Raw genomic sequence first — 48079 nt, forward strand, 5'->3', positions numbered from 1 at the left:
CCTCGGCGACCGGTGGGACGTCGCCCCGCAGGCCGGCCCGGCCCGGCTGCTCGGCCACGGCGGCGACAGCGCCCGCGCCCGCGACATGCGCCAGCTCGGCCAGGTCTGCCTGGCCGTCGCCGAGGGACGGCCGATCGAGGCCGTCACCCGGCTGGACACCGTCCAGGTCTCCACGGAGACGCTGGGCGCGGCCGAACCGGCCCGGCTGCGCAGCATCGCCCTGGCCCGCGCCGGCGACCACGCGGGTGCGCACCGGGCCGACCGGCTGGCGTTCCGGCTGGCCGCCCAGCGCAACGACCGGCTCCGCGACGTCTACATCGACGGCATCGCCGCCCGCATCGACCACGAGGAGATGCGCCGCGAGGCGGCCCGCTTCGAGGGCGAGGCGTTGACCGACCCGCTGACCGGGCTGCCCAACCGGCGGCGGCTGGAGCGCTACATCGCCACCCTGGTCGCCCACGGCGACCGGGTGGTCATCGGCGTCTGCGACCTGGACGGCTTCAAGGCCGTCAACACCCGGCACGGGCACCACTCCGGCGACCTGGTGCTCCAGCGCATCGCCGGGGTGATCAACCGGGTGATGCGCCGGGGCGACTTCGTGGCCCGCTACGGCGGGGACGAGTTCGTGGTGGTGCTGCCCGGCGCCGGAATGACCGAGGCGGCCGAGGTGGGCCGCCGCATCGACGCCGCGGTGCGCACCGAGGACTGGGAGTCACTGGTCCCCGGCACGCCGGTCGGGGTCAGCGTCGGCTTCGCCGAGGTGGGCGCCACCGGTCCCGGCCTGCGCGACGCCCTCGGCACCGCGTTCGAGGCCGCCGACCGCGCGATGCTGGCGGCGAAGACCCGCCCCCGTGCCTCCTGACGCCTCGTCGGGCCCCGGGGGTCAGCGGCGGGTCAGCTCGGTGTCGCCGGCCAGGCGGGCGGCGCGGTCGGCCTCGGCGAGGGCGTCGAGGACCGCGTCCAGGTCACCGGCGAGCGCCAGGTCCAGGTTGTACGCGGTGTAGCCGATCCGGTGGTCGGTGATGCGGTTCTGCGGGAAGTTGTAGGTGCGGATCCGCTCGGAGCGGTCCACGGTGCGCACCTGCGCCTTGCGGGCGTCCGAGGCGGCCGCGTCGGCCTGCTCCTGGGCCGCCGCCAGCAGCCGGGCGCGCAGGATCCGCATCGCCTGCTCCCGGTTCTGCAACTGGGACTTCTCGTTCTGGCAGGAGACCACGATGCCCGTCGGCACGTGCGTGATCCGTACCGCCGAGTCGGTGGTGTTCACCGACTGGCCGCCGGGCCCCGACGAGCGGAACACGTCGATGCGCAGCTCGTTCGGGTCGATGGTGACGTCGACGTCCTCGGCCTCCGGCAGCACCAGCACCCCGGCGGCGCTCGTGTGGATGCGGCCCTGCGACTCGGTGACCGGTACGCGCTGCACCCGGTGCACGCCGCCCTCCCACTTGAGCCGGGACCAGACGCCGTTGCCGCCCTCGGGCACACCCTTGGTCTTGATCGCCAGCGAGACGTCCTTCACCCCGCCCAGGTCCGAGTCCTGGGCGTCGATCACCTCGGTGAGCCAGCCGCGCCGCTCGGCGTAGCGGGTGTACATCCGCAGCAGGTCGCCGGCGAACAGCGCGGACTCCTCGCCGCCCTCGCCCGCCTTGATCTCGACGATCACGTCCTTGGCGTCGTGCGGGTCGCGCGGGATCAGCAGCTCCGCCAGCCGCTGCTCCAGCGCCGGCAGGCTCTCCGCGATCGACTCGGCCTCAGCGGCGAAGGACGCGTCCTCGGCGACCAGTTCCCGGGCGGCGGCGAGGTCGGCGCGGGCCTGCTCCAGCTCCCCGGCTGCCTTGTGCAGCGGGACCAGCTCGGCGTACCGGCGGCCGACCCGGCGGGCGGTGTTCTGGTCGGCGTGGATGGCCGGGTCCGCCAGCCGCTTCTCCAACTCGGCGTACTCGTCGAGGAGGGCGGCCAGGCGCTCGCTGCTCATGCGGGGGAGGCTCCTTCGACGGGGACGGGGCAGGACCAGGGGGAATACGGACGGCGCCCGCGTCCGGCACGAAACCGGACGCGGGCGCCGAACGAGGAGCTACTTGGCCTTCTTGGCCTGAACCTTGGCGTACTTCTGCTGGAACTTCGCCACCCGACCCGCGGTGTCCAGGACGCGCTGCTTGCCGGTGTAGAACGGGTGGCAGGCGCTGCAGGTCTCGACGTGGATCGAGCCGCCCTTGGCGGTGCTGCGGGTGGTGAACGTGTTACCGCAGGAGCAGCTGACCTCGGTGGTCACGTACTCCGGGTGGATGTTGGACTTCATCTCGCCTCGGTCCTCTCGTGGATGGTCGCCGGGTCGCCGTCGGTGTCCGTCGCGGCGCGCGACGGGCTCGGGCGTGAACCGGAACCGGTGGCCGATTGACCAGTGTGCCATGGGCGTACGCCGACCCGGCAGTCGGGCCGCACGGCTGGTCCGGCATCGACAACGCACGCCCCACCTGCTGCATTCCCGACGCCTGGCCGGGCATTCGTCCCGGCACGGCCGCCGTCGGCGTCGTGCCCCGCCCGGGGCACGCGGCGCTCACGGCGGGACCGCCGACGACGTACGACACGGAGGAGCCGATGGCCCGCCTGATCGCCACCCGGGGACTGCCCGCCTCCGGCAAGACCACGTTCGCCCGGACCCTCCAGCCCTCCGTGGTCCGCGTCAACCGCGACGACCTGCGCCGCATGCTGCACGGCGAGCGGCTGTTCACCCAGTGGGCGGAGTGGCAGGTCACCGTCGTGCAGCGGGCGCAGGTCGAGGCGCTGCTGCGGGTCCACGCCGACGTCTGCGTCGACGACACCAACCTGCGGTCGCGGACCCTGCGCGACTGGGCCGACCTGGCCGCCCGGCACGGCGCCGGGTTCGAGGTGCACGACTTCACCGACGTGCCGCTGGCGGAGTGCCTGCGCCGCGACGCCGCCCGCCCCGAGGCCGACCGGGTCGGCGAGGCGTGGATCCGCCGGCTGCACGAGCGCTACCTGGAAGGTCGTACGCTGCCGCTGCCCGTGCCGCAGGCCCGGACGGGGCGGCCCGCCACGGTGCACGCCCCGTCGACCGAGCCGCCGGAGATCGTGCTGGTGGACATCGACGGCACGGTCGCGCTGAACGTCTCGCGCAGCCCGTACGACATGACCCGGGTCGCCGAGGACGAGCCCAACCCGGCGGTGATCGCGGCGGTCCGGGCGATGCACGCCGCCGGATACGGCGTGGTGTTCTGCTCGGGCCGGGACGCCACCGCCCGCGCCGCCACCGAGGCGTGGCTGGCCCGGCACGTCCGGGTCCCCTACCTCGGCCTGCACCTGCGCGCCGTCGGCGACAACCGGAAGGACTCCGTGGTCAAGCGGGAGATCTACGAGCGCGAGATCGCCGACCGCTACCGGGTGGTCGGCGTCTTCGACGACCGCCAGCAGGTGGTGCGGATGTGGCGCGCCCTCGGCCTCACCGTCTTCCAGGTGGCCGAGGGCGACTTCTGAGCGGTCGCGGGTGTGAGGAAGGGCACCTTCCCATCGCCTGGGCGACAGGAAGGTGCCCTTCCTTGCATCTCAGGCGGCGGGAGCCGCGGCGGCGGCCGTCAGGGTGACGGTGGCCTCCGCCCGCGCGCCGTTGACCGCGACGGCGAGCTTGACCTGCGCGCCGGGGCGCAGGGCAGTGAGCTTGCCGGTGGCCGGGTCGAAGCGGGCCACGTGCCAGGGCTTCAGCCCGAGGATCGAGCCGACGTGCACGTTCGGCGAGGCGGACCAGTCCGCGCTCACCGGCGCCGCCACCGGCACCGTACGCCCGCCGGGCTGGGTCACCGTGGCGGTGACCGTCGCCGGGGCGCCGACCGCGACGCTGGCCGGGGCGGTCAGCGTGAGCGCGTCGACGTGTGCGTGCGTCTCGGCGCTGACCCAGCGTGGGCCCTCGACGAGGGGGTTGCGCCGGGCCCGGTCGGCCTCGGCCGGGCTCACCGGGTCCACCCCGAACTCCGTCCACCCGGTGAAGCCGCCCTGGTCGGCGGGGGTGGAGGGGTTCTTGCCCGAGTTGCCGTTGATCAGGTACGGCACCCCGTCGACCCGGTCGGCGTGGAAGGTGCCGACGTGCCCGCCGACGAACGCGGCGCCCTTGCCGGTGCGGTGCTGGAAGTCGGCCAGCCACTGCTCCAGCAGCGCCGCCTCCTTCCGGTCGCCGAGCTGGCTGGCCTTGGCCGGGCTGGGGTCGCGCGGCGGGTGGTGGTGCAGCACGACCACCGAGCCGACGGCCGGGTCACCGGCCGCCGAGTCGAGCGCCTCGCGCAGCATCCGCACCTGGTCGAAGCCGCCGCCGCGCAGCGAACCCGTCGACGAGTTCAGCGTGACGAACCGGGTGCCCTTGTGGTCGAAGGTCCGCTCGGTGTCACCGAAGGCGGCCCGGAAGTTGGCGATCGGGGCGCCCATGATCTCGTGGTTGCCGGGCACGTAGTAGTACGGCAGTTCCCCGCCGAGTTCCTCGTCCAGCAGCCGCTTGGCGAGCGCGAAGTCCGCCGGGTAGGCGGTGTCCACGAAGTCGCCGTTGATCACCAGGAAGTCCGGCTTCGCGGCCTTGACCTCGCGGAGCGTACGGCGGGCCTGGGCGACCAGGTCGCTGTCCGGGTTCGCCGCGACGAACTGCGCGTCGGACAGGACGGCGAAGCGCCAGGGCGCCCCGTTCACCGTGCCGTCGCGCAGCACCACCCGGTCGGTGCGCGGCTTCTCGGCCGGCGCGTCGACCGTCGGCGGCACCTTCGCCACCAGGTCGTCGATGATGACCTCGCTGCGGTACTGCGCGGCGGCGTTGGTCTCCGCCACGTAGAACCGGCGGACCCGCACCGGGTACTGCACCCCGGCGGGGACCGCGAACTCGACGTACTTCCAGCCCGTCCAGGTGATCAGCGGGCCGCGCAGCACGTGCTGGGTGTCCTGGGCGTCGTGCAGGTGCAGGCTGGGCCACTCCCCCGTGCCGTTGCCGTGGATCCACATGCCGAACGCCTGCGGCTGGCCGGGCACCTCGATCCAGGCGGGCGGGTCCGCGTACGCGGCCCGGGTGCCGGTGGACTGGCTGAAGTCGTACGTCATCTTCAGGCCCGTGCCGGTGCGGCCCGCCGCGGGCGCGACCGCGCCGCTGGCCCGCGCCTGGCTGAACTTCCAGGCCGCCGCGTCGTCGAAGCCGGCCACCGGCACGTCGGTCAGCCCGACGGTGACCGGCAGGACGGTGCTGCTCCGGCCAACGTGGACGGTGACCAGCGCCGAGCCGGTGTCCCGCAGGGCGGTGACGGCGAGGTTGCCGTCGGCGGTCGGCGCGATCTTCAGCAGGTCCTTGTCGTAGTCGAGCTTCAGGTCGGCCGGCTCGATGGGGGCGGTGTTGCCCTCGGCGTCGTAACCGACGACGCCGAACAGCGCGCTGCCCTCGGCACCGGTCAGGCCGACCCGGTCCACCGTGGAGTCGATCCGGGCCAGCGGCCCGAGCACGGTCAGGTCGAGGGTGCCACGGGCCGCGCCCCGCGAGGCGGTGACCGTGGTGCTTCCGGGCAGGAGGGCCCGGAAGCGGCCCTTGCCGTCGACGACGCCGTGCACCGCCGGGTTGGCCCGCCACGTCGGCGCGCCGGCCGCTGGGCCGTACGTCTCGTCGTGGCCGGCGGCGGTGAGCTGGCGGGTCAGGCCGGGGAAGACGCGGTCGGGCCGGCCGCCGCGCACCGGCGCGACGCCGGGAGCGGTGGTCGGGTCGCTGGCGGTCTCCAGCCAGTACCCGGTGAGCCGGCCGCTGCCCTTGGGCGCGTAGATGGCCAGGCCGTTGGGCACGGCCCGCTCGCTGCCGTCGGACGGGCTGTTCTCCACCTGCACGGCCGCCGCACCCGGTTCCCGGGCGAGCAGCGTCGAGGAGCCGCCGCCGTCGAGGTTGAGCGCGTGGTGGGCGCCGAGTTCGGCCATCATGCGGCCCATCTCGGTCTGGGTGACGCCCCGGCTGTCGACCTGCCGACCGTCCACAGTCATCATGATCATGCGCCGGCCGTCGGCGGAGAAGCCGACGGACGTGCGCGGGGCCAGCGACGCGTCGGCAATGCTCTGCACCACCCCGTCGCGGACCAGCACGTTGCCGCCGCCGACGGCCGCGTGCAGGTTGCTGCCGTCGGCCGGCTTGGGCCGGTAGGCGACCGTCACCGCGTCGCCGGGACGCAGCCCGGCGAGGGCGTCCGCGCCGGCGTCGCGGCCGAGCAGCACGGTGGTGCCGGCCGGGACCGCCCCGCTTCCGGCCGTCCCGGCGACGGTGGCGACGCGGCCGTCGACCACCGTGACCTCCGTGACGCGGGCGGCGCCCTCGACCGCACGTTGCCGGGTGTACGACCCCCAGAGCGCGGTGAACACGCCGATCCCGTTCGCCTGGATCATGTTGTTGAACTGGGTCAGCGTCACCGGACCGGTCGGCAGGGTCGCGGTGCCGTCGAAGTTCACCTCGATGACCCGGCCGAGCCCCTCGGTGGTGATCGCGACGGCGTTGCGGTGCCCGCTGACCGCGGACTGGACCAGTTGGCCGTCGCGGACGCCGACCCCCTGGGCGGCACCGGAGTTGTTGATGTCGAAGAAGTCGCCGTTGACGGCGGCAACCGCACGGGCCGCGTCGACGGCGCCGCGCAGCGGCTCGGCCCGGCTGACCGCGCCGGAATTGACGTAGTCCACGGTGAGGCCGCCGGTGAGGTCGGCGGTCAGCGCGTCCGCGCGCAGCCAGCCGTCGGCGTCGTACCGGTCGAAGGAGGTCAGGTTGAGGCCCGGGGCGACCGGGCGGGTGGTCTTCGCCGTCTCCAGCCCGCCGGCCGGCTCCACGCCGGTCGGGGCCGCGGCGGCCGACATGCTCGCGGCCGGATCGCCGGCGAGCGTCACGGAGCCTGCGGAGTACGAGGAGGAGCGCGGCGCGTCCTCGGCGGCGGTGAGGGACGGGTCGGTGGCCGGAGCGGGCGCACCGGCGTTCGCCGGCACGGTGCCGGCCAGGGTGAGCAGCGGCGTCAGCAGCAGGACGCCTGCGAGCCGGGCGGATCGTCTGCGGGTACGCATGGGCGACAGTCAACCGGACGATGAATAGAAGTTTCAATAGCTGCCGGCCAAAGCGAAGGAAAACTCCACCCTTCCGGCGGTCGTCCCCGCCATTGCCGACACCGCCCCCTCCGGAGCACGGGCCCTGGGAGCACGGGCCCTCGGAGCACGGGCCCCCGCACCGCACCGCACCGCACCGCACAAGCGGAGCCACAACCCGGCAGCACGTGCTGCGACCGCGCGCCCCGCCGCCACACCCACGGACCTCACGGCGCACCCACGGACCTCACCGCCGCACCCCACGGCCACACCGCGACATGTGCTCGAGGCCCCACGGCCACCCACACCGCGCGTGCGCTCGGTGGATCGCCCTGCGGCGTGCGCCCGGGACCGCACGACCACCCACATTCGGTCACGGAGAGTGGGCGATTCTGCGCCGCTCCACCCCTCGCTCCGTCCCCTTTGCTCTGCATCCATATCCGCACCGGACACGCCATGTAAGCGGTGCCAATGTGGATGCAGAGCAAAGGGGAACTGGAGGATGGTGCGGCCGGACCGCACCCCACGACGAATTACCTGGTCACAGGCCCTCAGCAGCGACGGCCGAGGTGACACGCTCTTCCCACGCCCAAATTCGGTCACGTAGAGTCACAACGAAGGCTCTTCGAGCCGAAGGTTACCGATCGTCACGGAAGCGAGCTGGCAAGGTGGATCGTCCGGCTGCCCGTCTGCGGTACGCAGCGCCCGACGCCCGGCACCCGACCGACGCCCGGCACCCGGCACCGCCGCCGGCACCGGCACGCGGCACCGAAGCTCACCCACGAAACCGACGGGCAGGGACGCGAGAAGGGCACGGCCTCGTGGCCGTGCCCTTCTCGCTGTCTCACCCGGGGAGGGTCACTCCCCCGGCGTCGACTTGGCGATCTGCATCAGGAACTCGATGTTGGTGCGGGTCTGCTTGAGCTTGTCCAGCAGCAGGTCCAGCGCCGCCTGCGAGTCCAGCGAGTGCAGGACCTTCCGGAGCTTGTGGATGATGGCCAGCTCCTCCGGCGCGAGCAGGATCTCCTCCTTGCGCGTGCCGGACGGGTGGATGTCGATGGCCGGGAAGATGCGCTTGTCGGCGATCTTCCGGTCCAGCTTCAGCTCCGCGTTGCCGGTGCCCTTGAACTCCTCGAAGATGACCGTGTCCGCCATGGACCCGGTCTCCACCAGCGCGGTGGCGAGGATGGTCAGCGAGCCGCCGTTCTCGATGTTGCGGGCCGCACCCAGGAAACGCTTCGGCGGGTAGAGCGCGGTGGAGTCGATACCACCCGACATGATCCGGCCGCTGGCCGGCGCCGCCAGGTTGTACGACCGACCGAGGCGGGTCACCGAGTCGAGCAGCACGACCACGTCGTGGCCCAGCTCGACCAGGCGCTTCGCCCGCTCGATCGCCAGCTCGGCCACCGTGGTGTGGTCCTGCGGCGGACGGTCGAACGTCGCCGCGATGACCTCACCCTTCACCGACCGCTGCATGTCGGTGACCTCTTCGGGCCGCTCGTCCACCAGCACCACCATCAGGTGGCACTCCGGGTTGTTGTGCGTGATCGCGTTCGCGATGGCCTGGAGCACCATCGTCTTACCCGCCTTCGGCGGCGACACGATCAGCGCGCGCTGGCCCTTGCCGAGCGGCATGACCAGGTCGATGACCCGGGTGGTGAGGATGTGCGGCTCGGTCTCCAGCCGCAGGCGCTCCTGCGGGTAGAGCGGGGTGAGCTTGTAGAACTCCGGCCGGCGCTTCGCCTCGTCCGGCTCCATCCCGTTGATGGTGTCCAGCCGCACCAGCGGGTTGTACTTGTCCCGCCGCTGCTCGCCGTCGCGCGAGGCGCGCACCGCACCGGTGATGGCGTCGCCGCGCCGCAGGCCGTACTTCTTGATCTGCGACATGGAGACGTAGACGTCGTTCGGGCCGGCCAGGTAGCCGGTGGTCCGTACGAACGCGTAGTTGTCGAGCACGTCGATGATGCCGGCCACCGGGACGAGCACGTCGTCCTCGCCGACCTGCGGCTCGCGCCCGCCGTCGCGCCCGCCGTCGCGCCCGCCATCGCGGCCACCGTCGCCGCCCTCGGCGCGCTCACCGCGGCCACGGCGGCGGTCCCGGAACCGGCTGCGCCGGCCACGCCGGCCACCGCTCTCGTCGTCGTCGCCGTCGTTGTCACGCTCGACGCGCTGGCCCCGGTCGCCGCGCTCGTTGCGGTCACGGTCGCCGCCCCGCTCGGCACGCTCGGCACGCTCGCCCCGCTCGTTGCGGTCACCGCGCTCGGCACGTTCGCCGCGGTCACCCCGCTCGTTGCGCTCGCCCCGCTCGGCACGGTCACCGCGCTCGGCACGGTCACCCCGCTCCGCGCGGTCACCGCGGTCCGCACGCTCGGCACGGTCACCGCGCTCGTTGCGGTCGCCGCGCTCGGCACGGTCGCCCCGCTCCGCACGCTCGCCGCGCTCGGCACGGTCGCCCCGCTCCGTACGCTCGCCGCGCTCGGCACGGTCGCCGCGCTCGGCGCGGTCACCGCGCTCACGGCCGCGGTCGGCACGCTCGCCGGCCTCGGCCTCGTCCGCGCGCGTCTCCGCCGGACGAGCCTCCGCCGGACGAACCTCCGCCGGACGGGCAGCCTCCGCCTCACGAGCCTCCACCGGACGGGCCTCCGCGGCCCGTGCCTCGGAGGTGGCGGCCCGGCTGCGCCGGGTCCGGCCACGGGGCTCGGCCTCGGCAGCCGCCGGCTCCGCCGGAGCCTGCTCCGCGGTACGCCGCCCGGCCGCCGGCCGCTCGGTGCTCTCGCGGACCTCGGCGTGGGCCTCTTCACGGGCGGGAGCGGCAGCGGCCTCGGCCCGCGGTCGAGGGGTCCCGGCGGTGGCGCCGCCCTGCCGCTCGGAGATCGCGCTGATCAGCTCGCCCTTACGCATGCGGGCCGTGCCCGAGATGCCGAGCGACGCGGCCAGGCTCTGCAGCTCCGGCAGCAGCATCGCCGACAGGCCGGTGCCGCTACGCCGACGACGGGCGGGGGCGGCGGCGGTGGTGGCATCGCCAGCGACGTTGGAAACATCCGACGTCACGTCGGTGGTGTCGCTCAATGGATTCCTTCCCTCGATAGGCCGGGACTGCCCGGAGTCGAAAACAAGGTGGCCGGGCGGCCTCGGTGCACCCGCCTCGCATGGACGCGTCGCGGGAGTCTGTGACACAGCAGCCGGTCGGTTTCCCGACTCACCGAAGGTCGGTGAGCAGGTCTCGCCGTCTGCGGCGACCTGTGAAGACTGCGGTGCGGCGTGGGCCTAGGCAGGGGTGACGGGCTGACCGCCGAGAGCTTCGGGGGTGCGCCGACCCGCAGGGAGATCGCATGCTTCGCGGCTGTGCTAAGTCTAGAGCGTAATCAACTCTTCCGACCTGCGGCAACAGGGTCCCGCTCTGCGTGTCCCAGTCTACCCCGGGCAACCTGTGCTCCGCGCCCGTCTGGATCCAACCGCCAGACCTCCCAGCCTGTTCCCGGGTCGAAGCCCTCGGGCGGGCCGGTCAGGGCCAGGACGGTCGGGCCCGCACCACTGACCACGGCGGCCACACCGGCCTCACGCAGCGCTTTCACCAGGGCGGCGCTTCCCGGCATGCCGTCGGCGCGGTAGTCCTGGTGCAGCCGGTCGACCGTGGCCGGCAGCAGCAGATTCGGGTCGGCGGTCAGCGCGTGCACCAGCAGCGCGGCGCGGCCCGCGTTCAGCGCCGCGTCGCCGTGGGGCACGGTGGCCGGCAGCGCGGCCCGCGCGGTGGCCGTCAGGCCACGCTCCGCCGGCACGAAGACCGTCGGGCGTACGCCGTCGGCGACCGGCAGCGACACCGCCCGGGCGCCGGAGGGCTCCGTCCAGGCCAGGGTGAAGCCGCCGAGCAGGCACGGCGCCACGTTGTCCGGATGGCCCTCGATCTCGGCGGCGAGGCGCAGCGCGGCGGCGTCGTCGAGCCGGGTCTCGCCGTCGGTGACCAGCGCACGGGCCAGCAGCACGCCGGCGACGATCGCCGCGGACGAGGAACCCAGCCCACGGGCCTGCGGGATGCGGTTGACGCACTCCACCGCCAGCCCGGGCGGCTGCCCGCCGAGCCCGTCGAAGGCCGCCCGCATGGCGCGGACGACCAGGTGCCGGTCGTCGGCCGGCAACTCCCCGGCGCCCTGCCCGGCCACGGTCACCGTGACGCCCCCCGCCGTCACCTCGGCGGCCACGTCGTCGTGCAGCGCCAGGGCGAGCCCCAGGGCGTCGAACCCCGGCCCCAGGTTGGCGCTGGTGGCGGGGACCCGGACCCGGACCGGGCCGGAGATGAAGTTCGTCGGCACGGGCTCATGGTAGGGCTGCGCACCGACGGGGCGGATCGCCGCCCGCCGGATGGACCGGGCCGGACGGCCTCGTCACCGGACGGTGGTGGCGCCGCCGGTCCGTTAGCCTGGCCCGACCGACGGCGGCTGGAGGCGGGAATGCGCGAATTCGAGTACCTGGCGAGGACGGTCGTCTTCGAGGCGCCCACGGTGCTGGTGCTGCTGGTCGGGCTCGTACTGGCCGCGACGGCCGGGGGGCGGCTGCCTCGGAAGCCCCGGCTGCTGGCGCTGTCCGGGCTCGGCGTGCTGCTGGGCAGCGCACTGTTCAACGTGGCCTGGATCCTGCTGCTGTCCCGCGCGTTCAGTTTCGACTGGGGATACTCGAACTTCCGGCTCATGAACCTGGCCTACGGCGGGGTGCAGGCCCTGGCGTACCCGATCGGGACGGGTCTGCTGATCGCGGCGGTGCTGGTCGGGCGGCGGGCGGGCGGCGCGGAGGCCGGCCCGTTCGGCGGACGGCCGCTCGCCGGCGGCGGGCCGGTGCCGACCACCGCGCCGGGGCCCGTCGCCCAGCCGGTGCCGCCGACCGACCCGGGGTGGACCGTGGAGGGCGGGGCCGACGTGCCGGCGCAGTGGGGCGGTCGATCCCGGCCGGACACGCCGACGGGCGCCGGGACGGACCAGCCCTGACCGCCGGGCGGGACGGCGGGCGGCGCGAGCGCGCGGCGCTCGGAGTCGGCGGGCGGCGTGTGCGAGCGCGCGGCGCTCGGGCCGGCCGCCGCCGTCAGCGGGCGGCGCTCGGGGCCGGTTGCGCGGCCGGGTCCGTGAGCGAGAGCCGGCGGGTGGCGATCCGCCAGCCGACCGCGTAGACCACCGTGACGAGGCCGCAGCTGGCCAGCACCACCCGCTCGTCCACGGTGTCCACCACTGCGGCCACGGCGAGCTGGCTGACCGAGACGGCGAGCGTCGCCAGCATCATGTCGGTGGCGAAGACGCGGCCCCGCAGCCGGTCCGGCACCTCCCCCTGCAGGGCGAAGTTCGACATCACCCAGTTGCTGCCGCCGGCGAAGTGGGCGACGAAGACCAGGGCCAGCACCAGCGGGAACCAGTTGGCGACCGAGGTGCCGAGGTAGGCCAGGCCGTAGAGGGACATCGACAGCGCCAGCCCGGGCAGCAGCCAGGCGCGGTTGGTCAGCACCCGGCGCATCAGGATCGGCCCGACGAGCGCCCCCGCCCCGCGGACCGCGAAGAGCAGCCCGGTGCCGACGGGACCCACGCCGTACACCGCCGCGAGCAGCGGGAACACCGTCAGCACGCCGTTGCCGAGGCCCACCGCCGACTTCACGGTGACCAGCGCCAGCACCCTCGGCCGGTGCCCGATGTAGCCAAGCGCCTCCCGGATCGCCGGCCAGGTCCGCTGCACGGGCAGCTCCGCGTCGCGGGGCGCCTGCAACGGCCGGCGGATCAGCGTGGCCAGGCCCGCGGCGACCACCAGGCCCACCGCCGCCACCCAGAAGCAGGCGTACGGGCCGACGGCGGCGCTGAGCACGCCACCCAGGGAGGCGCCGACGACGGTCATGGTGCCCCAGGCCGAGCCCGCGACGGCGTTGCCGGCGGCCAGCTCGTCGGGGTCGAGCACGTTGGGCAGGGCCGCCTGGGCCGCCGGGGAGTAGAACGCCTTGGCGACCGCCACGACACCGATCCCGGCCATCGCCAGCCAGGCGGTCTCCGCGCTGCGGACGCCGAGCAGCAGCAGCACGCCGAACAGTGCCGCGACGTTCGAGATGATCATGATCTTGCGCCGGTCGAACCGGTCCGCGATCGTGCCCGTGTACGGCAGCAGCAGCGCCACGATCCCGGTGTCGACGGCGAGCACCAGCGCGCCCCACACGCCGCTGCCGGTCAGGTCCGGCAGCAGCACCAGCAGCGGCACCATGACGAACCAGTCGGCGCCGAAGACCACCAGCTCGGCGAGGAACAGATTGCGGAAGTTGCGGTTGTGGGTGAGGACCGAGACGGTGGACGGCACGTTCGGGACCCTACCGGGCGGTGACCGGCGGGCCAGGCGTACGGCGGGTACCTGACCGAACGCGAACACCCCCGGCGGGTGGGACCCGTCGGGGGTGTTCGCGCACTGCCGTTACTCGGCCGGCGGCAGCGGGGACGTGCGGCTCTTCGGCAGCCGCAGCACCTCGAACTGGTCGGTGCCGTCCACCAGCGCGCCCGACGGCGTCGGCCGGGACGCCGGGGCGTCGGTGGCCTCCGTGCCGGCGGTGGACGGGGCGCCCCCGGCGGGCACCGGGACCGGCTCGGCGGCGGGCGCCCCACCGTCGTCGCCGGCCGGCTCGCCGTCGCCCGTGCCGGTGGCCGGGGCCACCCCGCCGGAGCGGCGGGCCCGGCGGGCGCGGAACGACTCCTTGGTGTTCTCCGCCATGGCATAGAGCGTCGGCACCAGGATCAGGGTGAGCAGCGTCGAGCTGAGCAGCCCGCCGATCACCACGATCGCCAGCGGCTTGGAGATGAAGCCGCCCTCCCCGGTGAGGCCGAGCGCCATCGGCAGCAGCGCGAAGATGGTGGCGATCGCCGTCATCAGGATCGGCCGCAGCCGGCGCCGGCCGCCCTCGACCACCGCCTCCTGGACCCCCATGCCCTGGGCCCGGTACTGGTTGACGAGATCCAGCAGCACGATCGCGTTTGTCACCACGATGCCGACCAGCATGAGCACGCCGATCAGCGCCGGCACACCCATCGGGGTGCCGGTGACCAGCAGCAGGCCGATCGCGCCGGTCGCCGCGAACGGAATGGAGATCAACAGGATCAGCGCCTGGACCAGGCTCCGGAACGTCGCCACCATGATCAGGAAGACGATCGCGATGGCGGCGAGCACGGCCAGGCCCAGGTCGGCGAAGGCCTCCTCCTGGTCGGCGCTGACGCCGCCGATGGCGAAGGTCGCCCCCGGCACATCGATGCCGTCCAGCTTCTTCTGCAGCTCCTGCGTGATGGCGCCGAGGTTCGAGCCGGTGGCCGTACCGGTGACGGAGACGCTGCGCTCGCCGTCGATCCGGCTCACCTGCTGCGGGCCCTCGGTCTGGGTGACGTCGGCGATGTCGTCGAGCTTCACCGGCCCGACCGGCATCGCGCGCAGTTCCTCCACCGTGGTCGGCGGCTTGCCCGCGAACCGCAGCACCACGTCCCGCTGCCCGTCGTCGAGCGTGACCTGCCCCAGGGGCGAACCCCGGAACGCCTGGGCCACCACCTGGCCGACGGCGGCCTCGGTGAGCCCGACCCGGCCGGCGGCGACCCGGTCGACGGTGACGTCGACGCGCGGCACCCGGGTGGCGAGGCTGGTGGAGACGTCCTCGACGCCCGCCAGCCCGGCCATCGCCGACCGGACCTCCTCGGCGGCCCGGGTCAGCGCCTCCGGGTCGGTGCCCTGGACGACCACCTCGATCTGGTTGGCCGCCGCCCCGCCCTGGCCGGCGCCGAAGCTGACCTCACCGACGGCCGGGCCCAGCGCGTCGAACTCCCGGCGCAGCTTCTCCCGCATCTCCTGGGCGTCGGTCCCGTCACCGAGGGCCAGCGACCAGTTGGCGACGTTGTTGCCGCCGCCGCCGAACGGGTTGTCCCCGCCGCCCGCCGTGACCTGGTACGTCTCGACGTCCTCGGTGCGCTCCAGCACCGCCTCGATCTGCTTGGCCGCCGCGTCGGTGCCGAGCAGGCCGGTGCCCGCCGGCAGCTCCTGGGTGATGCTCAGGGTGTCCTGGCCGGAGTCGTCGATGAAGTTGGTCTCCAGCTGGCGGGACAGGCCGAAGGTGCCGAACAGCACGAGCACGCCGAGCCCCAGCGTGATCCACCGGGTGGCCCGCTTGCGGGTGGCGAACCCGATCACCGGCAGGTACGCCCGCTGCAACGGGTTGCGCAGCTCCTTCTCCTCGGCCGCCCGACGCACCTCGGCGTCGTCCGCCGTGCCGCTCGGCGGCTTCAGGAACCAGTACGCGAGCACCGGGATGACGGTCAGCGAGACCAGCAGCGAGGCGAGCAGGGCCACCGTGACGGTGATCGCGAACGGCGCGAAGAGCTGCCCGACGAAGCCGCCCACCAGGGCGATCGGCGCGAAGACGGCGACCGTGGTGAGGGTGGACGCGGTCACCGCGCCGGCCACCTCGCGGACGGCGGCGAGGATCGCCTGCCGCTTCGGCTCGCCGTACTCCAGGTGTCTCTTGATGTTCTCGAGCACGACGATCGAGTCGTCGACCACCCGGCCGACCGCGATGGTGAGCGCGCCGAGGGTGAGCAGGTTGAGCGAGTAGTCGCCGATCCAGAGGGCGATCAGGGCGACCACCACCGAGAGCGGGATGGAGACCGCGGTGACCACGGTGGAGCGCACCGACAGCAGGAAGACCAGGATGACGATGACGGCCATGACCAGGCCCAGCAGGCCCTCGGTGGTCAGGCTCTCGATCGACTTCTCGACGAAGGGCGCCTGGTCGAAGACGACGGTCAGCTCGGCGCCGGAGGCCTCCCGCAGGTCGGCGAGGCGGTCCCGGATCTCGTGGGAGATCTCCACGGCGTTGCCGTCCGGGGATGCGGTGACCGCGATGCCCAGGCTGTCCTTGCCGTTGGTGCGGGTGATCGCGGTGGCCGGGGCGAGCTGCTGCTCGACGGTGGCCACGTCGCCGAGGCGGACCGGGGCCGCCCGGCCCGTCGCCGGCGCGACCACGACGCCCCGGAGGTCGTCCAGCGTGGCGAGCCGGGTGCCGACCTGCACCGGGAGCGCGCGGGTGCCGTCGGTCACCGCGCCGGCCGGCACCGTCACGCCGTTGGTCTTCAACGCCGCGCCGAGGGCGGTCGGCTGGAGCTTCGCCGCCGCCAGCTTGGCCGGGTCCGGGGTGACCACCACGACGTCGTCGCGGGCGCCGGTCAGGTCGACCGTCCGCACCCCCTCGATCGCCTCCAGCTCGGGCACCACCGTGGCGCGCAGCTTCTCCGCGAGGACGCGCTGGTCGTCACCGCCGGAGGCGGCGAGCACCACCGCGGGCAGGTCGTCGGTGCTGCCGGCGATGACCTGCGGGTCGACTCCCTCGGGCAGCTGCGCGTCGATCCGGTTGAGCGCGGTCTGCATCTTGTTGACCACGTCGTCCAGGTCGGTGCCGAACTCGTACTGGACCTGGACGGTCGTGGAGCCCTCGCGGGAGGTCGAGGTGACCTGGTCCAGCCCGGGGATGCCCTGGAGGGCGTTCTCGATCGGCTCGGTGACCTGCGACTCGACGACCTCGGGCCCGGCGCCGGGGTAGACCGCCACGATGAAGGCCGCCGGGAACTCCAGCGACGGCAGGAGTTGCTGCTTCAGTGACGGTACGGCGAACGCCCCGAACAGCGTGGTCACCACCGCGATGAGGGCGATCAGCCCTCGGTTGGCGAGGCTGAATCTGGCGAGCAGCGACATCGGCGTGACTCACTCCTGGAAAAGGCGATTGGCGGGGGTACGGATTCTCCCCCACCCGGCCCGACCGGCCCCGGTCGGCCCTGCCCCAGTCCGATGCACAGGACTCGCCTGCGCCACCCCGATTTTCCTCCTGTCGACCTCCGCCGGCGCCGATCCGCCGGCGGCTCAGGCGAGGCCGATCCCGCTCGCGGCTCAGGCGAGGTCGAGGCAGCGGGCGGCGGCCAGCGGGTCGTTGGCGATGGTGGTGGGCACGGGCGCGGTGGAGATCGCCCACTCCGGGTCCTTCAGGCCGTGGCCGGTGACCGTGCAGACCACCGTCGAGCCGGCCGGGACCCGACCGGCGGCGGCCTGCTGGAGCAGGCCGGCCACGCTGGCCGCGCTGCCCAGCTCGACGAAGACCCCGACCTCGCGGGCGAGCAGCCGGTACGCGGCCAGGATCTCCCGGTCGGTGACGGCGGCGATCAGCCCGCCCGAGGAGTCCCGGGCGTCGAGCGCCCTGGTCCAGCTCGCCGGGTTGCCGATCCGGATGGCGGTGGCGATCGTGGACGGCTCGCGGACCACCTCCCCGGTGACGATCGGGGCGGCGCCGGCGGCCTGGAAGCCGTACATCTTCGGGGCCCGGGTGGCGTTGCCGTCCCGCAGCTCCTCCGAGTAGCCCATCCAGTAGGCCGAGACGTTGCCGGCGTTGCCGACCGGCAGGCAGTGGATGTCGGGCGCGTCACCCAACGCCTCGACGATCTCGAACGCGGCCGTCTTCTGGCCGTGCAGCCGGTCGATGTTGACCGAGTTGACCAGGGCGACCGGGTAGTCCTGCGCGAGCTTGGCGGCCAGCGACAGGCAGTCGTCGAAGTTGCCGGTGACCTGGAGCAGCTTCGCCCCGTGCACGAGCGCCTGGGCCAGCTTGCCCAGCGCGATCTTGCCCTGCGGCACGAGCACCGCGCAGGTCAGGCCGGCGCGGGCCGCGTACGCCGCCGCGGAGGCGCTGGTGTTGCCGGTGGAGGCGCAGATGATCGCCTTGTTGCCGGCCTCGACCGCCTTGGAGACCGCGAGGGTCATGCCCCGGTCCTTGAACGAGCCGGTCGGGTTGGCGCCCTCCACCTTCAGGTGCACGTCGCAGCCGAGCCGGGCGGAGAGCACCGGCGCGGGCAGCAGCGGCGTGTTCCCCTCGTGCAGGGTCACGACCGGGGTGGCGTCGGTGACCGGCAGCCGGTCCCGGTACGCGTCGATCAGACCCCGCCACATGTCGTTCTCCCTCGCCTCTACCGTCCCGCCGAGTCGGGCACGCCTCCAGCCTGGACCAGTCTCGCCGTGTGCCCGCCGGCGCACCCGCAGTTAACCATCAGGCGAGACGCGGAAGCGCTCGCCCCGCCGGGCCGGGACAGCGGACGGGCCCAGGCACGCCCGACCCGCACCGCCGGCGGTCGCGGGCCGGCCCGCTCCCGTCACCGAGGCCCCGCGGGCGGACCGCTCAGAGCCCGCCCTCGACCCGCAGCACGCTCGCCACGGAGCGGACGATGTCCAGCCCGCGCAGCTCCCGCACGGTGGCGGCGAGCGCCGCGTCCGGCGCCACGTGGGTGACGATCACCAGGTCGGCGTCCTCGCCCCGGCCGGTCGCGCCGCCGCCCGCCGGGCCCTGCCGCACGGTGGCGATCGACACGTCGTGCCGGGCGAACACGCCGGCCACCGCCTCCAGCACACCCGGCCGGTCGGCCACGTCGAGGCTGATGTGGTAGCGGGTCAGCGCCTCCCCCATGGGCCGCACCGGCAGGTCGGCGTACGCGCTCTCGCTGGCCGACCGCACCCCGGCGAGCCGGTTGCGGGAGACCGCCACCACGTCGCCCAGCACCGCACTGGCCGTCGGCGCGCCGCCCGCGCCCCGGCCGTAGAACATCAGCGGCCCGGCCGCCTCGGCCTCGACGAAGACCGCGTTGAACGCGTCGCCGACGCTGGCCAGCGGGTGGCCCAGCGGGATCATCGCCGGGTGCACCCGCACGCTGACCGTCTCCCGGCCGGCGGCGTCGGCGCCCCGGGCGGCGATGCAGAGCAGCTTGATGGTGCAGCCCATCGCCTTGGCGCTGGCCACGTCGGCCGCCGTGACCTCGGTGATGCCCTCGCGGTGCACGTCGGCCGCGCCGACCCGGGTGTGGAAGGCCAGCGAGGCGAGGATGGCCGCCTTGGCCGCCGCGTCGAAGCCCTCCACGTCGGCGGTCGGGTCGGCCTCGGCGTAGCCCAGCTCGGTGGCCTCCTCCAGCGCCTCCGCGAAGCCGGCGCCGGTGGCGTCCATGGCGGAGAGGATGAAGTTGGTGGTGCCGTTGACGATGCCGGTGACCCGGTTGATCCGGTCGCCGTGCAGCGACTCGCGCAGCGGGCGCAGCAGCGGGATCGCCCCCGCCACGGACGCCTCGTAGTAGAGGTCGCCGCCGCCCTCGGCCGCCGCGTCGTGCAGGGCGGCGCCGTCCTCGGCGAGCAGCGCCTTGTTGGCCGTGACCACGCTCTTGCCGGCCCGCAGCGCCTCCACCAGCCAGCCCCGCGCCGGCTCGATGCCGCCGACCACCTCGACGACCACGTCCACGTCGTCGCGCTTGATCAGCCCCAGCGCGTCGGTGGTGAACAGGGTCGGGTCGACGGGCAGCTCGCCCCGGTCGCGGCCGAGACGGCGTACGGCGATGCCGGCGATCTCCAGCGGGGCGCCGATCCGGGCGGCGAGGTCGGCCGCCTGCTCGTGCAGCAGCCGGACCACCTCGCTACCGACCGTGCCGCAGCCGAGCAGTGCCAGGCGCACAGGTGATGTCATCGGTGTCGCGGCGTGGATACCCCGGCCTCCAGGCAGGGGAGGAAACGCCGCTCCCTCCCCTCGGTGAGTGTTCTCAGACCGGTAAGATATGAGGCGTGGGTGAGGTAGTGAAGCGGGCGTACAAGTACCGCTTTTATCCATCCCCTGAGCAGACCGAACAGTTGAACCGGACGTTCGGATGCGTGCGTCTGGTCTACAACCGGGCGTTGGCAGCGCGCACCCGGGCATGGGCCAACGACCGGCAGCGCACCAACTACGTGCAGTCCTCGGCGTGGCTGACGGATTGGAAACGCACCGACGACCTGGCGTTCCTCAACGAGGTGTCGTCGGTGCCGTTGCAGCAGACGCTGCGACATCTGCAAAGCGCTTTCGCCGCCTTCTGGGACAAGCGCGCCCGATACCCCCGATTCAAGTCCAAGCGCAAATCGCGCGCGTCGGCGGAGTACACCCGGTCGGCGTTTCGCTGGCGCGACGGTCGGCTCACCTTGGCGAAAATGCACGCGCCGCTGGCTGTCGTGTGGTCCCGGCCCCTGCCCGAAGGCGCGAATCCGTCCACGGTGACGGTGTCCCGAGACACGGCCGGTCGCTGGTTCGTGTCCCTGCTGGTGGAAGACCCGACCGTCGTGCCGCTGCCGCCCTCGTCCAGCGTGGTCGGTGTGGACGCCGGCCTCACCAGCCTGGTGACCCTTTCCACCGGAGATAAGGTCACCAACCCGCGTCACGCGCGCGTCGAGCGGCGGAAGCTGGCCATAGCGCAGCGGAACCTGTCCCGTAAGGAAAAGGGGTCCGCGAACCGGGCCAAGGCCCGTGTCAAGGTGGCCCGTATCCATGCCCGCATCGCCAACCGGCGACGCGATCATCTGCACAAGCTGAGCACTCGACTCATCCGCGAGAACCAAACGGTCATGATCGAGGATCTCACCGTACGCAACATGCTTCGCAACCATCGGCTGGCCCGGGCCATCTCCGATGCGGCCTGGTCGGAACTGCGCAACATGCTGGAGTACAAGACAGCCTGGTACGGCCGCACCGTGATCGCCATCGACCGGTTCTACCCGTCGTCGAAGACCTGCTCGGCGTGCGGACGCATCAACACCAAACTCACCCTCGGCGTCCGCGTCTGGACGTGCCCCAGCTGCGACACCACGCACGACCGGGACGTCAACGCCGCCAACAACATTCTCGCCGCAGGGCTTGCGGAGAGGTAAAACGCCTGTCGAGCTGACGTAACACCTCACGGGATTCTCCCTACGGGCAGTCGGCGACGAAGCAGGAACACCTTCGGGCGACCGAAGGAGCCCCCGCCCATCAGGGCGGCGGAGGATGTCAACCCACGTCCAATGCCAGCAGGTCCTCTTCGGTCTCCCGCCGGACGATCAGGCGCGCCTGGCCGTCGCGCACCGCGACCACCGGGGGGCGGGGCACGTGGTTGTAGTTGCTGGCCATGCTCCGGCAGTAGGCACCGGTGCCCGGCACCGCGACAAGATCTCCGGGCTGCACGTCGGCGGGCAGGAATTCATCCTTCACCACGATGTCCCCGGACTCACAATGCTTTCCCACCACGCGGGCGAGCATCGGCTCGGCGGCCGACGCCCGGGACGCCAGCGTCGCGGAGTAGGACGCGTCGTAGAGCGCGGTGCGGATGTTGTCGCTCATCCCGCCGTCGACGCTCACGTAGGCACGACGCCCGTCCGCTGCGTCACCACCAGTGCCTACCGGCACGGACTTGACCGTGCCGACCTCGTAGAGGGTGAACACGGCCGGCCCGACGATCGCCCGACCCGGCTCGATCGACAGGTGCGGGACCGCCAGCCGCTCGGCGGCGCACTCGGCCTCGACGATCCGGCGCAGCCGCTTCGCGAGGTCCTGCGGGGCGGCCGGGTCGTCCTGCGTCGTGTACGCGATGCCGAAGCCACCGCCGAGGTCCAGCTCGGGCAGCTCCACCCCGCGCGCGTCGCGGATCTGCGCCTGGAGGCCGAGCACCCGGCGGGCGGAGACCTCGAAGCCGCTGGCGTCGAAGATCTGCGAGCCGATGTGCGAGTGCAGGCCGCGCAGCTCCAGCACGCCCTCGTCGAGCACCCGGAAGGCCGCCTCGGCCGCCGCCCCGCCCGCGAGGGAGAAGCCGAACTTCTGGTCCTCGTGCGCGGTGGCGATGAACTCGTGGGTGTGCGCCTCGACGCCGACCGTGACCCGGATCATCACCCGGGGGCGGACGCCCCGCTCACGGGCGAGCGCGGTGAGGCGGCCGATCTCGTCGAACGAGTCGAGGATGATCCGGCCGACCCCGGCGTCGAGCGCCCGGCTCAGCTCGGTCACCGACTTGTTGTTGCCGTGGAAGCCGATCCGCTCGGGCGGCATCCCGGCCGACAGCGCGGTGGCCAGCTCGCCCCCGGTGCACACGTCGAGGTGCAGGCCCTCCTCGGCGATCATCCGGACCACGGCCCGGCAGAGGAAGGCCTTGCCGGCGTAGTAGACGTCGACGCCGTCGAAGGCGGTGCGGAAGTCCCGGGCCCGGGACCGCAGGTCGTCCTCGTCGAGGACGTACACCGGGGTGCCGAACTCGGCCGCGAGGTCGCGGACGCCGAGGCCGGCCACGGCGAGCACGCCGTCGCCGTCGCGGGTGACGTTGCGCGGCCACAGCTGCGGCACCAGGGCGTTGACGTCGACCGGGGTGCGCAGCCAGGACGGCCCCCGGCTGCCGATGTCACCGTGCAGCGCACCGGCCTCGTGAGCACGCATTACCGCTCCTACATCCTTTCCGGGGCCGAGACGCCCAGCAGGCGCAGGCCGTTGGCGATCACGGTGCGGGTGGCGTCGTTCAGCCAGAGCCGGGCCCGGTGCAGGTCGGTGGTCTCCTCGTCGCCGCGCGGCAGGATCCGGCACTCGTCGTAGAACCGGTGGTAGGCCCCGGCCAGCTCCTCCAGGTAGCGGGCCACCCGGTGCGGGCCGCGCAGCTCGGCCGCCGCAGCGACCACGGCGGGGAACTCGGCGAGCGCCTTGAGCAGCTCGTTCTCCTTCTCGTGGCCGAGCAGGTCGGGGCGGAACGCCTCGGCGTCGCCCCGGGTCAGCCCCACCTCGGCGGCGTTGCGGCCCACGCTGGCCGTCCGGGCCGCCACGTACTGCACGTAGTAGACCGGGTTGTCGCGGGTGGCCCGGGTCCACAGCTCGACGTCGATGTCGATCGGGGAGTCGCTGGAGTAGCGGGCGAGCGCGTAGCGGGAGGCGTCCACGCCGATCGCGTCGACCAGGTCCTCCAGGGTCACCACCGTGCCGGCCCGCTTGCTCATCCGGACCGGGGCACCGTCGCGGACCAGGTTGACCAGCTGGCCGATCAGGATCTCCAGGCTGCGCTCCGGGTCGTCGCCGAAGCAGGCGGCCATCGCCTTCATCCGGCCGATGTAGCCGTGGTGGTCGGCGCCCAGCATGATCACGACGCGGTCGAAGCCGCGCTCCCGCTTGTCGAGGTAGTAGGCGCAGTCGGCGGCGAAGTAGGTCCACTCGCCGTTGGACTTGCGCAGCACGCGGTCCTTGTCGTCGCCGAAGTCGGTGGTGCGCAGCCAGGTCGCGCCGTCCGACTCGTAGAGGTGGCCCTGGTCACGCAGCCGCTGGAGGGCCAGGTCCAGCTCCCCCCGGTCGTGCAGGTCCTTCTCGTTGAAGTAGGTGTCGAACTCCACCCCGAAGCCGCGCAGCGAGGACTTGATCTCGGCGAACATGAGCTGCACGCCCTCGACCCGGAAGACCTCCTGGGCGGCGGCGTCGTCCAGCTCCAGCACGTCGGGTCGGGCACCCCGGACGGCGTCGGCGATCTCGCTGATGTACGCACCGGCGTACCCGTCCTCGGGGGCCGGCTCGCCCTTGGCGGCGGCGAGCAACGACCGGGCGAACCGGTCGATCTGGGAGCCCGCGTCGTTGAAGTAGTATTCCGTCCCGACCTCGGCGCCGGTGGCGCGCAGAAGCCGGCTCAGCGCGTCGCCGACGGCCGCCCAGCGGACGCCGCCGATGTGCACCGGGCCGGTCGGGTTCGCCGAGACGAACTCCAGGTTCATCCGCTGCCCGGCGAGCCGGTCGCTGCGCCCGTACGCCTCGCCCGCCTCGACGATCGTGCGGGCGAGCTGGCCGGCGGCAGCCGCGTCGAGCCGGATGTTGAGGAAGCCCGGGCCGGCGATCTCCACCGACTTGACCCCCGGGGCCCGGCCGAGCTGCTCGGCGAGGGCCGTGGCCAGCTCGCGCGGCGGGACGCCCACCTTCTTGCTGAGCTGGAGGGCCAGCGTGGAGGCGTAGTCGCCGTGCTCGGGGCTGCGAGGTCGCTCGACCGCCGTCCGCTCCGGCAGGGCGGAGCGGTCCAGGCCACGCTCGGTGAAGACGGCGTGGGCTGCGGATAGGACGACCTCGGCGAGTTCTGCGGGAGTCACTGATCCATGTTATCGGGGGTAGACTCGGCACCCGCGGCGGCGACCCAGTGTGTGAGACCGGCCCGCCGGATCCCCTGACCGACCGACCTGACGAGGCACGATGAGCATCAGCACACCGGGTGGCGGCCCCGAGCGGCGCCCGAACGTGGTCAGCACCGGCAAGAAGCCGGCAGCGGGCCGGCCGGCAGCAGGCGCCAAGACCGGGTCCGGCGGCGCCAAGCCCGGTTCCACCGGCGCGAAGACCGGTTCCGCCGGCGCCAAGGCCGGGTCCGGCAAGCCGACGGGCACCCGCCCCGGCGCCGGGGGCAAGGGCCGCAAGCCCATCACCCCGGTGAAGGTGAGCCAGGGCCGCTCATGGGGGCCGATCGCGCTCTTCGTCGCCGTGGGTGTGCTGGCCGTGGCGATCATCGGCTACGGCGCCTGGGCGACGTTCCAGGGCGCCAAGCCCTGGGAGGACCGGGCGGACGCGATCGACGGCATCGTCAACTTCCGCGAGAAGGACAAGGACCTCGTGTCCGGCGGCAACCACAAGACGGGGCCCCTCACCTACACGGTGCTCCCGCCGGTGGCCGGCCCCCACAACGCGGCCTGGCAGAACTGCATGGGCGACGTCTACCCCGCCCAGATCGCCAACGAGCACGCGGTGCACAGCCTGGAGCACGGCACGGTCTGGATCACCTACCGTCCGGACCTGGCCGCCGACCAGGTGACGAAGCTCGCCGACAAGGTGCGGGGCAAGGAGAAGCTGATGCTCAGCCCGTTCGAGGGGCTGGACAAGCCGATCTCGCTCCAGGCGTGGGGCTACCAGCTCAAGGTCGACAACGCCGACGACGGCCGCATCGACGAGTTCATCAAGACGCTGCGGGTCAACGCCTCGATCGAGGGGCCGACCGCGCTGTGCAGCCAGGGCATCACCGCCACCGGCACCACGCCGCGCGACGACGCCCAGCAGATGCCGCAGGGCTGAGGAGAGCGATGAGCATCCCGACCATGACCGCGACCAGCGAGCCGGCCAGCCCGGCTCCGGAGGAACGGCGGTCGCCGGCCCGCTGGGGCACGGCCGCGCTGGCCCTGGCCGTCGTGGTCGGGCTGCTCCTCGGGTACGCCGGTGGCATGCTGACCCCCCGGCTCACCCGGCCGGGCGACGCCTCGGCGGAGGCGGGCTTCGCCCGGGACATGCTGACCCACCACGCGCAGGCGGTGGAGATGGGCCTGGTCGCCTTCGACGAGGGCAGCGACCCGGAGGTCCGCAGCATCGGCGGCGACATCGCCACCTCCCAGCAGGGCGAGATCGGCACGATGCACACGTGGCTGCGCTCGTGGGGGCTCGACCCGGCGGGCAGCGAGCCGCCGATGTCGTGGATGTCCGACGGCGCCGGCCTGGTCAGGAACGGCCTCATGCCGGGCATGGCCACCCCCGAGGAGATGGCGAAGCTGCACGCGGCCGAGGGCCGGGAGCTGGACGTCCTCTTCCTGCAACTGATGATCAAGCATCACCTGGGCGGCATCCACATGATCGACGGCATCCTCGACGTCAGCGACGAGCCCGACGTCGTCAGGACCGCGCAGACCATGAAGAACACCCAGCGCAACGACCTCACCAATCTCCAGAACGCGCTGAAGCGGCTGGGCGGCTGACCCGCCGCCGCACCGTCGCCCGTCGAGAGGTCCGCGTCGCCGCCGTTTCACCCGGCCGACGCGGACCTCTCGCCATCCCGGCCCCCCTCAGGGAGCCGGCCACCCCGCACCCCCGTCCGCTTTGAGCGGTAAGCGGCGTCATGCACCATCTACCCCATTGCGACACTAAGAGAGTTTTCTCCACACATATCGTGACCAGTTGCGATTCGGGCTCGTTGCGCAGGACGTGGGGGTTGCACTGAGAGACGCACGGCGTTCGGTCACCAGCTGGTGCCGGCGCCACACCATCGGCGGTGACGGGGCGGTGGCAGCCGTCCGTCGCGGACAGCGGCAGGGCGAGCCGGGAACGCTCAGCCGCGAACAGGAGCTCGAACTCATCGACGTCCTGCGGGGCGTCCATCCCGACGAGTTGGGCCTGGACGAGGAGCTGTGGACGCGGCAGAGCCTGCACGCCCTCATCCAGCACCGCTTCGAGCCGTCCATGGACGCCGGGGCGGTGGGCGCGTACCTGCGGGCCTGGGGGCTGGGTCCCCGGGAGCCCCGGGAACGGGCCTGCGGCCTCTGCGTCGGCGCGGTGGAACGCTGGGTGCGCAGCGACTACCCGGCCATCACCCGGGCGGCGCAGGAGCACCTCGCCGAGGTCTACTGGATCGGCCGCGTACGCCTGCGGGGCACGATGCCCGCGGCGGACGTCATCTCCGCCGTCTCCTCCCGCGGCCGGGTGCGCTTCATGATCACCACGCCGTCGGTCGACCCGCCGCTCCCGCGCGACTTCGTGCTGCGGCTCAGCGGCGAGGAGCAGCGGACCGTGCACCTGATCGTCGACGGCTCCTGGCCCCGCAACGAGTGGCCCCGGCGCCTGCCCCGCCGCATCGTGCTGCACCCGCTGCCGAGCTGCGGCCGCGCCGTCGCCGCCTGACCACCCGCGCCCGCCCCTGCACCAGCCGGCCGCATCCGCGAGCGGCATCGGCGAGTGGAACGTCAGGGGTGTATCCGGTGCCCGGAGACACCCGTGAGGTTCCACTCGTGCCGGCCGGAGGGCTCTCCGGCAGCGGCGTCCGGCGCAGGTGGAACAGGGCGGCACCCGTCACCGGTCCTGCGGCGAACGACACCAGCAGGGCGGGGCGACACGAGGGCGCGCGCCGGATACCGATTCGGCGTTCCGGGGGGACGTTTGCTAGTCTTCTCCAGTCGCTGAGCCCCCGTAGCTCAGGGGATAGAGCACCGCCCTCCGGAGGCGGGGGCGCAGGTTCGAATCCTGCCGGGGGCACCACACCACACCAGTCAACACCTCGCTCATCCGAGGTTGACCGTTCCCTCCGTCGATCTTCGAACGACGACGACCACGCAAACGCCCGACGACAGGTGTCGTCGGGCGTCTCCGTGTCCTGGGCTGCGGCGAGGCGTTCCCCGCAGCGATGCACTGCTGCGGCCCGGGTGCGGTGTCACCCGGGCCGCCCTCGCGCCCACATCCGCCGTCCGCGCGGGAGCCCGCCGGAAAGCCGGGCACGGACCGGGTGCGGGCGGGCGGCACCGCGTCGAACAGGCGGCGGTGCCGCACCGCTACGGGGTCAGTCGGCGGCGAGACCGTGCAGGAAACCGTCCTGGTCGCCGACCAGCAGCAGGTCGCCGATGACGACCGGCGGGCTGTAGCAGTAGGCGCTGGTCGTCAGTTGCAACCGGGAGCGGACGGCCCCGGTGACCACGTCGAGCCCGACCAGCAGTCCCGTGGTGGTCGGGGTCCACGCGACGCCGTCGTGGATCGCCGCGCCGGTGCTGACCGGGCGGGCGCCCAGCCCGGCTGTCCAGCGGGCCTGGCCGGTGGCCGGGTCCACCCGGGAGGCGGTGCGACCGCCGTCGTCGAACATCAGCACGTCGCCGCCGTCCAGCACGAGCTTCGGGGCGTAGACGTAGGAGCCAGCCACCGACCAGCGGGGTTCCCCGGTCGCGGGGTCCAGCGCGAACGCGCTGGCCACGGTGGACACCAGGACCAGCCCGTTGGGCAGCACCTCCAGGTTGTCCGCCCAGGGGCCGTAGATGAGGCGGCTGTAGGCGGTGGTGCGGGTGGTGGTGGAGAACGACCAGAGCACGGCACCGGTGCGGGCGTCGTGGGCGTAGACGTTGCCGTCGCCGGCGCCGGCGTAGACCCGGGTGCCGTCGCTCGCGGCGCGCCCGGCGAACATGCCCTTCCCGGCCACCCGCCACACCGGGTCGCCCGTGCGCGCGTCGACGGCCTGCCGGGTCTCGCCGGCGGAGATCACCACGACGGTACGGCCGTCGACCGTGGTGACCAGCGGGCTGCCGAGCACCGGGGCACCGGCGTCGTAGGTGAACCGGCGCCGGCCGGTGGCCGCGTCGAGGGCGTGGAGGCGGTGGTCGTCGGAGGGGACGTAGACGGTCCCGCCGTCGGGGGCGAACGCCGGCCGGCCGTGCACCGCGCCGATCCGCGTCTGCCAGCGCCGGGACAGTCCCCGGCGGGTGGGCCGGGCGCCGACGACGTTCCCGCCGGTGGTCGCCGCGATCAGCAGGCCGTCCCGGGCCGCCAGGCCGGCCTGCACCGGCGCGCCGAGCTGCTCGCTCCAGCGCAGCCGCCGGGCGGTGTCGGGGAGGGCGAAGGTGCGGGTCTGCTCGTGCCAGGCGCCGTCGGCGTCGGTGACCCGTACGGTCATCCGGTGCTCGCCGGGCGGGAGCGACGTGAGGTCCAGCCCGCCGGTGTAGCGGCGGCCGGCCCCGTCGGGGGCCAGGTTGCGCCACTGGCCGTCGTCCTTGAGCCCGTAGGTGTGCTGCGGATAGAGCTGGGCCTTGACGTTGGCGGTGCGGGCGTGCGGGGCGAGCCGCACGGACACCGCCAGCGCGGCGCCCGCCGGGTCGAGCGAGATCGCCTGGGGTCGCTGCGCGGCGGCGGTACGCGGGCCGGCGATCGGGATGTCCAGCACCGCGCGGGACTCGGCGCTGCCGTCGGCGGCCCGCTGCACGGCCGTGACCTTCAGCACCTCGCCGTCGGGCCCGTCGGTGCGCTGCACCCAGTAGTAGATCGCCGAGCCGCGGGTGTCGTCGACCGCCAACTGGGTCACCCCGTTGAAGCGCTGCACCTGCTCGGCGTGCACGTGCCCGGCGAACATGGCCCGTACGTCGTAGCGGTCGAGCAGCCGCAGCAGCCGCTCCTGGTCGGAGACGTAGTAGTTGTCGCCGCCGAACGGGAAGTGGCAGAGCATGACGATCGGCACGCCGCGCGGCACCCGGTCCAGGTCGCGGGTCAGCCACCGGATGCCGGACTCGCCGAACCCGCCCGGCTCCTGGAGCAGGTGGCTCGGGTCCAGCGCGACGAAGTGCAGGCCGTCGTGGTCGAACGAGTACCGGCTCGGCCCGAACAACGACCCGTACCGTTCACCGGCCGTGCTGTCCCAGCGCCAGTCGTGGTTGCCCGGCACGTGCCGGATCCGGGGTCGCAGCGCCGCCGGGATGGTGTCGAGGTAGGTGTCGTACTCGGCCACGGAGCCGTGCTCGACGATGTCCCCGACGTGGCACACGACCTCCGGGTTCCGGGCGGCGATCTGCTCGTACGTCCAGCGCACGCCCTCGGTCCGCTCGGGCAGGTCCACGTCGATCTGCGTGTCGCCCAGCAGCGCGAACCCCGGCGACCAGGGCCCATCGGGGCGGGGTGCGGTCCGGCCGGCGGTCGCGGGCGCGGCGCCGACCGTCGCGCCGGTCGCCGCTGCGGTGACCGCGCCGACGCCCAGGCCGAGCAGCCGGCGGCGGTCCATCGGGAGACGGGCGGGTTCGTTGGCGGTCGGCGATGGCATGGGTGCGGTCCTTCCGACGGGCGCGGGAAATGCCGGGAAGTGTGGCATGGGCCACGACCGCCGAACCAGCGATCTCCTGCACATCTCGCCGAGATCCGCAGGAGATCGTCAACATCGCCGGAGAAATGTTCGCTTCCTTGCAGGACCGGGGTCACGCCGCCTGGTCGGCCGGATCCTTGGCGCGCCGTCCCGCCTGGTCGGCCGGGTCCGCGCCGGGCCGCCCTGCCCAACGCAGCAGCGCGACGAACGCCAGCGCGGCGGTCACCGCCCCGCCCACCAGGCGCACCCGGTGCCCGGCGACGAACTCGGCCGCGACCTGACGCAGGTACTCCGGTGAGTGTGTGCCGACCGGGTCGACGAACATGATCTCGTTGCGCGGCCAGAAGAAGAACACGGAGAACAGGAACTCGCAGGCGACGAAGACCACGGCCGCGCCGGCGATCCACCAGCGCAGCCGGCGGTCGCGCCAGGTCAGCACCGCCGCGGCGAGGCAGGCGAGCACGACGGTCGCGCCGAGCGGCGGAAAGTAGTCACTCGGGCCGCCCGCCACCAGGAACTCGCGGGCCCGGTCCAGCGACGCCGGCGGGTCCCCGAAGATGTTCGGGTAGAGCATCACGGTCTCGGCGGCGACGCCGCCGAACGACATCATCGCCGTCCACACCAGAACGACGAGCACCGTCCAGGTGAGCCTGTCGCGGGTCATGTCTCCTCCTGCCGATCCGTCGACGCCGTCCCGGCGCCGTCGGCCGGGTCGTCCCGGCGCCGTCCGCTGGGTCGTCGTCGACGCTAGGTCGGCCGCCACGGCCCGTCTGCCGCCCGAGGGCGTGAAGGCGGGGTCGCCTGTGGACGTACGGCGGCGCAGGCCGGTCGCCCGTCCGCGCGGCCGGGCGTCGCCTCCCGACGTAGCCCGGGGCGGGCGACGGGCGACGGGACGAGCGACGGCGGCGGGCAACGGGCGACAGGCGACGGGGCCGAGCGACGGCGGCGGTGACGGGCACTGGCAGGGCCGCCGGTGGCCGACACCAGCAGCGCCGACGGTGGCGGACGCCGGCAGGGCCGCCGGTGACGGGGCGAGGGCTGGTTCGCGTACGTCAGCCGGCGGCGCGGCGGGCGCGGGCCCGGCGCTTGCCCTCGTGCATGGCCTGCACCCGGGCGACCGGGATGGTGTGCCCCTCCGCGACCAGGTCCGCCGGGAGCTGCTGCGGCGCGGGCAGCCGCTCGGCCCAGGGGTCGCGTCCGGCGATCAGCGCCGGGGCCGTGCGGATGGTGAAGTCGGCCGGGGTCACGTCGCCCAGGTCGGCCCAGTCGACCGGGAAGGAGACCGGCACGCCCGGCCGCAGCCGGGGGCTGTAGGCGGCCACCACTGTCGCCCCGCCGGCCCGGGTCGAGTCGACGAACACCTTGCCGCCCCGGTCCTCGCGGATGAAGGCGGTGGTGGCCAGCGCCGGGTCGAGCCGTTCGGCGCGGGCCGCCACCGCCCGGGTCGCGGCGGCCATGTCCTCCACCGTGGCGCCCTCCGCGACCGGCACGAAGACGTGCACGCCCTTGGCCCCGCTGGTCTTGACCGCGCCGGCGAGCCCCGCGTCGGCGAGCGCCTGCCGGACCAGCCGTGCCGCGGCGACCGCCAGCGCGAAGGAGTCCCCCTCCGGCGGATCGAGGTCCAGCACCAGGTGGGTGGGGCGGTGCAGGTCGTCGACCGTGGCCAGGGTGGGGTGGTACTCCACCGCGCGCTGGTTGGCGAACCAGAGCAGGGTGCGCCGGTCGTCGCAGAGCGCGTACGAGATCTCGCGGTGCGACGCCTCGGCCCAGACCGGCGTGCGGGCCACCCAGTCCGGCGTGTACTTCGGCAGGTTCTTCTGCATGAACGGCGGCTGCCCCGGCCGGACCCGGATCACCGACAGCGGCCGGCCGCGCAGTTGCGGCAGGATCCGCTCGTGCACCGCGTCGAGGTAGTCGACCAGGTCCCGCTTGGTCGCGTCGGCGCCGTCGAACAACGGCTGGTCGAGGTTGGTCAGCGACACCCCGTCCCGGGTCTCGTCAGCGCCACTCATCCGACCACCTTCGCGGCCCGGGGGCCGACGGTCAACCGGACGCGGCGGGGCGAACCGCCGCGAACGGATCGCCGCCGGCCCGGACGACGTCGAGCATCCGCTGCGTGTGCCCGCGGGCGGCGGCGTACAGGCCACCGCCGTAGCTGACCCGGGCCACGCCGAGCGCGGCCAGCTCCGGCACCGTGGGGGCGCCGGGGCGGGCGAGCGCGTTCACCGCCCCGGGCACGGCGGCCACCAGCTCGGACAGGATCGCCGGGTCGGCGAGCAGGATCGGGTAGACGCAGTCCGCGCCGGCGGCGAGGTAGCGGGTGGCCCGGCTGACCGCCTCCGGGAGCAGGGCGGCGGGGTCGCCGCCGCCGGCGAGGAAGACGTCGATGCGGGCGTTGAGCACCACCGGCACCCCGGCCGCGTCAGCCGCCGCCCGGACCTCGGCGAGCAGGTCGGCCTGCGCCCCGGCGTCGACCGACCGGCCGGTACGCGGGTCGGAGTCCTCCAGGTTGAGCCCGACCGCACCGGCGTCGAGCAGGCGCCCCACCAGCTCGGCGGGGCGCAGCCCATACCCCCGCTCCAGGTCGGCGGTGACGGGGACGGCGACGGCGCGGGCGAGGCGGGCCACGGCGGCGAACATCTCCCCCGGCGGGGTGGCCTCGCCGTCGGCGTGGCCGAGCGCCTCGGCGACGGCGCTGCTGCTGGTGGCCACGGCCGGGAAGCCGGCGGCGGCGATCTGGCGGGCGGAGCTGGCGTCCCAGGCGTTGGGCAGGATCAGCGGGTCACCGGGCCGGTGCAGCGTGCGCAGCGCCGCCGCCCGGACGGCGAGATCGTCGGTCATACGCCGATTCTCGGCGGACCGGCGCCCGGGACGCAGCCCCGATTCCGTGTCGATGGACCTTGCCGCTTCCGCCGCCGGCGGCGCACGGGCGACGCGGTTTGTCGTCGGGGAACACCCTCTGTGACCATGAGGGCGGAGCGTGAGGAGGCATGGGCGTGTCGCAGGGGAACAGCGATGGCACCGCCGGGCGGGCGTCCGAGGCGTGCGGGGCGGTCGACGGGTCCTTCGCCCCCGGCCAGGCCACGGCGTGCACGGTCCGCGAGGTGCTCGACCGGGTGGGCGGCAAGTGGAGCATCGGCATCCTCGTGGCCGCCTCCCAGGGCCCGGTGCGCTTCACGGAGCTGGAACGCCGCGTGGAGGGGATCAGCCGGCGGATGCTCACCCTCACCCTGCGCAACCTCGAGCGCGACGGGCTGCTGCACCGGAAGGTCCATCCGACCGTCCCGCCGAAGGTGGAGTACACCGCCACCCCGATCGCGCTGGAACTCCACGAGTCACTGGTGGCCCTGACCCACTGGGCGGAACGGCACCGCAGCGCGATCGCCGACGCCCGGGCCAGGTACGACCGGGCGCACGGCGGGGACCTCCCGCCCGTTCCGGAGGGGTAAACCTCGGCCGCGTGTGGGGAACGCCACGCCCTCCATCTGACCGATCGGTCAGGGTCTGACCGATCGGTCAGGCATGCTGGTCGGGGAGGTGGGCCGGCATGGCGCGGATGGTTCCGGAGACGCACGACGAAATCCTTTCGGCGGCGGCCCGACGCTTCGCGACGACCGGCTACCGGGGCACCTCGTTGCAGGACATCGCCCGCGAGGTGGGCTGCTCCAAGGCGGCGGTGCTCTACCACTTCGCCAACAAGGAGGCCATCCTCACCGAGCTGATGGCCCCGGCGATCGACGTCCTCCAGGCGCTCGACGAGCGGATCCGCGCACATCGCGGCGCGGACGCCCAACGGGTCGCCGCCGAGGGCTTCGTCGACCTCGCGGTCCGTTTCCGCCGCGAGATCGCCCTGCTCCGGGGCGAGTTCCCGGAGCTGCTCAAGCAGCCCGCCTTCGCGCACATCCAGCGGATGTCCGAGCGCCTGGTCGACGCGCTCGCCGGGCACCCGGAACGCCCGTCCGCCCGGATCGTGGCGCTGGTGCTGCTCGCCGGCATCTCCGAGACCTGCGGGGAGTTCGCCGACGTACCCGACGAGGAGCTGCGCGCCGCCCTGCTGGCGCTCGCCCGGCGGGCACTGGAGCCCGTCGACTGATCCGTACCCAACCATCCACGACCGAGGACAAGGAACTCATGGCCACCCTGCTCTACCGGCTCGGCCGGGGCTCGATGCGCCGGCGGCGACTCGTCGCGGCGATCTGGCTCGTCGTACTCGTCGGTCTCGGCCTCGCCGCCGCGACCCTGCGCGGCCCGATAGCCGACAACTTCACCATGCCCGGCACCGAGTCGCAGCGCGCCCTGGACCTGCTCGCCGAGCAGTTCCCGGCGGCGAGCGGCGCGACCGGCACGATCGCGGTCAGGGCGCCGGCCGACGGCGCGCTCGCCAGCCCGCAGGGGCAGGCCGTGGTGAAGGAACTCACCCAGGAGGCCGCCACGCTGCCCGGCGTCGTCGGCGCCGTCGATCCGTTCCAGGTGGGGGCGGTCTCCCCCGACGGCCGGTACGCGCTGGTCCAGGTCCAGTTCGCCACCGGCGCCGACGAGGTGACCGACGCCCAGCGCGACGCGTACGAGAAGGTCGGCGAGCGGGCCGAGGCCCAGGGCTGGGAGGTCGCGCCCGGCGGCGAGGTGCTCAGCAGCGTGCCGGAGGTCGGCTCGACCGAGGTCATCGGCGTGGCGGTCGCCGCGATCGTCCTGGTGGTCACCTTCGGTTCGCTGGTGGCGGCCGGGATGACGATGCTCAACGCGCTGATCGGCGTGGGCGTCGGCATGGCGGGTCTGTTCGCGATCAGCAGCGTGGTCGACCTGAGCAGCACCGCGCCGATCCTCGCCCTGATGCTCGGCCTCGCGGTCGGCATCGACTACTCGCTCTTCATCACCTCCCGCTACCGGCAGAACCTGATGGAGGGGCTGCCACCGGACGAGGCGGTGGGCCGCGCGGTCGGCACCGCCGGCTCGGCCGTGGTCTTCGCCGGCGCCACCGTCGTCATCGCGCTGGCCGGGCTGGCCGTGGTGAACATCCCGTTCCTGACGGTGATGGGTCTGGCCGCCGCCGGCACGGTCACCGTCGCGGTGCTGGTCGCGATCACTCTCCAGCCGGCCCTGCTCGGCTTCGCCGGTCGCCGGGTGCTGCCCCGCAAGCTGCGCTCGACGGTGCCGGCCGGGGACCGGGCGGCCGACGCCGCCGACGCGGGTACCCCGCCCGCCGAGGACCGGTCGGGCTTCGGGTTCCGTTGGGCGCGCCTCGTCACCCGGTTCCGGGTGCCGGTCATCCTGGTCGGGCTGATCGGGCTGGGGCTGCTCGCCCTGCCCGCGCCCGACATGCGGCTGGCGCTGCCCGACGCGGGCACCGCGCCGGTCGGCTCGGCCGCCCGGGAGTCGAACGACGTGATCACCGAGGGCTTCGGGCCCGGCTTCACCGGCCGGCTCGCGGTGGTGGTCGCCGGTGACACCCCGCAGGCGACCTCGGCCGCCATTCCGCAGGTCACCGCGCTGATCCAGCGTACCGAGAACGTCCTCGCGGTGGCCCCGCCGCAGCTCAGCCCGGACGGCCGTACCGCGCTGCTCGGGGTGGTGCCGAAGACCGGCCCGACCGACGAGGCCACCGAGACCCTGGTCAACGACGTCCGTGCGGAGGTGGGCGGGTTCCCCGACGTCGACGTGCTGCTGACCGGGGCGACCGCGATCGGCATCGACGTCTCCGAGAAGCTCTCCGACGCCCTGCCGGTGTACCTGCTGCTGGTGGTGGGCCTGTCGGTGCTGCTGCTGATGCTGGTCTTCCGCTCGCTGCTGGTGCCGGTGAAGGCCGCGCTGGGCTTCCTGCTCACCGTCGCCGCCACCTTCGGCATCACCGTGGCGGTGTTCCAGCAGGGCCACCTCGCCGACCTGGTCGGTTTGGACACGCCCGGCCCGCTGGTCAGCTTCCTGCCGATCCTGCTGATCGGCATCCTGTTCGGCCTGGCGATGGACTACGAGGTCTTCCTGGTCTCCCGGATGCGGGAGGACTTCGTGCACGGCGACACCGCGCAGCAGGCGACCATCAACGGGATGGGGCATGGCGCCCGGGTGGTGACCGCCGCCGCGCTGATCATGATCTCGGTGTTCGGCGGCTTCGTCTTCCTCGACGACCCGGTCATCAAGTCGATGGGCTTCGCGCTCGCCATCGGCGTCGCCATCGACGCGTTCGTGGTCCGGATGACCATCGTGCCGGCCGTGATGTCGCTGCTCGGCAAGCGGGCCTGGTGGCTCCCCCGTTGGCTGGACAAGATCCTGCCCAACGTCGACATCGAGGGCGAGGGCCTCCGCGCCCACCTGGACGAAAAGTCCCCCGCCCACCCCTGACCCACCAACGCCTGGTCGATCATGCAGTCGTGGTGCCCCGCACAACCGGCGAACCCGGCTGGAACGGGCACCACGACTGCATGATCGCCGGGACCTGGGTGGGCCCGGGTCAGACGCCGGCCGGATAGGTCTCCATCTCGCCCGGGGTGGTCAGGGCCGGGAGGGGGTGCAGGGCCGTGGTCTCGTCGCACCAGATCAGGGCGTCGTAGCGCTCCCCCAGCCGGGTCGGCACGTAGTTGCCCCACGACTCGAAGGACGGGTCGTAGACCACCCCGATCGCCCGGTGGTCAGCGGTTCCGGTGACCCAACCGGGCTGGTCGTCGCCGCCGAAGACCAGCACGGCCCGCTCGGGCATCAGCTCGTGCAGCCGGTGCTCGACCGAGCCGGGACGGGCCGGCGGCACCACCATCGCCTCGGCCGGTGAACCCCAGCGGGGCGCGGCGATCACCGTGCCCCGGTAGCCGCCGAAGCCGACCAGGACCACCTCGTCGGCGCCGTGCCGTTCGCGGGCCAACTGGCCGATGTTGACCATCCCGTCGGCGGCCATGTCGGTGGCCCGGGCGTCGCCGACGTGCGTGTTGTGCGCCCAGACGACGCCCCGCGCGCCCGGGCCGTAACGCTCCAGCAGCCGGTCCAGGGTGTCCGTCATGTGCGTGTCCCGGATGTTCCACGACTCCGGCCCGCCGCCCACCATCGCCCGGTAGTAGCGCTCCGCGCCGGCCACCACCTCCGCGTTCTGCCAGGCCGAGAAGCTGTCCGGGCCGTCCGCGGCGGCCTGTTCGCGGGTACGCGCCAGCAGGCGCACGACCTCCTCCTCGCAGCGGGCGGAGACGAACCGGCTCGCCATGCCGTACTCCTCGACCCGCTTGCCGTACGGCTCGAAGCAGCGGTACGCGTCCTGCGCCGCCTCCAGCGAACCCGGGTCCTCCTCGCCGAGATAGTCGAAGATCGCCTGCATGGACTCCCACAGGCTGTAGACGTCCAGGCCGTGGAAGCCGGCCCGGGCGTCCTGGGGCCGCTCCACGTTCCACGCCCGCAACCAGGAGCAGAAGCGGGCCACCTCGGCGTTCGCCCACATCCAGGTCGGCCAGCGCTCGAAGCGCTCCAGCGCGACGCGCGGATCGGCGGCCCCGCCCGGGGCGGCGGTCACCGAGCGGTGCACCCGGTCGCAGTCGGGCCAGTCCCCCTCCACGGCCACGAAGGAGAACCCGCACTCGGCGATCAGCCGGCGGGTGAGCTGTTCGCGCAGGCGGTAGTAGTCGTAGTTGCCGTGCGTCGCCTCGCCGATCATCACGATCCGGGCGTCCCGGACGCGCTCCAGCAACGGGTCGAAGTCGCTCGGCGCGCCGAGCCGCTGAACCAGCATGCCGGCGGCTACCCGGCGCGCCACCGGGGCAAACCGCCGGACGTCGATCGGCGGGCGTGTGCCGGCGGCCTGATCGGGTAGGCCGCCGGCATGACCGTCACCGGCGTGCAGTTGCAGGAGTACCTGGCCGGGCTCGACTACCCGGTCTCCCGGGAGGACCTGATCCGCTGGGGCCAGGAGAACGGGGTCAGCACGGCGATGCTCCAGACGCTCCGGGCCCTGCCGGCGGAGGAGTTCGACTCCCCCGCCGAGCTGAGCGAGGCCCTCAACACGCTGGCCTGAGTCCTCAGCGGGCGTGCAGCAGCCGGAACAGCACCAGCCACTGCTCGGGCCAGACGTGCCCGACCGGGGTGGCCGGGTCGAGCCGGATCGCCCGCAGCGCCGCCGCCAGCCGCGCCCGCGGGTGGTGCCGGGCCAGCGAGGCCGCGAGCGAGCCGCCGACTCCGTCGAAGCCGATCTCCACCATCCGGCGGTACGCGGGCAGCGCCGACGCGGCCAGCAGCGGCTCCGGCCGCCGCTCGACGCGCAGGATGCCGGCGTCCACCCCCGGCACCGGGCGGAACGAGGTGCGGGGCACCCGCCCGGCGAGCCGCCAGCCGAACTCCGGCCAGGTCAACACGGTCAGCCTGGACCACCGGCCGTAGTCGCCGCTGCGGCGGCGGGCGTACTCCACCTGGGTGAGCAGGGTGGCCGCGCGCAGGTTGGGCGCGGCCAGGCACCAGCGCACCACGGCCGAGGTCAGCGACCAGGGAATGTTGCCGACCACGTCGAACTCCTCCGGCGGTGGGGTGACGGTGAGGAAGTCGACCTGCCGGTGCGCCACGTTCGGCAGAGCCGCGCAGACCCTGGCCAGCTCGGCGCCGGCGGCCGGGTCCACCTCGTACGCCGTCAGGTGCCGGCAGCGGGCCGCGAGCGGCCGGGTGAGCTGGCCCCGGCCCGCGCCCACCTCGAGCAGGAGCCGGTCGGGCCGGGGGCGGGCGGCGTGCACCATCCGGGCGATCGCGGCCGGGTCGGCGAGGAAGTTCTGGGAGAGTACGCGACGGGACCGGTCGCGTTCGGTTGCTCGGGTACGGCGGGGCGCCACGGGTCGTCGTCCTGTCTGTCGCCGTGCGGCGACGGAGCGGACAGGCAGCCGCGAACGGGGCCTGTCCGAGGGTTCGGGGACTCGGACGGCCCTGGGCGTGACGCGGAACGCGGGATCGGCGGCGCACGGCGAAGCGCCACGTCGGAGCGGACGACCGGGGTGGTGCCGACGGGCGGCACTCAGCCCCGGGACGGCACCCGGATGCGTGGCGGGGGCGGCGTCTCGCCCGGGGATGCCCAGGCGGTGGCGCCGCGGGTGCGGTGCGGGGTCAGTCGCGGGTCGCGCCGGCCAGGGCCGGACGCCGGACTCGCAGACGGGCCGCCAGAAGCGACCCGAGGACGGCCGGCGTGCCGACCCTCTCGATCAGAGCGTGTGCGGACATCCGGCGACCCTAGCCGCGCCCGTCCCCGGGAGGCGACCGCTTTTCCGCCTCCGCGGTGCGGCCGTCAGCTCGGCAGGTCGACGGTGCGGCCCTCGGCGCGGGCGGTCTCGGCGGCGGCGAGCACGGCCACGACCTCGCGGCCGAAGCGCACGTCGCAGCGGTGGTCCCGGCTGCCCGAGCCGATCTCCTCCAGCAGTTGGTCGATCGCCACCCCGAGGGCGGTCGCCGAGTCGCCCTCGCCGGCCGGAACGGTCTCGACGCCGTTCTCGCCGTAGAAGACGAACTCCTGGCTCACCGCCTCCTGCGGGGCGTCCAGGGTCAGCGACACCGTGCTGGTCGCGCCCCCGTCGTGGGTGAGGAGCAGGTGGACGAGCCCACGCGGCCCGTCCATCGCGGCGACGCGGGTGACCCGGCCGAGCACCGGCAGGACGAGCGACAGCGCGTGCGGGCCGATGTCCCACAGCGCGCCGTGCTCCCGGCGCCAGGGCGAGGCCCCGTAGGGGCTGCCGGGCTGGAAGATGGAGCCGAACCGGATCGCCTTGGCGGTGTGCCACCCGCCGACGGCGGCCGTCGAGGCGAGAAAAGCGGCGATGTTCGGCCGGTAGCGGCCGGTGAAGAAGACCACCGAGGCGACGCCCGCCGCCTGTGCGGCGTCGACCACCCGGTCGGCGTCGGCGACGCTCAACGCGAGCGGCTTGTCCAGCAGCAGGTGCCGGCCGGCGGTGGCCGCGCGGACCGCGATGCCGGCCTGGACGTCCGGCGGGAGGGCCACGGCGACCGCGTCGCAGGCGTCGATGAGCGCGTCGACGTCGTCGAACGCCGGCACTCCGTAGCGCTCGGCCAGGGCCGCGGCCTTGCGCGGGTCCCGGCCCCACACGCCGGCGAACGCGACCCCCGGGTGCGCGTGCAGCGCCGCGGCGTGCGTCTCGGCCGCCCAGTGACCGGTGCCAAACAACCCGAACCGCACCACGAGCTACCTCCACCGTCGTCGAGTCACACCACGGTACCCGCGGCCGTGCGCCCCGCCGGACCCTGTGCCGGGTGTCGTCGGCGCGCCCGCGCTCGGGGATCGGTGGTCAGGGTGGCGGCTGGTTCGGCCGCCACCCTGACCACTCCCCGATGCCGCCCGGACGGCAGTGCCCACCCCGCCGGCGGTCGTCGCGGCTGACCCGCCGGTAACCGGGCTCAGCTTCGCAGGGTGGTGGTCAACCGCTCCGCGGCGAGCTGGGCTCCGTCGGTGCTGATGGTGGTGGCGAAAGCCCGGGCGCGGGCGGCCACCTCGGGCCGCAGTGCGGCGCTGAGAGCCGCGGTCAGCGACTCGACGGTCGGTACCGCGCCGGAGTGCCCGCCGCCGATGCCGAGCGCGGACACGCGGCGCGCGAAGTAGTGCTGGTCGTAGACCTGCGGGATGACGACCTGCGGCGTCCCGGCCCGCGCGGCCGTGGTCGTGGTGCCCGAGCCGCCGTGGTGGACCACTGCGGCCACCCGCTTGAACAGCTCCTGCTGGTTCACCTCGCCGACGACCAGGCAGTCGGGCGCCCGGACGGCCAGCGAGAGCGGCGCCCAGCCCCGGGAGACGACCAGGCGGCAGCCGACCGCGCGCACCGCCTGGACGGCCGTCTCCAGCAGGCCCGGGGGTGCGGCGACACTGCCGAATCCGACGTAGACACACGGCTCGTCGCTGGCGTCCAGGAAGGCCGTCAACTCGGGCGGCAGCGGTCGTTCGTCCGGCAGGAGCCAGGCGCCCGGTTGGTAGACGGTCCGGTCGGCGGCGTCCGGCCAGGGCGCCAGCGTCCGGTCGACCGCCAGCCACGGCTGGTCGGTGTGGATGTGGGCGCTGACGTCGTCGACCGGAACCAGTCCGATCGTCGCCCGGAGCGCGTTGAGCGGCGCGCCGAAGGTGTCGTTGACGTGCCGCTGGTTGGCGGCCCACAGCTCGCGGTTGTCGGCCGACTCGGGCGCGGGCACCTCCCCGAGGGCGGGCAGCGGCAGCGGAGCGTGGTGCGGTGAGGGAAGGGCCGCCGGGCAGAACGCCGTGAAGACGTACGGTATGCCCCGCTTCTCCGCCACGGTGCGGGCGGCGATCTGGAGGCCGGTCGACGCGACGACGGCGTCGCAGTCCCGGGCCGCCGCCGACAACACCTCGAACTGGATGCCGACGGAGGACTCCGCCAGTTGACGCACCTGCGCCGGCGACGGGCGGGGTACGGCGGCCCGCGGCCTGGGCGCCGCCGACCTGCGCCAGGGCGGGCCGACAGGCACGAACGGAATCTTGAAGGTGGCCACCCACCGGGCGAAGTCCGGTGGGGCGCAGAGGCGAACCTGCAGACCGAGAGCTTTCAACCGCGATGCCAGCGCCACCAGTGGTTGGACGTCGCCGCGTGACCCGAGGGTCGACAACAGTACGCGCATGATGCTCGCCTTTCCGGCTGTAGCGACGGATCCGGGCACGGTGCAGCGAGCCGGGACCCGCACGTCGGGCCCGGCCGCACCGTCGATCTGCTACCTCGCCGGGGGACGCCCCGGCGCCAGTGCCGTGGGTCGTGTCCTGGCGGGAACCTGGCCGGGCACCCGGCGCACGGCGCCGGTCACGGGCTGGCGGGCCCGCAGTGTCAGCACGTCACCGAGCCCTTCGACCGCGCGCAGTTCGGCCACGTACTCGGCGGCCTGCGCCTGGCGCAGGTAGTCCAGCGTCTGCGGGTCGGCGGCGCACATCCCCGGCGTCGCGGCGGCGGTGGCGACCAGGTGGACCTCACCGGCCAGCTGCACCGAGGCGGAGATGAACTGGCAGAGTTCCGGCCACAGCAGGTACCGCCAGAAGTCGACGCTGACCACCGCGTCCATGCTGCCCGCCGGCATGGGTGGGGCCACGCCGAGCAGGTGGAAGTTGGCCGGCCCGACGGGAGCGGAGTAGTCGTAGGTCAGCGCCGAGGCGGGCAGCCTCGCCTCGGCGCGGCCGGTGCCGATCCAGAGCGCCTTGGGTCCCCGCAACTTGCCGGCGAGGCGCGCGACGGCGGGCCCGATGGCGCAGGCCGAGCGCTCGACGCACTCGTCGACGAGCGACCGGTAGTACAGGATCCGCCGGATCGCCTCGTACCCCATGACCGCGGTGAGGAACTCCCACTCGAGGCAGGGGTACAACCTGGCCGCCTGCTGGAAGTTGGCCTTCATCTCCATCCAGTTGCGGGTGATGTTCTTGTGGTGCGGCAGGTGGACGACCCGGGCATCGTCGTCGTAGCCGAAGTTGACGCCGTCCGGCAGGCTCCGGTCCACGCGGTAGAACAGCTCGACGTCCTCCACGCCGTAGCTGAGCCCGAACGCCTCGCGGTAGCCACCGACCTTCGTGAAGAGCGCGGTGGAGAGCGAGATGTTGTGCGTGTAGGCGATCACCCAGCCGGCCCGGAGCCAGTCGCCGCCGTCGTCCGGGAGTCCCGTCGCGAACCGCAGGTCGCCACCGTGCGGGAAGGCACGCGCGATCGTGTCCGACTCGCCGGCCAGCACGGCCGGGAGGTCCGCGAGGCCGATCTCGTCCCGCCGGCCGATCAGCACCGCCGCGTTGCCGGGCGTGCCGTGCCACGCCAGGTGCCTCTCCAACAGGTCGGGCACGGCCCACGAGTCGGCGTCGAGGAAGACGAGCAGGGGTGCGGTGGCAGCCCGCGCCCCCTCGTTCCGGGCGGTGGAGCGGCCCTTGCGCCGGGGGAGTTCCACCACGCGCAGGCGGAGGCCGGCACCTTCGGCGAGGGCCTCGGCGTACCCGTCGGACGAACCACCGTCCCGGACCACGATCACTTCGAAGCGCTCCGGCGGCAGCGTCTGCCGGGTCAGCGCCCGCAGGGTCAGCGCGAGGCACTGCGGATCCTGGTAGGTCGGCATCACCACGCTCAGCGCCGGGGGGATGGTGGGCAGCGACATGGCGATCCTCTCCGTCAGACGAACGTGCCGTCGGAGTGTGGCGACGTGGCCCGAGAATAACGGTCCGCGACGTTCCGCTTACCCGCGAGTAGGGGTCAATAGGGGTACCCCACTGTCCTCTGACGACATTCGCCGCCGCCTCGGCGGAACACGCTCCCACGCCCGCCGGCCCGACGCCGTCGGACCACCGGGAGCCGGGACGGACGGACGGCGGACCCCTGACAGGTGGCGGCGGGTGACGGGGTGTACTACGCGGGTTAGTAGGCTGTGCCGGTGACCGAGACACACCCCGGACGACCCCGATGACCAGCGCGGCGTCGGCGGGTTCGCCGGTGGACGGGCTCCTCGCGACCGCCTCGATCGTGCTGTCGCTCCTCGTCGCCGCGTGGGCGCTGGTGGCGACGCTCCGGCACCGCGCACCGGACCGGGTGCAGTTCGCCGGCCTGGCCGTGCTGGAGGTGGCGCTCCTCGCGCTCGTGGTGGTGGCGCTGGTGGCCATCGGCGGCGGCGAGCGGCCGGGCGAGCCGGGGGCCTTCTTCGGGTACGTCGCCACGGTGGTCTGCCTGCCGCCGCTGGCCTGGGTGCTGGCCCGGATGGAGCCGACGCGCTGGGGCTCGGCGATCGTCTGCGCGGTCTGCCTGGTCACGCCGGTGGTCGTCGTACGGCTCCAGCAGACCTGGGAGGTGCTGGGTGGCTGACGTACGCGCCCCGGAGGCGAAGCGCACCAACGCCGGCCCGGGGCGGCTGCTGATCGCGGTCTACCTGCTCTTCGCGATCGCCGCGACGAGCCGCGCGGGCCTCCAGATCGCCACGAAGTTCGACGAGGCGCCCGTGGCGTACCTGCTCTCGGCCCTCGCCGCGGCCATCTACATCGTCGCGGCGGTGGGGCTGGCCCGCGCCGGCGCCGCCGGCCGGCGCGTCGCCCTCGCGTGCTGCGCCGTGGAGCTGGTCGGGGTGCTCGGCGTCGGGGCCCTCAGCCTCGCCGATCCGGAGCTCTTCCCCGACGAGACGGTCTGGTCGCAGTTCGGCAGCGGGTACGGCTACATCCCGCTGGTCCTGCCGGTGCTCGGCCTGCTCTGGCTCTGGCGTACCCGCCCCGCCCCGGCGGCCTGATCCCCGGCGGGCGGGTGCCCGCCGGGGCGTACGCGGGGGTCAGTCCTTGGGGCCGCCGGCCACGTAGATCACCTGGCCGGAGACGAAGGAGGCGCCCTCGCTGGCGAGGAACGAGATGGTGTGCGCGACGTCCTCGGGGCGGCCGACCCGGCGTACCGCGATCTCCGACTCGGCGTGCTTCTGGAGCGCCTCGAAGTCGACCTTCATCCGGGCGGCGGTGGCGGCGGTCATGTCGGTGACGATGAAGCCGGGCGCGACCGCGTTGACGGTCACCCCGAACGGGCCCAGCTCGATGGCGAGGGTCTTGGTGAAGCCCTGGAGGCCGGCCTTCGCGGCGGCGTAGTTCGCCTGGCCCCGGTTGCCCAGCGCCGAGGTGCTGGAGAGGTTGACGATCCGGCCCCACTTCGCCTCGACCATGTGCTTCTGGGCGGCCTGGCTGAACAGGAACGCGCCGCGCAGGTGCACCCCCATGACCGTGTCCCAGTCGGCGTCGGTCATCTTGAACAGCAGGTTGTCGCGGAGCACGCCGGCGTTGTTGACCAGCACCGTCGGGGCGCCCAGCTCGGCGGCGACCCGCGCCACGGCCGCCTCGACCTGGGCCCGGTCGGACACGTCCGCGCCGACGCCGAGCGCCCGGCCGCCGGCCGCCACGATCGCGTCCACGGTCTCCTTCGTCGCCGACTCCTCGATGTCGACCACGGCGACCGCGAGGCCGTCGGCCGCCAGCCGCCGGGCGGTGGCCGCCCCGATCCCCCGCGCCGCGCCCGTGACGACGGCGACCCGCTGCTCCTCCGACATGCCTACCTCCCGGTAACTTACGCTCGATCGAAGGAGCTTAACCCAGCCGTACGCCGACGCCGGCCCCGCGCGGGACACCGCTCACGAGCATCGCCCGGCTACTCTCGCCGCCGTGAAGGCAGTGGAGATCGCAGCACCCGTCGTCGGTGTCACCGTCTACCCGGACCGCGCCCGGGTCACCCGCCGGGGCAGCACCCGGTTGACCGCCGGTGAGCACCGCGTACGCGTCGCACCGTTGCCGATGGGCCTGCGGCGGGACTCGCTGCGGGTCGGTGGGCGGGGCGCCGCCACCGTGCTCGGCGTGGACGTCACGACGTGGCGGCAGCCGCGCAGCACCGACGGGCAGGTCCGCGAGCTGGAGCAGCGGACCCGGGAACTGGCCGACGCGCTGGCCGAGGTCGACGACGCGAGCGAGGTCGAGACGCAGCGGGGGCAGTTCCTCACCCGGCTGGCCGACCGGGCCGGTGGCACGTACGCCCGCGCGCTGGCCTCCGGCGACGCCGCCCCGACCGACGTGGCCACCTTCGCCGACTCGGTCGCCGGTCAGCTCGCCGACTCCCAGCGCCGCCGTCGCGCGCTGGCCCGGCAGCGTACCGACCTGACCGAGGAGCTGGCGGCCGTCGAGCGGCAACTGGACGCCACGCGCGGCAAGCGGAGACCGGACCAGTTGGTCGCCGAGGTGACCGTGTCGGTCGACGCCGACGACGACGAGCTGGACCTGGAGCTGAGCTACCTGATCGACGGGGCCCGCTGGCAGCCCTCCTACGACCTGCGGCTGGTCGACGACACCATGACCGTCACCTGGTTCGGGCTGGTCAGCCAGGACACCGGCGAGGACTGGCCGGAGTGCGTGCTCGAACTCTCGACGGCCCGGCCGGCGGCGGCGACCCGCGTACCCGACCTGACGCCCTGGTATCTCGACCGGCTCCGGCCGGTGCCGCCGCCGATGCCGAAGGCGGCCAGCTTCGGCGCGATGCCGGCCCCCGCGGCACCCGCCGGTCCGCCCGCCGGGGCCGTGGCCCGGTCCGGCGCGCCGCGCCCCGAGATGCGCGAGAGCGTGGCCACCGTCGAGCAGGGGGTCACGGCGGCCACCTACCGGCCGGCCCGCCCGGTCGCGGTGCCGGCGGACGGCAGCGCCCACCGGGCCACCATCGCCGTGCTGGAGCTGCCGGCCCGGCTGGACCACGTGACCGTGCCGGTCCGCGCGACCGAGGCGCACCTGCGTGCGACGGTCCGCAACACCTCGGCGCACACGCTGCTCCCCGGGCCGGCGGCGGTCTTCCACGGCGCCGACTTCGTCGCGGCCACCCGGCTGCCGGTGTGGGCGCCCGGTGAGGAGACCGAGCTGGCGCTCGGCGTGGACGACCGGGTCCGGGTGGAACGGAAGCTGGGTCGGCGCGCCGACACCCGGGCCACGCTCGGCTCGACCCGGCGGCGGGACGTGGAGTACCGGATCAGCGTGGCCAACCACACGCCCCGGCCGGCGAGCGTCGAGGTGCGCGACCAGCTGCCGGTGTCCCGGGACGAGGCGGTGGTCGTGCGGGAGTCCGCCCTCGTCCCGCCCCCGGCCGAGCGCACGGAGCTGGGCGAGCTGACCTGGCGGCTCCGGCTCGGGCCGGGCGAGAGCGGCGAGATCGCCATGGGTTTCCGGGTCGAGATCGCCAAGGGGGTCGAGCTGGCCGGCTGGCGGGAGTGACCGGCCGTCCGCCGGGGCGCGGCGGACGGCCGTCGACGTGGCGGCCGGGTCAGAGGCCGCGACCCCGGCAGAGGCGGATCCACCGGTAGCCGTGGCCGGCCACCTTGAGCCGGTCCAGCTTGCCCACGTCGCCGTAGTTGCGGTCGGCGAGGACGTCGATGGGCAGGTCCGCCTCCGGCTCCAGCATGCTCAGGTCCACCTCGGCGTCGGTGGTGCCGAGGTTGTGCACGAAGACCATCGTGCCGGTGCGCCCGTCGGCCCGGTGCGCCAGCACGCCCGGCGGCATCGCCACGTCGATGTGGGTGGTCGAGCCCGAGCCCACCTCGGGGGCCTCGCGCAGCGTACGGATCATCCGCTCGAACCAGGCGAGCAGCGACTTCTGGTCGCTGCGCTGGACGGTCACGTTGACCTTCTCGTAGCTGTACTCACCCTTGTCGATCACCGGTCGGACGAGCTTCTCCGGGTCGGCCGTGGAGAAGCCGGCGTTCGGCTGGTACGACCACTGCATCGGGGTGCGGATCGCCTCCCGGCCGGGCAGCGACAGGTCCTCCCCCATGCCGATCTCCTCGCCGTAGCGCAGCACCGGCGTGCCGCGCAGCGAGAACTGCAACGCGTACGCCAGCTCGATGCGGCGGCGGTCGTTGCCGAGCATCGGGGCGAGCCGGCGGCGGATGCCCCGGTCGTAGATGCGCATGTTCTCGTCGGGGCCGAACTCCGCGTACACCTGGTTGCGCTGCTCGGCGGTGAGCCGGGAGAGGTCGATCTCGTCGTGGTTGCGCAGGAAGGTGGCCCACTGCCCGCCCTCGGGCAGCGCCGGGGTGTCCCGCAGCGCCTCGATGATCGGCTCCGGGTCCTGCCGGGCCAGGGCCAGCATCAGGCGCCCGTTGAGCATGAAGTCGAAGAGCATGTGCAGGCGGTTGCCCGAGCCGCCGCTGTCGGCGAAGAAGGTCGGCAGCTGGTCGGGCTCGACGTTGGCCTCGGCGAGCAGGACGGCGTCGCCCCGGCGCCACTGCACGTGCTGGCGCAGCTCGGTGAGGAACTCGAAGTCCTTCGGCGAGTTCGGGTTGCCCGGCTCGGTCAGCTCGATGATGAACGGCACCGCGTCCATCCGGAAGCCGGAGACGCCGAGCTGGAGCCAGAACGAGACGATCTTCTTGATCTCCTCGCGGACCGCGGGGTTCGTGAAGTTCAGGTCCGGCTGGAACTTGTAGAACCGGTGGTAGTACCAGGCCTTGGCGGTCCGGTCGTAGGTCCACGTCTCGTGCTGCTCGCCGGGGAAGACCATGCCCTGGTGCCGGTCGGCCGGCTCGTGGTCGGCCCAGACGTACCAGTCGCGGTACGGCGAGTCCGGCGAGGAGCGGGCGGACTGGAACCACGGGTGCTCGTTCGACGTGTGGTTCACGACCAGGTCGATGATGATCCGGATACCGCGGTTCTGTGCCTGGTGCAGCAGTTCCGCGAAGTCGCCGAGGGTGCCGAAGCGCGGGTCGATGTTGTAGAAGTCGGTCGCGTCGTACCCGTCGTCGCGGTTGGGCGACGGGTGGATGGGGTGCAGCCAGAGGCAGGTCACGCCCAGCCGGGCGAGGTAGTCCAGCCGGCCGATGAGCCCCCGGATGTCACCGACCCCGTCGCCGTCGGAGTCCGCGTACGTGTCGATGTCGAGGCAGTAGACGACCGCCTCCGAGTACCACCTGTCAGCCATGCCGGGCTAATGTCTCCGATCCCGGCTGCCCGCAAACACCGGGGCCCGGCGCTCCGAGTTCCTCGGTGGCCCGGCAGGAGGGCCGGCAGCGCGCCGGCCGGGGCGGGGGGGGGACCCCCCACCCCCCCCCCCCCCCCCCCGCCGGGGGGGGCCCACCGCGGGGGCATTGGAACGAGCCGCCCCGCCCCCCCC

Annotated in this window: 35 protein-coding genes, 1 tRNA gene and 1 pseudogene (1 of these 37 cut by a window edge); 15 read left to right on the forward strand and 22 right to left on the reverse strand. The window is 73.7% G+C overall.

Features of this window, described 5'->3' with window-relative positions; translation table 11 throughout:
• Window positions 1–862, forward strand: partial view of a GGDEF domain-containing protein gene (locus ACLQ20_RS29800; protein ID WP_151452888.1) — the 3' portion only. The gene continues 689 nt to the left of window position 1, outside the view; only the last 862 of its 1551 coding nucleotides appear in the window; its start codon lies beyond the left edge, outside the window; the stop codon is at window positions 860–862.
• A gap of 21 nt (window positions 863–883) precedes the next feature.
• On the opposite strand, the gene prfA is transcribed toward ACLQ20_RS29800, so the two are convergent.
• Both prfA and rpmE read right to left on the reverse strand, forming a co-directional pair.
• Window positions 884–1972 carry a peptide chain release factor 1 gene (prfA, locus tag ACLQ20_RS29805; RefSeq protein WP_151452889.1) on the reverse strand — a complete coding sequence of 363 codons (1089 nt, stop codon included), beginning with the start codon at window positions 1970–1972 and terminating at the stop codon, window positions 884–886.
• A 99-nt stretch (window positions 1973–2071) separates the two neighbouring features.
• Window positions 2072–2296 carry a 50S ribosomal protein L31 gene (gene rpmE, locus ACLQ20_RS29810; protein ID WP_088998650.1) on the reverse strand — a complete coding sequence of 75 codons (225 nt, stop codon included), beginning with the start codon at window positions 2294–2296 and terminating at the stop codon, window positions 2072–2074.
• Between the two features lie 299 nt (window positions 2297–2595).
• Between rpmE and ACLQ20_RS29815 the strand changes: the two genes are divergently transcribed.
• Window positions 2596–3492 carry an AAA family ATPase gene (locus ACLQ20_RS29815; protein ID WP_425858246.1) on the forward strand — a complete coding sequence of 299 codons (897 nt, stop codon included), beginning with the start codon at window positions 2596–2598 and terminating at the stop codon, window positions 3490–3492.
• Between the two features lie 69 nt (window positions 3493–3561).
• Here the strand turns inward: ACLQ20_RS29815 and ACLQ20_RS29820 are convergent, their stop codons facing one another.
• The 3 genes from ACLQ20_RS29820 to thrB form a co-directional block, all read right to left on the reverse strand.
• Window positions 3562–7059, reverse strand: a complete 3498-nt coding sequence (locus ACLQ20_RS29820) for a phosphodiester glycosidase family protein (RefSeq protein WP_425858223.1) — start codon at window positions 7057–7059, stop codon at window positions 3562–3564.
• An 876-nt stretch (window positions 7060–7935) separates the two neighbouring features.
• On the reverse strand, window positions 7936–10146 hold the full coding sequence (rho, locus tag ACLQ20_RS29825) for a transcription termination factor Rho (RefSeq protein WP_425858225.1): 2211 nt from the start codon (window positions 10144–10146) through the stop codon (window positions 7936–7938).
• A 296-nt stretch (window positions 10147–10442) separates the two neighbouring features.
• Complete coding sequence (gene thrB / locus ACLQ20_RS29830) at window positions 10443–11387, reverse strand: homoserine kinase (RefSeq protein ID WP_151452893.1); 945 nt, start codon at window positions 11385–11387, stop codon at window positions 10443–10445.
• Between the two features lie 138 nt (window positions 11388–11525).
• Between thrB and ACLQ20_RS29835 the strand changes: the two genes are divergently transcribed.
• Window positions 11526–12056 (forward strand): hypothetical protein, encoded by a 531-nt coding sequence (locus tag ACLQ20_RS29835; protein ID WP_151452894.1) that lies wholly within the window; start codon window positions 11526–11528, stop codon window positions 12054–12056.
• A 94-nt stretch (window positions 12057–12150) separates the two neighbouring features.
• On the opposite strand, the gene ACLQ20_RS29840 is transcribed toward ACLQ20_RS29835, so the two are convergent.
• The 4 genes from ACLQ20_RS29840 to ACLQ20_RS29855 all read right to left on the reverse strand — a co-directional run bounded on the left by ACLQ20_RS29840 (window position 12151) and on the right by ACLQ20_RS29855 (window position 19594).
• Entirely contained in the window at window positions 12151–13395 is a 1245-nt protein-coding gene (locus tag ACLQ20_RS29840) for an MFS transporter (protein ID WP_151452895.1), read from the reverse strand.
• Between the two features lie 111 nt (window positions 13396–13506).
• Window positions 13507–16812: an efflux RND transporter permease subunit gene (locus ACLQ20_RS29845; protein WP_151452896.1), complete on the reverse strand. Its 3306-nt coding sequence runs from the start codon at window positions 16810–16812 to the stop codon at window positions 13507–13509.
• A 192-nt stretch (window positions 16813–17004) separates the two neighbouring features.
• The gene (gene thrC / locus ACLQ20_RS29850) at window positions 17005–18054 is read right to left on the reverse strand and encodes a threonine synthase (protein ID WP_132231180.1); all 1050 of its coding nucleotides are present in this window, start codon (window positions 18052–18054) and stop codon (window positions 17005–17007) included.
• A 226-nt stretch (window positions 18055–18280) separates the two neighbouring features.
• Window positions 18281–19594 carry a homoserine dehydrogenase gene (locus ACLQ20_RS29855; protein ID WP_192581268.1) on the reverse strand — a complete coding sequence of 438 codons (1314 nt, stop codon included), beginning with the start codon at window positions 19592–19594 and terminating at the stop codon, window positions 18281–18283.
• A 107-nt stretch (window positions 19595–19701) separates the two neighbouring features.
• Between ACLQ20_RS29855 and ACLQ20_RS29860 the strand changes: the two genes are divergently transcribed.
• Window positions 19702–20814: an RNA-guided endonuclease InsQ/TnpB family protein gene (locus ACLQ20_RS29860; RefSeq protein WP_425858227.1), complete on the forward strand. Its 1113-nt coding sequence runs from the start codon at window positions 19702–19704 to the stop codon at window positions 20812–20814.
• 118 nt (window positions 20815–20932) lie between these two features.
• Here ACLQ20_RS29860 and lysA read toward each other — a convergent pair whose 3' ends face one another.
• Window positions 20933–22345, reverse strand: a complete 1413-nt coding sequence (gene lysA, locus ACLQ20_RS29865) for a diaminopimelate decarboxylase (protein WP_425858229.1) — start codon at window positions 22343–22345, stop codon at window positions 20933–20935.
• 8 nt (window positions 22346–22353) lie between these two features.
• The gene (gene argS, locus ACLQ20_RS29870) at window positions 22354–24018 is read right to left on the reverse strand and encodes an arginine--tRNA ligase (RefSeq protein WP_151452901.1); all 1665 of its coding nucleotides are present in this window, start codon (window positions 24016–24018) and stop codon (window positions 22354–22356) included.
• Window positions 24019–24118: 100 nt separating this feature from the next.
• Here argS and ACLQ20_RS29875 point away from each other — a divergent pair, with 100 nt between their 5' ends.
• The 4 genes from ACLQ20_RS29875 (at window position 24119) to ACLQ20_RS29890 (ending at window position 26929) form a co-directional block, all read left to right on the forward strand.
• The gene (locus ACLQ20_RS29875) at window positions 24119–24985 is read left to right on the forward strand and encodes a DUF3105 domain-containing protein (RefSeq protein WP_425858230.1); all 867 of its coding nucleotides are present in this window, start codon (window positions 24119–24121) and stop codon (window positions 24983–24985) included.
• 8 nt (window positions 24986–24993) lie between these two features.
• A complete protein-coding gene (locus tag ACLQ20_RS29880; protein WP_425858231.1) occupies window positions 24994–25656 on the forward strand; it encodes a DUF305 domain-containing protein in 663 nt (220 codons plus the stop codon).
• Window positions 25657–25882: 226 nt separating this feature from the next.
• Entirely contained in the window at window positions 25883–26575 is a 693-nt protein-coding gene (locus ACLQ20_RS29885) for a winged helix-turn-helix domain-containing protein (protein ID WP_425858247.1), read from the forward strand.
• 279 nt (window positions 26576–26854) lie between these two features.
• Window positions 26855–26929 (forward strand) — tRNA-Arg (locus tag ACLQ20_RS29890).
• A gap of 298 nt (window positions 26930–27227) precedes the next feature.
• On the opposite strand, the gene ACLQ20_RS29895 is transcribed toward ACLQ20_RS29890, so the two are convergent.
• The 4 genes from ACLQ20_RS29895 to ACLQ20_RS29910 all read right to left on the reverse strand — a co-directional run bounded on the left by ACLQ20_RS29895 (window position 27228) and on the right by ACLQ20_RS29910 (window position 32339).
• Window positions 27228–29459, reverse strand: a complete 2232-nt coding sequence (locus tag ACLQ20_RS29895) for a PQQ-binding-like beta-propeller repeat protein (protein ID WP_425858232.1) — start codon at window positions 29457–29459, stop codon at window positions 27228–27230.
• A 151-nt stretch (window positions 29460–29610) separates the two neighbouring features.
• The gene (locus ACLQ20_RS29900) at window positions 29611–30162 is read right to left on the reverse strand and encodes an anthrone oxygenase family protein (RefSeq protein WP_425858234.1); all 552 of its coding nucleotides are present in this window, start codon (window positions 30160–30162) and stop codon (window positions 29611–29613) included.
• A gap of 388 nt (window positions 30163–30550) precedes the next feature.
• On the reverse strand, window positions 30551–31510 hold the full coding sequence (gene ligD, locus ACLQ20_RS29905; protein ID WP_358119214.1) for a non-homologous end-joining DNA ligase: 960 nt from the start codon (window positions 31508–31510) through the stop codon (window positions 30551–30553).
• 31 nt (window positions 31511–31541) lie between these two features.
• The gene (locus tag ACLQ20_RS29910) at window positions 31542–32339 is read right to left on the reverse strand and encodes an isocitrate lyase/PEP mutase family protein (protein WP_425858236.1); all 798 of its coding nucleotides are present in this window, start codon (window positions 32337–32339) and stop codon (window positions 31542–31544) included.
• 155 nt (window positions 32340–32494) lie between these two features.
• Here ACLQ20_RS29910 and ACLQ20_RS29915 point away from each other — a divergent pair, with 155 nt between their 5' ends.
• The 3 genes from ACLQ20_RS29915 (at window position 32495) to ACLQ20_RS29925 (ending at window position 35834) form a co-directional block, all read left to right on the forward strand.
• Complete coding sequence (locus tag ACLQ20_RS29915) at window positions 32495–32947, forward strand: winged helix-turn-helix transcriptional regulator (RefSeq protein WP_425858238.1); 453 nt, start codon at window positions 32495–32497, stop codon at window positions 32945–32947.
• Window positions 32948–33045: 98 nt separating this feature from the next.
• Window positions 33046–33591, forward strand: coding sequence for a TetR/AcrR family transcriptional regulator (locus ACLQ20_RS29920; protein ID WP_151452909.1), 546 nt, complete (start codon window positions 33046–33048; stop codon window positions 33589–33591).
• 38 nt (window positions 33592–33629) lie between these two features.
• A complete protein-coding gene (locus tag ACLQ20_RS29925) occupies window positions 33630–35834 on the forward strand; it encodes an MMPL family transporter (RefSeq protein WP_327029458.1) in 2205 nt (734 codons plus the stop codon).
• Between the two features lie 109 nt (window positions 35835–35943).
• Here ACLQ20_RS29925 and ACLQ20_RS29930 read toward each other — a convergent pair whose 3' ends face one another.
• A complete protein-coding gene (locus ACLQ20_RS29930; protein WP_151456203.1) occupies window positions 35944–37200 on the reverse strand; it encodes an erythromycin esterase family protein in 1257 nt (418 codons plus the stop codon).
• Between the two features lie 90 nt (window positions 37201–37290).
• Between ACLQ20_RS29930 and ACLQ20_RS29935 the strand changes: the two genes are divergently transcribed.
• Entirely contained in the window at window positions 37291–37482 is a 192-nt protein-coding gene (locus tag ACLQ20_RS29935; protein ID WP_151456204.1) for a DUF2795 domain-containing protein, read from the forward strand.
• A 4-nt stretch (window positions 37483–37486) separates the two neighbouring features.
• Here ACLQ20_RS29935 and erm read toward each other — a convergent pair whose 3' ends face one another.
• The 4 genes from erm to ACLQ20_RS29955 all read right to left on the reverse strand — a co-directional run bounded on the left by erm (window position 37487) and on the right by ACLQ20_RS29955 (window position 42578).
• Entirely contained in the window at window positions 37487–38284 is a 798-nt protein-coding gene (gene erm / locus ACLQ20_RS29940; RefSeq protein ID WP_151456205.1) for an ErmE/ErmH/ErmO/ErmR family 23S rRNA (adenine(2058)-N(6))-methyltransferase, read from the reverse strand.
• A 446-nt stretch (window positions 38285–38730) separates the two neighbouring features.
• Window positions 38731–39636, reverse strand: a complete 906-nt coding sequence (locus tag ACLQ20_RS29945) for a Gfo/Idh/MocA family protein (RefSeq protein WP_192581505.1) — start codon at window positions 39634–39636, stop codon at window positions 38731–38733.
• 215 nt (window positions 39637–39851) lie between these two features.
• Window positions 39852–41078: a glycosyltransferase gene (locus ACLQ20_RS29950; RefSeq protein WP_425858241.1), complete on the reverse strand. Its 1227-nt coding sequence runs from the start codon at window positions 41076–41078 to the stop codon at window positions 39852–39854.
• A 90-nt stretch (window positions 41079–41168) separates the two neighbouring features.
• On the reverse strand, window positions 41169–42578 hold the full coding sequence (locus ACLQ20_RS29955) for a glycosyltransferase family 2 protein (protein ID WP_425858242.1): 1410 nt from the start codon (window positions 42576–42578) through the stop codon (window positions 41169–41171).
• Window positions 42579–42880: 302 nt separating this feature from the next.
• Here ACLQ20_RS29955 and ACLQ20_RS29960 point away from each other — a divergent pair, with 302 nt between their 5' ends.
• Together ACLQ20_RS29960 and ACLQ20_RS29965 are read left to right on the forward strand one after the other, a co-directional pair.
• The gene (locus ACLQ20_RS29960; protein ID WP_151456209.1) at window positions 42881–43276 is read left to right on the forward strand and encodes a hypothetical protein; all 396 of its coding nucleotides are present in this window, start codon (window positions 42881–42883) and stop codon (window positions 43274–43276) included.
• Window positions 43269–43758 (forward strand): annotated as a pseudogene (locus tag ACLQ20_RS29965) (hypothetical protein). The gene ACLQ20_RS29960 and the pseudogene ACLQ20_RS29965 overlap by 8 nt, the downstream one beginning before the upstream one ends.
• Here the strand turns inward: ACLQ20_RS29965 and fabG are convergent.
• Window positions 43731–44489, reverse strand: a complete 759-nt coding sequence (gene fabG, locus ACLQ20_RS29970) for a 3-oxoacyl-ACP reductase FabG (protein WP_151456211.1) — start codon at window positions 44487–44489, stop codon at window positions 43731–43733. The pseudogene ACLQ20_RS29965 and the gene fabG sit on opposite strands and share 28 nt — an antisense overlap.
• 121 nt (window positions 44490–44610) lie before the next feature.
• Between fabG and ACLQ20_RS29975 the strand changes: the two genes are divergently transcribed.
• Window positions 44611–46185: a DUF4139 domain-containing protein gene (locus ACLQ20_RS29975; protein ID WP_425858249.1), complete on the forward strand. Its 1575-nt coding sequence runs from the start codon at window positions 44611–44613 to the stop codon at window positions 46183–46185.
• A gap of 49 nt (window positions 46186–46234) precedes the next feature.
• Here ACLQ20_RS29975 and ACLQ20_RS29980 read toward each other — a convergent pair whose 3' ends face one another.
• The gene (locus tag ACLQ20_RS29980; RefSeq protein ID WP_151456213.1) at window positions 46235–47887 is read right to left on the reverse strand and encodes an alpha-amylase family protein; all 1653 of its coding nucleotides are present in this window, start codon (window positions 47885–47887) and stop codon (window positions 46235–46237) included.
• Window positions 47888–48079: the final 192 nt, after the last annotated feature.

Source organism: Micromonospora sp. DT46, assembly GCF_049841735.1.
GTDB classification, from domain to species: Bacteria; Actinomycetota; Actinomycetes; order Mycobacteriales; family Micromonosporaceae; genus Micromonospora; species Micromonospora reichwaldensis.

Excerpts from the sequence above, each read along its gene's own strand:
- ACLQ20_RS29895 (WP_425858232.1), bottom strand. The coding sequence starts at position 29,459 with ATGCCATCGCCGACCGCCAACGAACCCGCCCGTCTCCCGATGGACCGC.
- ACLQ20_RS29935 (WP_151456204.1), top strand. The coding sequence starts at position 37,291 with ATGACCGTCACCGGCGTGCAGTTGCAGGAGTACCTGGCCGGGCTCGAC.
- ACLQ20_RS29960 (WP_151456209.1), top strand. The coding sequence starts at position 42,881 with ATGACCAGCGCGGCGTCGGCGGGTTCGCCGGTGGACGGGCTCCTCGCG.
- ACLQ20_RS29930 (WP_151456203.1), bottom strand. The coding sequence starts at position 37,200 with ATGCTGGTTCAGCGGCTCGGCGCGCCGAGCGACTTCGACCCGTTGCTG.
- ACLQ20_RS29845 (WP_151452896.1), bottom strand. The coding sequence starts at position 16,812 with ATGTCGCTGCTCGCCAGATTCAGCCTCGCCAACCGAGGGCTGATCGCC.
- ACLQ20_RS29875 (WP_425858230.1), top strand. The coding sequence starts at position 24,119 with ATGAGCATCAGCACACCGGGTGGCGGCCCCGAGCGGCGCCCGAACGTG.
- fabG (WP_151456211.1), bottom strand. The coding sequence starts at position 44,489 with ATGTCGGAGGAGCAGCGGGTCGCCGTCGTCACGGGCGCGGCGCGGGGG.
- ACLQ20_RS29880 (WP_425858231.1), top strand. The coding sequence starts at position 24,994 with ATGAGCATCCCGACCATGACCGCGACCAGCGAGCCGGCCAGCCCGGCT.
- ACLQ20_RS29925 (WP_327029458.1), top strand. The coding sequence starts at position 33,630 with ATGGCCACCCTGCTCTACCGGCTCGGCCGGGGCTCGATGCGCCGGCGG.
- ligD (WP_358119214.1), bottom strand. The coding sequence starts at position 31,510 with ATGAGTGGCGCTGACGAGACCCGGGACGGGGTGTCGCTGACCAACCTC.
- ACLQ20_RS29900 (WP_425858234.1), bottom strand. The coding sequence starts at position 30,162 with ATGACCCGCGACAGGCTCACCTGGACGGTGCTCGTCGTTCTGGTGTGG.
- ACLQ20_RS29815 (WP_425858246.1), top strand. The coding sequence starts at position 2,596 with ATGGCCCGCCTGATCGCCACCCGGGGACTGCCCGCCTCCGGCAAGACC.
- ACLQ20_RS29920 (WP_151452909.1), top strand. The coding sequence starts at position 33,046 with ATGGCGCGGATGGTTCCGGAGACGCACGACGAAATCCTTTCGGCGGCG.
- lysA (WP_425858229.1), bottom strand. The coding sequence starts at position 22,345 with ATGCGTGCTCACGAGGCCGGTGCGCTGCACGGTGACATCGGCAGCCGG.
- ACLQ20_RS29950 (WP_425858241.1), bottom strand. The coding sequence starts at position 41,078 with ATGCGCGTACTGTTGTCGACCCTCGGGTCACGCGGCGACGTCCAACCA.
- ACLQ20_RS29980 (WP_151456213.1), bottom strand. The coding sequence starts at position 47,887 with ATGGCTGACAGGTGGTACTCGGAGGCGGTCGTCTACTGCCTCGACATC.
- rpmE (WP_088998650.1), bottom strand. The coding sequence starts at position 2,296 with ATGAAGTCCAACATCCACCCGGAGTACGTGACCACCGAGGTCAGCTGC.
- ACLQ20_RS29955 (WP_425858242.1), bottom strand. The coding sequence starts at position 42,578 with ATGTCGCTGCCCACCATCCCCCCGGCGCTGAGCGTGGTGATGCCGACC.
- thrC (WP_132231180.1), bottom strand. The coding sequence starts at position 18,054 with ATGTGGCGGGGTCTGATCGACGCGTACCGGGACCGGCTGCCGGTCACC.
- prfA (WP_151452889.1), bottom strand. The coding sequence starts at position 1,972 with ATGAGCAGCGAGCGCCTGGCCGCCCTCCTCGACGAGTACGCCGAGTTG.
- ACLQ20_RS29835 (WP_151452894.1), top strand. The coding sequence starts at position 11,526 with ATGCGCGAATTCGAGTACCTGGCGAGGACGGTCGTCTTCGAGGCGCCC.
- ACLQ20_RS29820 (WP_425858223.1), bottom strand. The coding sequence starts at position 7,059 with ATGCGTACCCGCAGACGATCCGCCCGGCTCGCAGGCGTCCTGCTGCTG.
- ACLQ20_RS29910 (WP_425858236.1), bottom strand. The coding sequence starts at position 32,339 with ATGACCGACGATCTCGCCGTCCGGGCGGCGGCGCTGCGCACGCTGCAC.